53 protein-coding genes and 4 pseudogenes (2 of these 57 running past the window's edge) are annotated in these 57,671 nt (G+C 42.2%); 25 read left to right on the forward strand and 32 right to left on the reverse strand.

Annotation, left to right across the window (positions count from 1 at the left end):
* Positions 1-198 carry the 5' end (the start) of an SDR family oxidoreductase gene (locus AC0T5Z_RS03365; RefSeq protein WP_435337376.1) on the reverse strand. The gene continues 864 nt to the left of window position 1, outside the view, so only the first 198 of its 1,062 coding nucleotides appear in the window; the start codon lies at positions 196-198; its stop codon lies beyond the left edge, outside the window.
* Positions 199-522: 324 nt separating this feature from the next.
* On the opposite strand from AC0T5Z_RS03365, the gene ftn reads away from it, so the two are divergent.
* The 6 genes from ftn (at position 523) to bioD (ending at position 5,909) form a co-directional block, all read left to right on the forward strand.
* The gene (ftn, locus tag AC0T5Z_RS03370) at positions 523-987 is read left to right on the forward strand and encodes a heteropolymeric bacterioferritin subunit Ftn (protein WP_291339554.1); all 465 of its coding nucleotides are present in this window, start codon (positions 523-525) and stop codon (positions 985-987) included.
* Positions 988-1,175: 188 nt separating this feature from the next.
* Complete coding sequence (locus AC0T5Z_RS03375; RefSeq protein ID WP_435337375.1) at positions 1,176-1,907, forward strand: alpha/beta hydrolase family protein; 732 nt, start codon at positions 1,176-1,178, stop codon at positions 1,905-1,907.
* Between the two features lie 99 nt (positions 1,908-2,006).
* Complete coding sequence (gene bioA / locus AC0T5Z_RS03380; protein ID WP_291339600.1) at positions 2,007-3,290, forward strand: adenosylmethionine--8-amino-7-oxononanoate transaminase; 1,284 nt, start codon at positions 2,007-2,009, stop codon at positions 3,288-3,290.
* The gene (locus AC0T5Z_RS03385; RefSeq protein ID WP_435337374.1) at positions 3,287-4,444 is read left to right on the forward strand and encodes an 8-amino-7-oxononanoate synthase; all 1,158 of its coding nucleotides are present in this window, start codon (positions 3,287-3,289) and stop codon (positions 4,442-4,444) included. Before bioA ends, AC0T5Z_RS03385 begins: the two co-directional genes overlap by 4 nt.
* Positions 4,445-4,452: 8 nt before the next feature.
* On the forward strand, positions 4,453-5,262 hold the full coding sequence (gene bioC / locus AC0T5Z_RS03390; RefSeq protein ID WP_435337373.1) for a malonyl-ACP O-methyltransferase BioC: 810 nt from the start codon (positions 4,453-4,455) through the stop codon (positions 5,260-5,262).
* Entirely contained in the window at positions 5,259-5,909 is a 651-nt protein-coding gene (gene bioD, locus AC0T5Z_RS03395) for a dethiobiotin synthase (protein WP_435337372.1), read from the forward strand. The genes bioC and bioD overlap by 4 nt, the downstream gene beginning before the upstream one ends.
* A gap of 400 nt (positions 5,910-6,309) precedes the next feature.
* Here the strand turns inward: bioD and rluB are convergent.
* The 5 genes and pseudogenes from rluB to AC0T5Z_RS03420 form a co-directional block, all read right to left on the reverse strand.
* Positions 6,310-7,230 (reverse strand): annotated as a pseudogene (gene rluB / locus AC0T5Z_RS03400) (23S rRNA pseudouridine(2605) synthase RluB); the annotation flags it as partial.
* Positions 7,231-7,271: 41 nt separating this feature from the next.
* A complete protein-coding gene (gene scpB, locus AC0T5Z_RS03405; protein ID WP_291339541.1) occupies positions 7,272-7,859 on the reverse strand; it encodes an SMC-Scp complex subunit ScpB in 588 nt (195 codons plus the stop codon).
* Positions 7,856-8,650, reverse strand: a complete 795-nt coding sequence (locus tag AC0T5Z_RS03410; RefSeq protein ID WP_291339539.1) for a segregation and condensation protein A — start codon at positions 8,648-8,650, stop codon at positions 7,856-7,858. The genes scpB and AC0T5Z_RS03410 overlap by 4 nt, the downstream gene beginning before the upstream one ends.
* 232 nt (positions 8,651-8,882) lie before the next feature.
* Positions 8,883-9,500 carry an L-threonylcarbamoyladenylate synthase gene (locus AC0T5Z_RS03415; protein WP_291339536.1) on the reverse strand — a complete coding sequence of 206 codons (618 nt, stop codon included), beginning with the start codon at positions 9,498-9,500 and terminating at the stop codon, positions 8,883-8,885.
* A gap of 91 nt (positions 9,501-9,591) precedes the next feature.
* The gene (locus AC0T5Z_RS03420; protein WP_291339534.1) at positions 9,592-10,254 is read right to left on the reverse strand and encodes an elongation factor P hydroxylase; all 663 of its coding nucleotides are present in this window, start codon (positions 10,252-10,254) and stop codon (positions 9,592-9,594) included.
* 98 nt (positions 10,255-10,352) lie between these two features.
* On the opposite strand from AC0T5Z_RS03420, the gene AC0T5Z_RS03425 reads away from it, so the two are divergent.
* The 8 genes and pseudogenes from AC0T5Z_RS03425 to lysM all read left to right on the forward strand — a co-directional run bounded on the left by AC0T5Z_RS03425 (position 10,353) and on the right by lysM (position 15,436).
* Positions 10,353-10,910, forward strand: coding sequence for a YceD family protein (locus AC0T5Z_RS03425; RefSeq protein ID WP_291339532.1), 558 nt, complete (start codon positions 10,353-10,355; stop codon positions 10,908-10,910).
* Positions 10,911-10,986: 76 nt separating this feature from the next.
* Complete coding sequence (gene rpmF / locus AC0T5Z_RS03430) at positions 10,987-11,172, forward strand: 50S ribosomal protein L32 (RefSeq protein ID WP_000290730.1); 186 nt, start codon at positions 10,987-10,989, stop codon at positions 11,170-11,172.
* A gap of 204 nt (positions 11,173-11,376) precedes the next feature.
* The gene (gene fabD / locus AC0T5Z_RS03435) at positions 11,377-12,363 is read left to right on the forward strand and encodes an ACP S-malonyltransferase (RefSeq protein ID WP_291338818.1); all 987 of its coding nucleotides are present in this window, start codon (positions 11,377-11,379) and stop codon (positions 12,361-12,363) included.
* Positions 12,360-13,094, forward strand: a complete 735-nt coding sequence (fabG, locus tag AC0T5Z_RS03440; RefSeq protein ID WP_019837736.1) for a 3-oxoacyl-ACP reductase FabG — start codon at positions 12,360-12,362, stop codon at positions 13,092-13,094. The genes fabD and fabG overlap by 4 nt, the downstream gene beginning before the upstream one ends.
* A gap of 83 nt (positions 13,095-13,177) precedes the next feature.
* Positions 13,178-13,414 carry an acyl carrier protein gene (acpP, locus tag AC0T5Z_RS03445; protein ID WP_179993624.1) on the forward strand — a complete coding sequence of 79 codons (237 nt, stop codon included), beginning with the start codon at positions 13,178-13,180 and terminating at the stop codon, positions 13,412-13,414.
* A gap of 248 nt (positions 13,415-13,662) precedes the next feature.
* A pseudogene (locus AC0T5Z_RS03450) lies at positions 13,663-13,731 on the forward strand (peptidoglycan-binding protein LysM); the annotation flags it as partial.
* A gap of 89 nt (positions 13,732-13,820) precedes the next feature.
* A pseudogene (locus tag AC0T5Z_RS03455) lies at positions 13,821-14,967 on the forward strand (IS3 family transposase).
* A gap of 10 nt (positions 14,968-14,977) precedes the next feature.
* Complete coding sequence (lysM, locus tag AC0T5Z_RS03460; RefSeq protein WP_435337861.1) at positions 14,978-15,436, forward strand: peptidoglycan-binding protein LysM; 459 nt, start codon at positions 14,978-14,980, stop codon at positions 15,434-15,436.
* Between the two features lie 248 nt (positions 15,437-15,684).
* Here lysM and tnpC read toward each other — a convergent pair whose 3' ends face one another.
* The 7 genes from tnpC to AC0T5Z_RS03495 all read right to left on the reverse strand — a co-directional run bounded on the left by tnpC (position 15,685) and on the right by AC0T5Z_RS03495 (position 23,102).
* On the reverse strand, positions 15,685-17,289 hold the full coding sequence (gene tnpC / locus AC0T5Z_RS03465) for an IS66 family transposase (RefSeq protein WP_473786261.1): 1,605 nt from the start codon (positions 17,287-17,289) through the stop codon (positions 15,685-15,687).
* A gap of 74 nt (positions 17,290-17,363) precedes the next feature.
* On the reverse strand, positions 17,364-17,699 hold the full coding sequence (gene tnpB / locus AC0T5Z_RS03470; RefSeq protein ID WP_000618091.1) for an IS66 family insertion sequence element accessory protein TnpB: 336 nt from the start codon (positions 17,697-17,699) through the stop codon (positions 17,364-17,366).
* A complete protein-coding gene (locus tag AC0T5Z_RS03475) occupies positions 17,696-18,079 on the reverse strand; it encodes a transposase (protein WP_019836977.1) in 384 nt (127 codons plus the stop codon). Before AC0T5Z_RS03475 ends, tnpB begins: the two co-directional genes overlap by 4 nt.
* 185 nt (positions 18,080-18,264) lie before the next feature.
* Positions 18,265-19,548 (reverse strand): ribonucleotide-diphosphate reductase subunit beta, encoded by a 1,284-nt coding sequence (locus AC0T5Z_RS03480; RefSeq protein WP_291338816.1) that lies wholly within the window; start codon positions 19,546-19,548, stop codon positions 18,265-18,267.
* Between the two features lie 139 nt (positions 19,549-19,687).
* Complete coding sequence (locus AC0T5Z_RS03485) at positions 19,688-19,822, reverse strand: hypothetical protein (protein WP_266097251.1); 135 nt, start codon at positions 19,820-19,822, stop codon at positions 19,688-19,690.
* Positions 19,823-19,882: 60 nt separating this feature from the next.
* Complete coding sequence (locus tag AC0T5Z_RS03490) at positions 19,883-20,008, reverse strand: hypothetical protein (RefSeq protein ID WP_004732081.1); 126 nt, start codon at positions 20,006-20,008, stop codon at positions 19,883-19,885.
* Between the two features lie 271 nt (positions 20,009-20,279).
* Entirely contained in the window at positions 20,280-23,102 is a 2,823-nt protein-coding gene (locus tag AC0T5Z_RS03495) for a ribonucleoside-diphosphate reductase subunit alpha (protein ID WP_435337672.1), read from the reverse strand.
* Positions 23,103-23,690: 588 nt separating this feature from the next.
* Here AC0T5Z_RS03495 and bfmR point away from each other — a divergent pair.
* Together bfmR and bfmS are read left to right on the forward strand one after the other, a co-directional pair.
* On the forward strand, positions 23,691-24,407 hold the full coding sequence (bfmR, locus tag AC0T5Z_RS03500; protein WP_096902057.1) for a response regulator transcription factor BfmR: 717 nt from the start codon (positions 23,691-23,693) through the stop codon (positions 24,405-24,407).
* Between the two features lie 66 nt (positions 24,408-24,473).
* Positions 24,474-26,141 carry a sensor histidine kinase BfmS gene (bfmS, locus tag AC0T5Z_RS03505; RefSeq protein WP_435337671.1) on the forward strand — a complete coding sequence of 556 codons (1,668 nt, stop codon included), beginning with the start codon at positions 24,474-24,476 and terminating at the stop codon, positions 26,139-26,141.
* 102 nt (positions 26,142-26,243) lie between these two features.
* On the opposite strand, the gene putP is transcribed toward bfmS, so the two are convergent.
* From putP to AC0T5Z_RS03530, 5 genes are all read right to left on the reverse strand, one after another.
* Positions 26,244-27,734, reverse strand: coding sequence for a sodium/proline symporter PutP (gene putP / locus AC0T5Z_RS03510; RefSeq protein WP_435337670.1), 1,491 nt, complete (start codon positions 27,732-27,734; stop codon positions 26,244-26,246).
* Between the two features lie 222 nt (positions 27,735-27,956).
* The gene (locus AC0T5Z_RS03515) at positions 27,957-28,814 is read right to left on the reverse strand and encodes an SPFH domain-containing protein (protein WP_004972306.1); all 858 of its coding nucleotides are present in this window, start codon (positions 28,812-28,814) and stop codon (positions 27,957-27,959) included.
* Position 28,815: 1 nt separating this feature from the next.
* Positions 28,816-29,301: an NfeD family protein gene (locus AC0T5Z_RS03520; protein ID WP_019837036.1), complete on the reverse strand. Its 486-nt coding sequence runs from the start codon at positions 29,299-29,301 to the stop codon at positions 28,816-28,818.
* Between the two features lie 129 nt (positions 29,302-29,430).
* Positions 29,431-30,348 carry a patatin-like phospholipase family protein gene (locus AC0T5Z_RS03525; protein WP_291338812.1) on the reverse strand — a complete coding sequence of 306 codons (918 nt, stop codon included), beginning with the start codon at positions 30,346-30,348 and terminating at the stop codon, positions 29,431-29,433.
* 62 nt (positions 30,349-30,410) lie between these two features.
* Positions 30,411-31,064: a 1-acyl-sn-glycerol-3-phosphate acyltransferase gene (locus AC0T5Z_RS03530; protein WP_291338811.1), complete on the reverse strand. Its 654-nt coding sequence runs from the start codon at positions 31,062-31,064 to the stop codon at positions 30,411-30,413.
* A 227-nt stretch (positions 31,065-31,291) separates the two neighbouring features.
* Here AC0T5Z_RS03530 and AC0T5Z_RS03535 point away from each other — a divergent pair, with 227 nt between their 5' ends.
* Positions 31,292-32,575, forward strand: a complete 1,284-nt coding sequence (locus AC0T5Z_RS03535) for an MFS transporter (RefSeq protein ID WP_435337669.1) — start codon at positions 31,292-31,294, stop codon at positions 32,573-32,575.
* Positions 32,576-32,845: 270 nt separating this feature from the next.
* Here AC0T5Z_RS03535 and AC0T5Z_RS03540 read toward each other — a convergent pair whose 3' ends face one another.
* From AC0T5Z_RS03540 to AC0T5Z_RS03565, 6 genes and pseudogenes are all read right to left on the reverse strand, one after another.
* A complete protein-coding gene (locus tag AC0T5Z_RS03540) occupies positions 32,846-33,523 on the reverse strand; it encodes a YetF domain-containing protein (RefSeq protein WP_435337668.1) in 678 nt (225 codons plus the stop codon).
* A gap of 231 nt (positions 33,524-33,754) precedes the next feature.
* Positions 33,755-33,874 (reverse strand): annotated as a pseudogene (locus AC0T5Z_RS03545) (hypothetical protein); the annotation flags it as partial.
* Between the two features lie 51 nt (positions 33,875-33,925).
* The gene (locus AC0T5Z_RS03550) at positions 33,926-34,954 is read right to left on the reverse strand and encodes an IS701-like element ISAba11 family transposase (RefSeq protein ID WP_473786262.1); all 1,029 of its coding nucleotides are present in this window, start codon (positions 34,952-34,954) and stop codon (positions 33,926-33,928) included.
* 53 nt (positions 34,955-35,007) lie between these two features.
* The gene (locus AC0T5Z_RS03555; RefSeq protein ID WP_435337361.1) at positions 35,008-35,439 is read right to left on the reverse strand and encodes a hypothetical protein; all 432 of its coding nucleotides are present in this window, start codon (positions 35,437-35,439) and stop codon (positions 35,008-35,010) included.
* A gap of 115 nt (positions 35,440-35,554) precedes the next feature.
* Positions 35,555-36,487, reverse strand: coding sequence for an IS5 family transposase (locus tag AC0T5Z_RS03560; RefSeq protein ID WP_005103080.1), 933 nt, complete (start codon positions 36,485-36,487; stop codon positions 35,555-35,557).
* Between the two features lie 217 nt (positions 36,488-36,704).
* On the reverse strand, positions 36,705-39,599 hold the full coding sequence (locus AC0T5Z_RS03565; protein WP_435337362.1) for a valine--tRNA ligase: 2,895 nt from the start codon (positions 39,597-39,599) through the stop codon (positions 36,705-36,707).
* Between the two features lie 251 nt (positions 39,600-39,850).
* Between AC0T5Z_RS03565 and AC0T5Z_RS03570 the strand changes: the two genes are divergently transcribed.
* Together AC0T5Z_RS03570 and AC0T5Z_RS03575 are read left to right on the forward strand one after the other, a co-directional pair.
* Complete coding sequence (locus AC0T5Z_RS03570) at positions 39,851-40,519, forward strand: hypothetical protein (protein ID WP_291333844.1); 669 nt, start codon at positions 39,851-39,853, stop codon at positions 40,517-40,519.
* Positions 40,520-40,561: 42 nt separating this feature from the next.
* Entirely contained in the window at positions 40,562-41,368 is an 807-nt protein-coding gene (locus AC0T5Z_RS03575; protein ID WP_435337363.1) for an SDR family NAD(P)-dependent oxidoreductase, read from the forward strand.
* A gap of 193 nt (positions 41,369-41,561) precedes the next feature.
* Here AC0T5Z_RS03575 and AC0T5Z_RS03580 read toward each other — a convergent pair whose 3' ends face one another.
* The 8 genes from AC0T5Z_RS03580 to sdsA all read right to left on the reverse strand — a co-directional run bounded on the left by AC0T5Z_RS03580 (position 41,562) and on the right by sdsA (position 52,258).
* The gene (locus AC0T5Z_RS03580; RefSeq protein WP_435337364.1) at positions 41,562-41,996 is read right to left on the reverse strand and encodes a YbjQ family protein; all 435 of its coding nucleotides are present in this window, start codon (positions 41,994-41,996) and stop codon (positions 41,562-41,564) included.
* A 31-nt stretch (positions 41,997-42,027) separates the two neighbouring features.
* On the reverse strand, positions 42,028-42,384 hold the full coding sequence (locus tag AC0T5Z_RS03585; protein ID WP_435337365.1) for a YbjQ family protein: 357 nt from the start codon (positions 42,382-42,384) through the stop codon (positions 42,028-42,030).
* A 141-nt stretch (positions 42,385-42,525) separates the two neighbouring features.
* Positions 42,526-43,971 carry a multidrug efflux RND transporter AdeIJK outer membrane channel subunit AdeK gene (gene adeK, locus AC0T5Z_RS03590; RefSeq protein ID WP_435337371.1) on the reverse strand — a complete coding sequence of 482 codons (1,446 nt, stop codon included), beginning with the start codon at positions 43,969-43,971 and terminating at the stop codon, positions 42,526-42,528.
* Complete coding sequence (locus AC0T5Z_RS03595; RefSeq protein ID WP_435337366.1) at positions 43,971-47,150, reverse strand: efflux RND transporter permease subunit; 3,180 nt, start codon at positions 47,148-47,150, stop codon at positions 43,971-43,973. The genes adeK and AC0T5Z_RS03595 overlap by 1 nt, the downstream gene beginning before the upstream one ends.
* A 13-nt stretch (positions 47,151-47,163) precedes the next feature.
* Positions 47,164-48,426: an efflux RND transporter periplasmic adaptor subunit gene (locus tag AC0T5Z_RS03600; protein WP_291333834.1), complete on the reverse strand. Its 1,263-nt coding sequence runs from the start codon at positions 48,424-48,426 to the stop codon at positions 47,164-47,166.
* Positions 48,427-48,447: 21 nt separating this feature from the next.
* Complete coding sequence (locus tag AC0T5Z_RS03605; RefSeq protein WP_435337367.1) at positions 48,448-49,065, reverse strand: phosphatase PAP2 family protein; 618 nt, start codon at positions 49,063-49,065, stop codon at positions 48,448-48,450.
* A gap of 142 nt (positions 49,066-49,207) precedes the next feature.
* Positions 49,208-51,268 (reverse strand): site-specific recombinase, encoded by a 2,061-nt coding sequence (locus tag AC0T5Z_RS03610; protein ID WP_435337368.1) that lies wholly within the window; start codon positions 51,266-51,268, stop codon positions 49,208-49,210.
* 12 nt (positions 51,269-51,280) lie between these two features.
* Positions 51,281-52,258 carry an All-trans-nonaprenyl-diphosphate synthase gene (gene sdsA, locus AC0T5Z_RS03615; protein ID WP_291333828.1) on the reverse strand — a complete coding sequence of 326 codons (978 nt, stop codon included), beginning with the start codon at positions 52,256-52,258 and terminating at the stop codon, positions 51,281-51,283.
* Between the two features lie 470 nt (positions 52,259-52,728).
* Here sdsA and rplU point away from each other — a divergent pair, with 470 nt between their 5' ends.
* The 6 genes from rplU to cysG form a co-directional block, all read left to right on the forward strand.
* Entirely contained in the window at positions 52,729-53,040 is a 312-nt protein-coding gene (gene rplU, locus AC0T5Z_RS03620; protein ID WP_004972275.1) for a 50S ribosomal protein L21, read from the forward strand.
* 19 nt (positions 53,041-53,059) lie between these two features.
* The gene (gene rpmA, locus AC0T5Z_RS03625; protein ID WP_004760935.1) at positions 53,060-53,314 is read left to right on the forward strand and encodes a 50S ribosomal protein L27; all 255 of its coding nucleotides are present in this window, start codon (positions 53,060-53,062) and stop codon (positions 53,312-53,314) included.
* Between the two features lie 229 nt (positions 53,315-53,543).
* Positions 53,544-54,242 (forward strand): outer membrane lipoprotein periplasmic chaperone LolA, encoded by a 699-nt coding sequence (lolA, locus tag AC0T5Z_RS03630; RefSeq protein WP_179990204.1) that lies wholly within the window; start codon positions 53,544-53,546, stop codon positions 54,240-54,242.
* Positions 54,243-54,696: 454 nt separating this feature from the next.
* On the forward strand, positions 54,697-55,494 hold the full coding sequence (locus AC0T5Z_RS03635; RefSeq protein ID WP_291333817.1) for an RsiV family protein: 798 nt from the start codon (positions 54,697-54,699) through the stop codon (positions 55,492-55,494).
* A gap of 120 nt (positions 55,495-55,614) precedes the next feature.
* Positions 55,615-56,886 carry a serine--tRNA ligase gene (serS, locus tag AC0T5Z_RS03640; RefSeq protein WP_291333815.1) on the forward strand — a complete coding sequence of 424 codons (1,272 nt, stop codon included), beginning with the start codon at positions 55,615-55,617 and terminating at the stop codon, positions 56,884-56,886.
* A gap of 63 nt (positions 56,887-56,949) precedes the next feature.
* A protein-coding gene (gene cysG / locus AC0T5Z_RS03645) for a siroheme synthase CysG (protein ID WP_291333813.1) crosses the window boundary here: on the forward strand, positions 56,950-57,671 show its 5' portion. The gene runs 652 nt beyond the window's last position; only the first 722 of its 1,374 coding nucleotides appear in the window; it begins with the start codon at positions 56,950-56,952; the stop codon falls past the right edge of the window.

The following is a 57,671-nucleotide window of genomic DNA, read 5'->3' on the forward strand; positions in this document are numbered from 1 at the left end:
GGCTTGGAATAATTCTAAGTTTCCTGTGCTTTTTGCCGCGATATCCGTCAGATGTTGAAAAGTGTGGGTTTTATTCAGATCACGTACCGTCGAATGTACAGTATGTCCTTGTTCAAGCAGGTTTTTAATGACCCAACTGGCAATATAGCCTGTTGCGCCTGTGACTAAAATGGGTGCAGATGTATTTGGATTTGTCATTATTTTAGGAAAGTGATGGAACTTGTGATTATCATAAAGCAGTTGAATTTTAAAATCTGCTTTTTGGGTGTTTTTTACGATACCTGAGCGTCACAGTACGGCTTCTTTCAATATTTACAAAATGATGCAAAATCATTGTATTGTCATTTTTAAAGCTGATTTTTTCCAAACAGTTGTTTTATATATGGGAATTTTAAAGTTATATTGCAAATGCGTATGTTTCTCATTTTTATTTTATAAAAATCATAGGTTTACAATAATTAACTTTTGCAATTTTGCATAAATATAGTCATAATGACTAGATTAAGAAAGGGAGTACAGCAAATGCGTGGCAATCCAGAAGTCGTAGACTATTTAAATATGTTGATTGGTGGCGAACTGGCTGCTCGCGATCAATATCTGATTCATTCCCGTATGTATGAAGATTGGGGTTTAAGCAAAATTTTTGAACGCATTGACCATGAAATGCAGGAAGAAGCGCAGCATGCCGATGCTTTAATTCGTCGTGTATTGTTCCTTGAAGGTATTCCAAATATGCAGCGCGATGACATCGACGTGGGTGAAGATGTGGTGTCTTGCTTAAAAGCCGATTTAAAACTGGAATATGAAGTGCGTGAAAAATTGGCGCAAGGCGTAAAATTGTGTGAAGAAAAGGGTGACTATGTCAGCCGTGATATGTTGCGTCAACAAATGACCGATACCGAAGAAGATCATACCTACTGGTTGGAAAAACAATTACGTTTAATTGAATTGATTGGTTTGCAAAACTACATTCAATCGCAAATGTAATCTGATCAAAGCAAAATAAACCAAAACCCGATTTGTGATAAATCGGGTTTTTTTATAGATCGTTTTTTATAGATTGGCTTCTTTATATCAATTGTTTTTTTAAAGGATGTGTCTTGGTGCTTGGTAGATGTTGATTGAGTCGATTCAGTATTATACTGAGGTGATTTTCTAACTTGAGAGCAAGCCACATGCAACAACAGATTTTATTGATTACAGGCTGGGGTGGTGGTACGGCACTCTTAAATCCGTTACAGCAAGTCTTGACCGCACAAGGTTTTCGGGTTGAGCTCATCAATATTTTTGATGCTGCCGATGCGCAGGTCATGCAGCAACAGGTCGAATTTGCACGTCAGTTTGATGTGATTATAGGTTGGTCATTGGGTGGACAATTGGCAACGCTATTGGTCGATGCGATTGCCAGTCAATATGCAGAATATAAAACCTTAATCAGCATTACATCCAATCCGTGTTTTGTTGCACAAGCAGATTGGGATACAGCCATGCCACAAGCGACGTTTGCCCAGTTTAAACAATCTTTTGCACAAGACCCCATTCTGACCCTAAAGCGTTTTGGTTTTATGGTGTGTCAGGGTGTCAGCAGCAGTAAAACGGACTTATTACAATTACAAAGTTTGGTTCAGCCGCAACCGCAATCTTTGCTTCAACAGGGCTTAAATTTATTGGAGAACTTAAACTTGGTTAAGATGCTTAAAAGTTACCCAGGTCAGCAGTATCATCTTTTTGCCGAGCAGGATGTTTTAGTTGATTGCAAAGTTGCACTTAAACTTCAAAATTTAGCTGCAAAGTTTTTAAGCGTAGATGTTTTACCAGGCTCACATGGTCTGCCATTGTTCCATGCCAATGAGCTGACTAGCAAAATCTGCCAATATTTACAGAAAAATCCGTCAACTCAAGTATAAGTGACAAATCTCGCAATTTATTTTGTAGGCAGACAGGTTTAAGATTTAGTACATCAAGTTTTTTACAAGATCAAGGATGATGGTGGGATGACAGAACAGATGGATTTGGCTTTTGATCGTGAACATCTTTGGCATCCTTACACTTCTATGACTCAGCCTTTGCCAACTTTCAAAGTCAAGCGAGCATTTGGTAGCACCATTGAACTTGAAGATGGTCGTCAATTGATTGACGGCATGTCATCGTGGTGGTGCGCGATTCATGGTTATAATCACCCTGAACTGAACCGTGCTGTGACCGAACAACTTAACAGCATGGCACATATCATGTTCGGTGGTTTAACTCACAGCCCAGCCATTGAGTTAGGGCGTTTGTTACTTGAAATTACCCCGCCGAGTTTAGATAAAATTTTTTATGCAGATTCAGGTTCAGTCGCCGTTGAAGTGGCGCTGAAAATGGCGGTGCAATACTGGACTGCACAAGGCAAAACTGAAAAAACCAATTTTATTACCACCCGTTCTGGCTATCATGGCGATACATGGAATGCCATGTCGGTTTGTGATCCTGTCACAGGGATGCATCAGGTTTTTGGTTCAAGTTTAGCGCGTCGTTATTTTGTATCTGCGCCGCAAACAGATTTTGATCAAGAGTGGAATCCTGCTGATATTGCAGAATTGGCGCAAAGTTTGGCCGAGCATCATCAGCAGATTGCCGCCATGATTATTGAGCCGATTGTGCAAGGTGCAGGCGGTATGCGCTTTTATCATCCTGAATATTTACGTCAAGCCAAATTGCTTTGTGAACAATATGATGTATTATTAATTTTTGATGAAATTGCCACAGGTTTTGGGCGTACAGGTAAGTTGTTTGCCTGGGAACATGCACAGGTCGAACCCGATATTATGTGTATCGGCAAAGGACTGACAGGCGGTTATATGACTTTGTCTGCTACCTTGACCACGAAGCATGTTGCAGAAACGATTTCGCAAGGTGAGGCAGGTGTGTTTATGCATGGCCCGACCTTTATGGCAAATCCACTGGCCTGCGCGGTTGCAGTCAAAAGTACTCAATTATTATTAGAACAAGACTGGCAAGCCAATATTCAACGCATTCAGCAGCAACTTGATCAGCATTTAACGCCATTAGCTAATTTGGCATGGGTACAGGATGTGCGGGTTTTAGGTGCAATTGGTGTGGTGGAACTTAAACATGCTGTCGATATGCAAAGCCTGCAACAAGAATTTGTGCAACGCGGTATTTGGGTGCGTCCATTTGGTAAATTGGTTTATGTGATGCCGCCGTATGTGATTACAGTAGCAGAACTAAATACCTTATTACAGCAATTGGCTGAGGTGGTGACAGGGATGCAAGGAGCGAGCGCATGAGTTTACTCGATCACTATGCAGAACAGCTTGATCAGCTTCACCAACAGGGTAATTTTCGTCAATTTCGCAGTAATCAGCAGCAAGGTAAAACGATTGAAATTCAGCAACAGCAGATGCTGAATTTATCTTCCAATGATTATTTGGGTTTAGCTTCTGACTTGCGCTTACGTGAACAGTTTTTTGATGAAACACCCAATGCGCAGCGTTTAATGAGTGCCTCTTCATCACGTTTACTGACTGGAAATTTCCCTGCCTATGAACAGCTTGAAGCTACATTAATGCAATTATTTCATGGGCGAGCTGCCTTGTTGTTTAATAGCGGCTATCACATGAATATTGGTATTTTACCTGCATTGGCAGATGCGAAAACTCTCATTTTGGCCGATAAACTGGTACATGCCAGCATGATTGATGGCATTCGTTTGTCATCTGCCAAATATTTGCGTTATCGACATAATGATTTGGCGCATTTGCAGCAATTGCTGACGCAATATCATGCTGATGAAAATTATGAACGTATTATTGTAGTGACTGAATCTATTTTTAGTATGGATGGTGATGAAACTGATTTAGTCGCGTTGGTCGCACTGAAACAGCAATTTGCCAAAGTCATGTTATATGTCGATGAAGCACATGCGATTGGCGTACGTGGGCAGCAAGGTTTAGGTTGTGCCGAACAGTATGGTGTGATTGATGCTATTGATTTTCTAGTCGGGACATTTGGCAAAGCCGTTGCTTCGATTGGGGGATATTTGATCTGTGATCCGATTATCCGTGATTACCTGATTAATCGGATGCGTCCGTTAATTTTTAGTACCGCGCAGCCACCTATTTGCATGGCATGGACGCAGTTTATGCTGAATCAGATTGTGAACATGCAGGCACAGCGTCAGCATTTGGCTGCCTTGAGCCAATATATGCAGCATGGGATTCGGGCCAAAGGTTTTGTTTGCCCATCTACTTCGCAAATTGTGCCTGTGATTATTGGCGACTCCAGTGCAACTGTAACTAAAGCCCAACAATTACAGACTGCAGGTTTTTATGTGATGCCTGTACGTCCACCGACTGTGCCCCAAGGCAGCTCAAGACTGCGGATTTGTTTAAATACGCAATTTGAAACGGTAGATTTAACGCCGTTATTGGATTTGCTTTGAGTGTGCGTATGCGTATAGATAAGGCACAAGTGGCACAGCGTTTTGCCCGCGCACATCAGAGTTATAAAACGCATGCTGTGGTGCAGCAGCAAATTTGTCAGCAGTTAATGGCAAAAATGCAGCAATATATTGTGCAGCAAAAGTTGTCAGATCAATCTCAACTTCGCTTTGAAAACGTCTTGGAAATCGGCTGTGGTTCGGGCAACTTAACCGACTTGTTACTGCGTGAATTTCAAATTCAACACCTGACTTTAAATGATTTATATGCCGAAGTGTTGCAAGCCTATCTGCATCATCCTCAAACAACTATCACGCAAATTCATGGCTTAATTGGCGATATAGAACAGCTCGATTTTCCACAGTCTTTGGATTTAATTTGTTCAAGCTCGGCTTTGCAATGGGTGGAAGATTTTGGAGCATTATTGCGTAAGGCGAATCAAGCGTTAAAGCCGCAAGGGTATTTGTGCTTTTCGACGTTTGGCCCTCAAAACTTGATGGAAATGAAGCAACTAACAGGGCAGGGCTTAGACTATTTCAGTGCAGTTGAGTTACAACAACTGCTGCAACAGCAAGGCTTTGAAGTGTTACATTGTTCAGAGCAGCTTGAATCATTAAGTTTTGAACATCCAAAACAGATTTTGCAGCATTTAAAAGCCACAGGTGTCACGGGTACAGCACAAGGGCAGCGTTGGAACAAAACGACTTTAACCGAGTTTTATCGGGGCTATGAACAGTTTAGTCAGCAGCATAGCTCACAGCAAAAAAGTTATACGCTCACGTATCATCCTATTTATTGTCTTGCAAGGAGAATGCCATGACAGCTCAAGTTTACTTTGTGAGTGGTATTGATACAGGGATTGGCAAAACCTATGCCACAGGTTATTTGGCCAAGACTATGAATGAACAGAGTATTCAGACCATTACCCAAAAACTGATTCAAACGGGCAATCAAGACGTTTCAGAAGATATTGAGCAGCATCGTAAAATTATGGGCAGCGAATGGTTGCCTGAAGATGATGACAAGCTCACTATGCCTGAAATTTTTAGTTATCCTGCTTCACCGCATTTGGCTACACAAATTGATGGTCGTGAAATTGACTTTGCTAAAATTGAGGCTGCGACTGCGCAACTAGCGGCAAAGTATGATGCAGTATTATTAGAAGGTGCGGGCGGGCTCATGGTGCCACTGACCACAGACCTACTCACCATCGACTATATTGAGCAAAAACAATACCCTGTCATTTTGGTGAGTTCTGGGCGCTTGGGTAGTATTAACCACACTTTGCTCAGTTTGGAAGCTTTAAAAACACGTGGTCTGAATTTACATGCATTGGCATATAATTTGAACGATGAATCACAAGACCCTTTAATTTCGCAAGATACTGCCAAGTATTTAAAAAATTATTTGGCAAAAAGCTTTCCAAAAGCACAGTGGATTGAAATTCCTGTATTGCCGAATATCTAATGGTTATTATTTTTTGTCCATTAAATTTGCCCAATTAAAAGCCACACATTCATGTGTGGCTTTTTTATCAATTTGGCATATTCAGCTATTAGAATTTCTTAAAGCTTTTATTGCCAAACGGTTTACGTGGTGCATTTTCGTCACGACGCTCGCGATTGCCGTAGTTGTTAGCATCCTGACGTTCACGGTTGCCGTAGCTATTACCATCTTGGCGACGTTCACGGTTGCCGTAACTGTTACCATCTTGGCGACGTTCGCGGTTGCCGTAACTGTTACCATCTTGGCGACGTTCACGGTTGCCGTAACTGTTACCATCTTGGCGACGTTCGCGGTTGCCGTAACTGTTACCATCTTGGCGTGGTTCACGGTTGCCGTAACTGTTACCTTCTTGGCGTGGTTCACGGTTGCCGTAACTGTGACCATCCTGACGACGTTCACGAGGTGCAAAACCTGTATTTTGCACAGCTTCATCAGTATCACGACGTTGCTGACGTAAGAAACCACCACGACGTGCTGCCAAAGGTTTTTCCTGCATACGTTCATTGCGGCGTTTTGCCATGCCGTACAAACCTGTGCCTTGACGTGGTTTTAATTCAACTGCTTTGGCAAGGTTATCGATGTCATTTTTATCCAATTCCATCCAGCGACCCGTACGCAATTCACGTGGTAAAATTACCGTGCCGTAACGGGTACGCAATAGACGGCTGACTTTCAGACCTTGTGATTCAAAAATACGACGAACTTCACGGTTACGACCTTCTTTTACCACCACTTGATACCAGCGGTTAATACCATCACCGCCAATTTCAGAGAAAGATTCAAACTTGGCAGGGCCATCATCTAGCACTACACCGCGTAGCATGTTGTTTTTCAGTTGTGGTGTGACTTCACCCATCACACGAACCGCATATTCACGTTCAATTTCGTTCGATGGGTGCATTAAACGGTTGGCTAATTCACCATCGTTAGTGAATAGCAATAAACCTGTCGAGTTAATGTCCAGACGACCAACCATTACCCAACGATCATTGGCAATTGCAGGTAAGTTATCAAATACAGTTGGGCGTTGTTCAGGGTCGTTGCGTGAGCAAATTTCGCCTTCTGGTTTATAGTAAATCAGAACACGACGACGAATTTCATCTTCAATTTGGAACTGAACTTTACGACCATCGATGCGAAGCTCATCACCTGGTTCGATACGTTCACCCACTTGGGCAACTTGGCCGTTGACACTCACACGACCAGCGGCAATGACTTCTTCCATATAACGGCGAGAACCCAAGCCTACTCGTGCGAGTACCTTTTGCAACTTTTCACTCATAACAGCACAACCTTAGAAATGATCATCAACAGTTTACCTATTCAAGACACAGATGCATCGAGTGCCATGAAAGCTTCCTTGGCATCCTGTAGGGGAGGCAATTGACTTAAGGAATTCAAGCCAAATGCATTTAAAAATTGGGGCGTTGTAACTAACAACGCAGGTCTTCCTGGGAGTTCCCGGAAACCAGATTCTTTAATCCAGTTCCAGTCAAATAATGTACGTAAAATTTGACTATTGTTTGATACTCCACGAATTTGTTCAATATCTGCACGGGTCACAGGCTGGTGGTAGGCAATCACCGCCAGTATTTCTAGTAGTGAGGGCGAAAGTCTGGTCGGACGTTCAGGCCATACCTGTGTAATTATTGTACGATACTTTGCCCGTACCTGAAAACGAAAACCTTGTGCGGTTTCGATCAGTTCAATCGAGCGACCATGTTGCAGTATGGCAAGTTGTTGTAAAAAATGGCGTAATTGCGCTTTGCTATATTTGTCCTGAAAGGCTTCTTTTAAGCGCGCCAAAGATACGGCGCTATCACTGGCAAAAATAATGGCTTCAAGTTGCATCAGTACTTCATGCTGTTGTTCGCCATCGGACAAACTTGAAATCATTGGTTCTGGATTCATGCTTGCGCCCCTTGAATGCTCAATGGTGCTTCAATACCGCTACTGATAATGCACAATTTTTGCTGGCGGGTCAGTTCTAAAATCGCCATAAAGGTCACCACCAAGCCCATTCGCCCCTGACTTGGTTTTAGCAACGTCTCGAAACTCAGTACTTCACCCGAGGCGAGTTTGGCTTCAATAAATGCAATCCGTTCTTCAAGTAAAACAGGTTCTTGCAAAATTTGATGCGTGACAGGTTCAGGACGGTTAAAAATGCAGAATAAGGCATCACGTAATTGATCGGCTGCATAGCCGACATTATTAACAGCAGTGTGTCCTAAACCAACATTGGTGGCAAAGGTGTCACGCTCTAAAACTGGCATTTGCCCAAGGCGTTCCGCTGCTTGCTTGACTCTCAAATATGTTTCTAAGCGATCAATCAGCTCTTGTTTCGGGTCTTTCTCAATTACATTGGCGCTTGGTGCTTTTGGCAATAATAGTCGTGATTTCAAATCGGCCAATAGTGCAGCCATCACCATATAGTCGGCTGTAAGTTCAATATTCAGTGATTTCATGGCATCCATATACGACAGATATTGCGATGCAATTGGGGCGATATCTAACTGGAGTAAATCGAAGCCATTTTTTTGAATCAGGTAAATTAAAAAGTCGAGTGGTCCTTCGAAATGCTCTAATAGAATTTCAAATGCTGCAGGAGGAATATACAAATCCTCTGGAATCGACTCTTGCCATTCATCTAACACACGAATGTGTTGGGTAAGTTCCATCGTGTTATGGAGGGGTTGATTCATTACAGTATTAGGCCACGCGAATTTTCAAAAGCATGCAAACGCTATTTCCGCTTTAGATAGGAGAAGCGGTAGAGAAATAGCGCAAAATTAATAGCGGCTAGTCTAAAGGATATCGTGGGTGAAATAAATCTGTTCTATGACCAAATGTCAAAAAAAGCCAAAAATAAATAGGGGTATTTTCTTTGGTGATGATGCCACGAAGAAAACAAATACGATGTGTATAAAGGAGTGCTTATTCAAAAGCACTCACATCTCCCACCCCACGACGCACAATTTTTGGATGATCCCCCGATAAATCAACAATACTGGTGGTGCTGAGTGTGCCTAAGCCACCATCAATCAGTACATCTATGCGTTTGTTGAGTTGTAGATCAATCTCGTATGGATCATCTAAAGGGTCTTCCTGACCTGGTAAAATGAGGGTGCTGGTTAGTAAAGGTTCACCCAGTTCTTTTAGTAGCATGCGACAAATGGGGTTGCTTGGAATGCGCAAACCAATGGTTTTTTTATTGGGATGCATTAAGCGGCGTGGCACTTCACTGGTCGCTGGTAAAATAAAGGTCGTGACCGCCGGGGTATTGTTTTTTAGTAAACGATACATGGCATTGTCTACTTTGGCGTAGGTGGCAATATCCGATAAATCGGCACAAATAATTGCGTATTGATGTTTTGCGCCTAAACCACGAATTTGTGAAATGCGCTCCATCGCGGTTTTATTACCAATCTGGCAACCAATTGCATAGGCTGCATCGGTTGGATAAACCACCACATCGCCTGCACGTATGCGTTCAACCGCTTGGCTGATGAGACGCGGCTGTGGATTTTCAGGATGTACTCTTAAATGCAACATGCGAATTCCTCAGTAGCGTATGTGTGACGTTAGGCTCATTATGAAAGGGGATTGATGTCACTTGCAATCATTGTCTTGTGCTTTATTGCATTTAATCTAGATTTTTACGTTCAAACTCTGCACTTTGTAATGTTTTGCCACCTCGGGTGCAGTAACAAATACATTCGATAAAGCGTTTTGCATCGCGCGGTAATTTGGTTTCTCCGTTAAAATAACGCTGTACTTGGGCAAAGACATTGTCTTTAAATGTGTGGCCATCTCCACCTTCACCTGTTAGGTTATCTAAAGACACACGGAATTTACGCCCAAACGCTTGAGCAAATAGCCATTCTATGGCTTGTGGCTTAATTTCGACTTGTTCAAACAAGGTCTGTTGTTCTTGAGTACGACCATCTGGAGCATACCAATAACCTAAGTCTGGTAATAAGCGCCTTTGTTCACCTGCAATGCACCAATGGCTAATTTCATGCAGTGCACTATTAAAGAAGCCATGAGCAAATTGAATCCGTGCAGGTTGGTCTGGCGTTGCAGGAAAGTACTCAGGTTCAAAATCACCTTTGACCAAATTCACATTTAGGTGGGAAAACCAGTGATTAAAGTGTAAGATAAGCCAGTCCACCTGTTCCGTTTCTGAAGTGAGTTTTGCCCAGTCCGAGAGTTGCACTTGAGAGGGCGAAGTGTCAGAATTGGTGGTTGGAAGTGTGCTCACAAGTGATGAAAAATTCACTTCTGTTTGCGGCTGCAACAGATGCATGACTGTGTTACCCAAAATTGGTCTGTCTAAATAAGTACAAAATTGTATCTTAATCTTTGACAGAGTACTGATGAATTTGTAGAATTGCCGCCTTAATTATGTCAGCAAATACCTTTCCGGCACAGATTGAGCCGTTTAAATGGGCTGAACAGGGCTTTACATGGTCAGGTAACCTGCCATTGTCTCGCTTTGCTCGTATTGTCCTTGAAGCTGTTGGATCAATTGATGATCAATTGGTTAACATAGACTGTAAGCTATCAATGGATGCGTATCATCGCATTGTATGGCTAGATGGTCATATTGAAACGAAAGTTCCAATGGAATGCCAGCGCTGCTTGGGTTCTGTAGAGATAGAACTCGTTTCAGATTTTCATCTAGCTCTTGTGGATGATGAGTCACTGATAGAGCGCTTGGATGAGGATGCTGATTTCATTGTATTAGGTGAGAGTGAAGCCACCATCAAAGGCGATTATGATTCGCCTGCGACGGCTAACTTACTGTCACTTATAGAAGATGAATTGTTATTGTTGTTGCCTTTACCTCCTAAGCATGGCGCTTGCGAGCATAAGCATCAACCTGCTATTCAGAACATTGCCGAAGAAAAACGTGATAATCCGTTTGATGTTTTGGCAAGTTTGAAAGGTAAACTTAACTGAAAATTATGTTATAATTTGCAGTTAAGACAACTCAATTTGTTCTGATCCATTTTTTCGATCTTTGTAAGGAGCCATCATGGCCGTTCAGCAAAACCGTAAAAGTCGCTCTCGCCGTGACATGCGCCGTTCACATGACGCTTTAACCGAGAATGCATTAACTGTAGACCAAGCTACTGGTGAAACTCATCGTCGTCACCACGTAACTAAAGATGGTTTCTACCGTGGTCGTCAATTATTCGCTAAAGCAGCAGATGCTGAATAATTGGTGATGTATTAAGCGTCAAGCTTAGTAGAAAAAATGGGAGCGTAAGCTCCCTTTTTTTGTGCCCGATTTTTGTTGTATTTGGCAATTACTAAAAGCAAAATTAAGTGTTAAATTTTCGCTCCATAACTGAGCTTACATGAGAAGGTGTGGGTTGTAGCTGCTAAAAACTACAATTTGCGCATCTTAATTAAAGGATTTTTTATGTCTGCTAAACGACTCGATCAAGCAGCTCAAGCCACTAAAACTGCATTTGTCTTTCCTGGTCAAGGCTCACAAAAAGCCGGTATGTTGGCTGAGCTTGCAGAACAGTTTAGCGGTGTGCGCGAAACATTTGCTGAAGCCTCTGAAGCAATTGGCTTTGACTTATGGCACATTGCACAAAGTGGCGAAGGTTTAGACCAAACAGAATTTACTCAGCCGGTATTACTCACTGCAAGTATCGCATTATGGCGTGTGTGGTTAGAGTTGGGTGGTGTTGCACCAAAATACTTAGCTGGGCACTCATTGGGCGAATACAGTGCATTAGTTGCTGCAGGCAGCTTGAGCTTGGGCGATGCAGTCAAATTGGTGAACTTACGTGGTAAGTTAATGCAAAACGCTGTACCACAAGGTCAGGGCGCAATGGCTGCTATTTTGGGTCTAGATGATGCCAAAGTGCTAGAGCTATGCGAACAAGTCAATGTGCAAGGTCGCGGCTCGGTAGAAGCAGCCAACTACAACGCGCAAGGGCAAGTGGTCATTGCAGGTGATAAAACTTTAGTCGAAGCTGTAATGGCATTGGCCAAAGAAAATGGTGGTAAAGCCATTGCTCTGCCTGTATCTGTACCTTCGCACTGTTCATTGATGAAACCTGCTGCCGAACAGTTTGCACAAGCTTTGGAACAAACTGCCATTGAGCTACCGCGTATTCCTGTAATACAAAATGTCAACGCTGGAATCGCGACAGATGTTGCGCAATTAGGTCAGGCACTCACTGCACAATTGTATCAATCGGTACAATGGACACAAACCATGCAGTACCTACAAGATCAGGGTATTGAATATATCGTGGAATGTGGACCAGGCAACGTATTGGCGAATCTTGCGAAGCGTTTACCGAATATTGAAAAAGCATTCCCACTCGACACGCAAAGTCGTATGGAAGATGCGCTAAATGCCATTTTGGTGGCAGAAGGGAAAATTGCATGACACAAGAACGTAAAGTTGCATTAGTCACAGGTGCAAGCCGAGGGATTGGTGCAGCCATCGCTCAGCAACTTATTCAAGACGGTTTTTTTGTGGTAGGTACTGCCACTTCTGAAGCGGGTGCAGAAAAATTATCGGCAAGTTTTGCAGAAAACGGTGCAGGTAAAGTTTTAGATGTTCGTGATGGCGCTGCCATTGATGCCTTAGTTTCTGACATTGAACAAAGCTATGGTTCAGTTTTGGTATTGGTCAACAATGCGGGCATCACCAAAGATAATTTGTTACTGCGTATGTCAGAAGATGATTGGGATGACATTCTCAACATTCACTTAAAGGCCGTTTACCGTTTATCTAAACGTGTCTTGAAAGGCATGACCAAAGCACGTTTTGGACGCATTATTAATATTAGTTCTGTGGTGGCACATTTTGCGAACCCAGGCCAAGCCAACTATTCTGCAGCAAAAGCCGGTATTGAAGCATTCAGCCGAAGCCTTGCTAAAGAAATGGGCAGTCGTCAAATTACAGTAAACTCGGTTGCTCCGGGCTTTATTGCAACTGAAATGACAGATCAGCTAAGTGAAGAAATTCGCAAAAAAATGAGTGAGCAAGTGGCATTAAACCGTTTAGGTGATCCACAAGATATCGCAAATGCAGTGAGTTTCTTGGCTTCAGACAAAGCTGGTTACATCACTGGTACAGTGTTACACGTAAATGGTGGTTTATACATGAGCTAAGCTCAACTATAAACTTTCAAAATTTTATAGATTCAATTAAACTAACGGCATTAAAAACGCCACAAGCAATGAGGAGAATTCCTGTGAGCGATATCGAACAACGCATTAAACAAGCGGTTGCAGAACAACTTGGTCTTAAAGCTGAAGAAATCAAAAACGAAGCATCTTTTATGGATGACTTAGGTGCTGACTCTTTAGACTTAGTAGAGCTTGTAATGTCTTTCGAAAACGATTTTGACATCACAATCCCAGACGAAGATTCTAACGAAATCACAACAGTTCAATCAGCAATTGACTACGTAACTAAAAAACTTGGTTAATTGTTGATTTCAGCACTGCTGAAATGAAAGCCACCGCAAGGTGGCTTTTTTATGTGCTGTCGTTTTTACAATCGAATATGAAGAGGGTGCATTTTGTTAAATATGTGATTTAGTTTAAATTTTGTTACCAAGCTCGTGTCTAATCACAACCGAAGTGACTTATTTTTTAGTTATAAATGAATCAGAACTGACACGTGCTTATGTAAATAAGCGACGCTTTATAACAGCAGAAAAAATAGGAGTACCTCATGGGTCTTTTTGATTTTGTAAAAGGGATTGGTAAGAAAAATACAGCACCTGCAGAGCCACAAACTGCACAGAGATGGATCCGTAAATTTGAACAACTCCTATAAGTGATATTCTGCTCCTCAAATGATGTTATAAACATCAATATATGGAGTATTTTATGGCACGTAGACCAAGAAGAAATCATTCAAATGATTTTAAAGCTAAGGTAGCACTTGCTGCGATTAAAGCAGAAAAAACACTTGCTGAATTGAGTGCTGAATTTGATGTTCATCAAAACCAAATTATTGACTGGAAAAATCAATTGATCTCAGCTTCCTCGCAAGCTTTCGATCAATCAAAAGCTCCATCAGAACCCCCCATTGATCTTAAAAAGTTACATGCAAAAATCGGTGAGCAGGCATTAGAAATTGATTTTTTAGAAGGTGTGTTGAAGAAACTGGGCCGCTTCAACCACAAAAGTTAATCGACGACTCACTTCAGATTTCAGTATCTAAGCAAGCTAAGCTGCTGAAAGTCTCCCGTGGTTGTTATTATTATCGCCCAAAACCTGTTAGCTCATCAGATCTGAAGCTGATGCGATGTATTGATGAATTACATATGCAATATCCTTTTGCAGGCAGTCGTATGATGCGTGATTTGTTGAATCGTCAAGGGCATCATATAGGACGACGTCATACACGTACTTTAATGAAGAAAATGGGTATTCAGGCGTTATATTGCAAACCAAATTTAAGCCAGGCTAATCAAGCTCACCGTAAATATCCATATCTGCTCAAAGGGTTGGCTATTCAGCGCAGTAATCAAGTGTGGTCTACGGATATAACGTATATCCCTATGGCAAAAGGCTTTGTTTATTTATGTGCTGTGATTGATTGGCATAGCCGCAAGGTACTTGCGCATAGGGTATCGATTAGTATGGAGGTGGATTTTTGTATTTCGGTTTTAAATGAAGCGATTGAAAAATATGGATCACCTGAAATATTGAATACAGACCAAGGCAGTCAGTTCACCAGTGATGCATTTATTGATGTATTGAAATCAAATGGCATTCAAATCAGTATGGATGGTAAAGGTCGATGGGTAGATAATGTGATGGTTGAACGATTATGGCGGAGCGTTAAATATGAAGAGGTGTATCTCAAAGCTTATAGCAGTGTCACAGATGCGAAAAAGCAATTAAGTGCATATTTTGAGTTTTATAATTTGAAACGACCTCATTCGAGTCTAGACATGAGAAGCACTGCTTCGCAAGGCTAAATGAGTTTTACTATGATCAGCTACCCCAACAAAACAAGGTAGCTTAACTAGAGCAGAATATCACTTATAAATAAGCTTTTAGTTGTTCAAACAAGTGGGACCACCTCTGCACCAAGCACACCAGCAGAACCTTCTGCACAAGAAATTGCCAATAAACTTTTGGGGCATGTAAAAAGCTTAGGTTTGCCAATTACAGGTTTATCGGTCAGCTATAACGCAACCACTGACTTAGCGACAGTGCGTGGACAGGTCAACAGTCAGGCAGATCGTGAAAAAATTATTCTTGCTGTGGGAAATATTGACCACGTTGCACAAGTGGATGATCAACTTACCGTTGCAACACCAGAACCAGCAAGTAAGTTCTATACTGTAAAATCAGGCGATACTTTGTCTAAAATTTCTAAAGAATTTTATGGGGATGCTAACCAATACAACAAAATCTTTGAAGCTAACCGTCCATTATTGAAAAATGCCGATGACATTTTTCCAGGGCAAGTGTTGCGTATTCCTGCTTAAATGTAAGTAACTTGAATAAAAAAGGCGCATGATGTGCCTTTTTTATTGTTTTTTTCGTTTTTTGGGTAATTGATTATTGTCCTATCCGCATACTGAACAAAAGTAGTAAAAAAAGGCTTTGTTGTATGAAAATTTTACAAGATAGTGATTTTTAAATGTTTGTGTAAACTTTAATAAATATAATACAATCATAGTGTTATGTATTTGTGCAACAAAGGTAAGCGTCCGCTGAATCCCATACCTATTTTTTAATTCGATTTAGGTTTCCAGCAGTGCGGCAGCAATTCTTCAATCTGGGTCACTTTATGTGTCGGCAGCCTTTTCAGCACATCACTTAAATAGGCATACGGATCCAAGCCATTCAGCTTCGCTGACTGGATTAACGTCATGATGTTTGCCGCTCGCTGACCACTGCGCAGCGAACCTGCAAACAGCCAGTTCTTGCGCCCCAACGCCCAGGGACGCATCTGATTCTCGACCCAATTATTGCAAATCGGTAGATTGCCATCATCCAGATAGCGGCTTAAAGCTGGCCAACGCTTCAGAGTGTAATTGATGGCCTTGGCGGTGGGAGAACTCGATGGCACTGTCAGATGATGTTGGTTGAGCCATTCATATAGTTGTTGCATCACTGGTTGACTATGCTGTTGTCGGTATTCGCGGCGGTCTTCCGCTGTACCATCGGTCTTTTTCCTGAGCTCTGCTTCTATCGCATACAGTTTCTGAATCAGCACTAATGCCTGTTCAGCGACCTGACTTTTCCCAGTTACATGCAGTTCATGGAATTTACGACGTGCATGCGCCATGCAGCCCACCTCAATGACATCGCCTGATTTAAAGCGTGCTTTATAACCACTGTAATCATCACAGACTAGATAGCCCTGCCAGCCTTTCAAGAACTCTTCAGCATGCTGGCCTGAACGACTATCCTGAAAGTCATAGATCACCGCCTGAACTGGATTGTACTGTGTAGTGGCATAGGCCCAGACATAACCTTTCTTCGGTTTTTTATTATTCTCACCCATCCGCATGATGGTGACCGGTGTTTCATCTGCATGCAGCACCTGCTGTTGTAGTACCACCTCTTTTAAGGCATTGGCCAGAGGTTCCAGTTCTACACCGCAGCGACCTATCCAGTCAGATAAAGTTGATCTAGAAAGTTCGATTCCCGCCCGCTGATAGATCAGACGTTGACGGTACAGCGGCAAATGATCGGCATACTTCGATACCAGCACATGGCTGAGCAATTCAGGTGAAGCAATGCCTTTATCAATCACATAGGCGGGCATCGCTTGCTGAGTCAGAGTGTCACACTGATCACAGACCCATTTACCACGCACATGCTGTTCCTTATAGAACTGTGCCGGTCTGAAATGCAGTTTTTCACTGACATCTTCGCCGATACGACGGAGTTGGCAGCCACAAGCACATTGGGTTGATGCAGGTTCATGCTCAATACGGATGGTGTGTAGATGATCTGGCAGTGGTCGACGTTTAGGTTTATTGGTTTTGGCTTTCTGTGTCGCTGCATTGGTTTTATCTGCATTTAGCCGTTCCAGTTCTAGATCAACCGCGGCAATATCTTCTTCAACCGCTTCATCCCACAGATGGATTTGTTTTGCCGTTAAGTGTTCATTCTTTTGGGCGAATTCGTGCTTTTTAAACAGCGCCAGTTCATGCTCGTATTTTTGATTGAGAATAGAAAGATGCTGAACTTTGGCATCCAATTGCTGGTTTGATTTTTCTAATTCTTGATTTGATTGTGCCAGAGACTGATGCTGCATTGCCAACTGTCTGGTAAATTCCAGCAGTTGTTCATGGGTCAGTTGGTTTAAGTCAGGCAGTGTATTCATGACCGCAGTATGCCTGAGGTCATGAAGAGAATGAAATAGAACGTTTGGAGGATGGCAGAATGGTCGAGCTTGGTTTAGAGCATCGTCACTACCTGCTGTCGTCCAATGCGCTGCCAGGGCAAACCTTGGATTAATGCCTGTAACTGTTCCGGGCTGAGGGCCACGGTTTCACCTTGGTGAACTTGAGCCCAGTGAAATTTACCCTGTTCCAAACGCCGGGCACACAGCCAGATGCCCAGTCCATCATGTACCAACACTTTCATGCGATGGCCACGTTTATTACAGAACAGGTAAGCACAATGCGGTTTGATGTAGCCAAAGGCTCTCACCACCTGGGCCATGGTCGTATCCATACCTGCACGCATGTCCATGGGCTGAGTAGACAACCAGATTTCATCAATGCGGATCATGTTGCAAGTGCCTTGAGTAATTCTGCCAAGGCAGGTATTTCTGATGTCTGCCATTTTAGCTGAATATCATTATTCGTATGAGGCACGGTGATACACAACGTGATCCTCTCATCAATAGGTTGGCTGATTGCAGCAGTGTAAGGCAAAGCAATAAATGCTGGATTCACATGAGTAGGATCTTGCACGGCACCATCATGATGGCTGAAGATCCTGATCCAACGACTGACAAGGTTGGCATTAATACTATGTTGCAGTGCGACCGAAGCGATCGAGGTATTAGGATTTTTACAGGCATTGACAATACTGAGTTTGAATTCTTTGCTGTATGTTCTGCGTTTTTTAGCAACAGGAGGTGTTGCTGAATATATATCCATGTTCATGGATTAAGTCCCCACTTGTTTTTAGGTGGGAACTAAATTAAGGCTTATAGGATCGCTTGGTAAGGCTGTGTTAGCCGGATGCTTACCAACAAAGCCATAAAATACTAGATTGTATCTTTAAAAAAACCGCCATGAATGGCGGTTTTTTTTAAGACAACTTATGTGTCGCGTTATGCGGCACGGTATTACCAGCTCAACGCACCGCCTGTCTGATAATCAGTCACACGCGTTTCAAAGAAGTTCTTCTCTTTACGCAAGTCCATCATTTCAGACATCCATTGGAACGGGTTGTTTACGCCAACAAACTGTTCAGGTAAACCGAGCTGACTTAAACGACGGTTACAGATGAATTTCAAATATTCTTCCATCATGCCTGCGTTCATGCCCAATACACCACGTGGCATAGTGTCACGCGCATATTCAATTTCAAGCATTGTGCCTTCAAGAATCATTTGAATCACTTCTTGCTGGAATTCTGAAGTCCACAAGTGTGGGTTCTCAATCTTGATTTGGTTAATCATGTCGATACCAAAGTTCAAGTGCATAGATTCATCACGTAAAATGTATTGGAATTGCTCTGCAACACCGTTCATTTTGTTACGACGACCCATCGACAAGATTTGGCTGAAACCGCAGTAGAAGAAAATACCTTCAAGTACACAATAGAATGCGATCAAGTTGCGTAGCAAAATTTGGTCGTTTTCTGGTGTACCTGTTTTGAAAGTAGGATCGCTTAAAGATTGCGTGTACTTCAAGCCCCATGCTGCTTTACGTGCAACCGATGGTACTTCGCGGTACATATTGAAGACTTCACCTTCATCCATACCTAAAGATTCGATGCAGTACTGGTAAGCGTGAGTATGAATTGCTTCTTCAAAGGCTTGACGCAAAATGTACTGGCGGCATTCAGGGTTGGTAATGTGGCGATAAATAGCCAATACCAAGTTGTTAGCAACCAATGAGTCTGCAGTAGAGAAGAAACCAAGTGAACGCATTACAATGGTACGCTCATCTTCAGTTAAACCATTTTCAGACTTCCACAACGCGATGTCGTGGTTCATGTTGACTTCTTGCGGCATCCAGTGGTTTGCGCAACCATCTAGATATTTTTGCCATGCCCATTCATATTTGAACGGTACAAGCTGGTTTAAGTCTGCACGACAGTTGATCATGGCTTTATCATCAACCTGTACGCGTGACGCACCCATTTCCAACTCTTCAAGACCTGGAGCAACATCCAGTTGTTCTAGAGCGTTAGATGCTCTTGCCAACGGATCGGTTGAATCTGTTGCTCCACTTCTAGGGGCTGCAGCGGGTTGTGTAGCTGCCACAGGCGTCTGTGGTTGCTCTGCATCAGATACCATCTGCGTATCATACGCTTTTTGCGGCTCGACGGGCGCAGGCTTGTGTTCAAGAGCAGCCGGTTTTTGCGAATCATCTTCGAAATCGTCCCAACTTAGGATAGACATATCAATTCTCTCTTCGTTGCTTTATATCTTTTATGGACATCCAGCCACGCTGAGATGTCTTAATATACGCTTAATTTGTGAAAGCAAAATTAAGTTTTGCTCATCTTGGTCTGAAAAATGTACATTCCGACCAACTTGCTCACGACTTATTTTGCTTTCGCTTTTGTTTCACCGCTTGTACCCAAAAGTAAGCAATCGGTGCGTAAAACAACACCACAAAGGAAACCAGCAACACCGCGAGTCCTAACATATAGTTGTGGGTCATGTGTGGCATGGTGGGTTCCTTTTACTTTTAGTTTGTGAATCCTAGCCGAAACTAGGATTCACGTTTAAATCATTTTTTAGATGATTTACTAGGCTTGATTGTTTCAGTAACTGTAGTTTTAGGATGCTTTTTTGCATAGCCTTCAGTTACGAAACGACCAGTTCCTGCATCACGAGAAACTTTTTTCGTAGCCATAGAGATAATCTCCATTACAAATTTAAGATGACTCTTACTGGCTCGTTTCTCGAATCGATGATACAATCCGTTCACGCATTTACTTATGCCAGCCTCGTTGTGACCATCTTGGTATCACTTCGAGATTGAAAGCCTTCTAGTTAGTTTTGACGGACGCTAGAGGGCTTTTTTATTGCCTGAATTTCGTAATCCCCCTAAGCCCCCTTTGGAAAGGGGGATTTTCTCCCTCCTTTATTAAAGGAGGGTCGGGGAGGATTTAAAACCTGTCAGATTACTGACATGCCTCACAATCAGGGTTGTCAATTGAACATGCCATTGGCACTGGCGCTGCTTGAGCAAAATCTTCATCAACTGCTGCAGCTGCTTCTGGTGCAACGGCTGCCACAGGAGCTGCAGTTACGGTTGCAGGTTTTACTGCGTTCAATGCACCTGTGTTAATGGTCGATTTCTCTGCAGAAGTCGCACCCAATGCACGTAGGTAATAAGTCGTTTTCAGACCACGTAACCATGCCATTTTATAAGTCAGGTCAAGTTTCTTACCGTTTGCACCTGCAATATACAAGTTCAACGATTGCGCCTGATCAATCCATTTTTGACGACGTGATGCAGCATCCACAATCCAACGCGGCTCAACTTCAAACGCAGTCGCGAAGATTGCTTTCAACTCTTCAGGAATACGTGAAATTTTTTGTACTGAACCTTCAAAGTGTTTCAGATCATTCACCATTACAGAATCCCACAAATCACGTTCTTTCAATGCACGAACGAGGTAAGGGTTGATTACTGTAAATTCACCAGACAAGTTCGACTTCACATATAAGTTCTGGAATGTCGGCTCAATAGATTGAGAAACGCCACAAATATTTGAAATGGTTGCAGTCGGTGCAATCGCCATCACGTTTGAGTTACGCATACCGTCTTTTTGAACTTTGGCACGTAAGCTGTCCCAATCCAAACGCTGTGTACGGTCTACTTCAAACATACGTTCTGGACGCGATTTCGCCACAATGTCTAAAGAGTCAATTGGTAAGATGCCTTGATCCCACAATGAACCTTTAAATGTTTCGTAAGTACCACGCTCAACCGCCAAGTCGCTAGACGTTTGAATCGCGTAGTAGCTAATCACTTCCATAGATTCATCGGCAAATTCAACTGCAGCATCTGAACCATAAGCCAAGTTCATTTCATAAAGTGCATCTTGGAAGCCCATGATGCCCATACCTACAGGACGATGTTTCAAGTTTGAATTGCGTGCTTGTGGTACCGCGTAGTAGTTGATGTCGATCACGTTGTCGAGCATACGAACCGCTGTTTTTACTGTACGTGCAAGCTTTTCACGGTCTAACACACCACCTTGAACGTGTTGTACAAGGTTGATCGAACCTAAGTTACATACCGCAATTTCATCTTTGCTTGTATTTAATGTGATTTCTGTACACAAGTTAGAAGAGTGAACTACACCAACGTGTTGTTGTGGTGAACGTAAGTTACATACGTCTTTGAATGTGATCCACGGGTGACCAGTTTCAAACAGCATCGACAGCATTTTGCGCCACAAATCTTTTGCACGGATTTTCTTGTGCAACATGTTTGTTTCTTTTGCAATTGCTTCATAGTGTGCATAACGCTCAGCAAAAGCTTCGCCCGTTAAGTCGTGTAGGTCTGGTGTTTCAGATGGTGTGAACAGTGTCCATTCTGCATCTTCGAATACACGTTGCATGAACAGGTCAGGAACCCAGTTCGCAGTGTTCATGTCATGCGTACGACGACGGTCATCACCAGTATTTTTACGTAGCTCTAGGAACTCTTCGATGTCCAAGTGCCAAGTTTCAAGGTATGCACAGACTGCACCTTTACGCTTACCACCTTGATTGACCGCAACAGCAGTATCGTTTGCCACTTTCAGGAATGGAACAACACCTTGTGACTTACCGTTAGTCCCTTTGATGTATGAGTTCAAGGCACGCACTGGCGTCCAGTCATTACCTAAACCGCCTGCCCATTTAGATAGCATTGCGTTATCACGCATAGCGCCATAAATGTCATACAGGTCATCATCAATGGTCGTTAAATAGCAGCTTGATAACTGTGGACGTAGCGTACCTGAATTAAACAGGGTAGGCGTAGATGCCATGTAGTCGAAGCTAGACAATAAGTTATAGAACTCGATTGCACGTGCTTCACGGTCATCTTCATTAAGCGCCAGACCCATTGACACACGCATAAAGAATAATTGTGGAAGTTCAAATCGTACGCCATCTGAGTGAATGAAATAACGGTCAAATAAAGTTTGCAGACCTAAATAGGTAAATTGGTTTGAGCGCTCAGGCTGAATCGCTGCAGCAAGTTTGTCAAGGTCAAACTCAAGTAAGTCTGCAGAAAGCAAATCAAGCTCTATACCTTTTTTCAGGAAAGTTTCTAATGCTTCGCCTTCAGGTGTATCTGTTGCCAAACCTAAAAACTCTAAACCTGTTGCCACTAAGTCATTACGCAATAAACGTGCAGTCACATAAGTATAGTTCGGCTCTTGCTCAATACGGGTACGGGTCGCCATCATCATGGTGGTTGAGATGTCTGACTCTTTTACACCGTTGTAGAGGTTTTTTACGGTTTCATCAATGATGGCATCTACATCAATGCCTTCTAAACCTTCTGCCGCTTTATTCACGGTTGCTTTTAAAGCACTTAAATCTAGTGGTTTAAGCTGACCGTTTGCGTCGGTCACTTGTAACGTCGGGTGATGATTTTCACCTGCTTGCTTACGTGCTTCTGAGCGTTGTTCACGGTAGATGACATAAGCACGAGCAACTTTTTGCTCGCCTGTACGCATAAGCGCAAGTTCAACTTGATCTTGAATTTCTTCAATATGGATGGTTCCGCCAGACGGTAAACGGCGGTTGAATGTGTTCAACACCATTTCAGTCAGTTGTTCGATCCGATCATGAATGCGGCTTGAATCGGCGCTTTGTTGACCTTCTACAGCCAAAAACGCTTTGCCAATTGCAACTGCAATTTTTTCAGCATCAAAAGCGGCAACATCACCAGTGCGTTTAATCACTTGTAATTGACCAGGGGTTGAGGTGATTACGCTCATGTCAGCATAGCTCCATTGTCATCTATTGTTATGTTTATGGACCATTAAACTGGGCAAAATTTAGGCCGCAGTGATTGAGGGATAAACACAAGACTTAGTGGTTTAAAATTGAATTGAACACAAGATACGGGAAAATTGAGGGTAGATCAATATTGACTTTTTCTTTTAAATTTTGACTGATTTGGAATTAAGATTTATCTCAAAAATACCGATTTTTGTCCTTTGGGCTATAAGCCTTATCAGGCAAGGGCATAGCATAGCAAAGCTCGGAAAAACTGCTTATAGATAACCTTGTGGATAACTTGAAAAGTTAAGAGATAATTTTTTTAAATCAAGCAAGAGCTTGATCTAGTGCAAAAAAAACCATTTTGTAACCTAATATTTTTCAAACCTATTTAAAAATCACTAAAATTAGAAAAGTACTATAAATTCAATGCTTAATAAAAATATAACAAAATACTACGCAGATGTATCAGTTTGGTGAACAGTATCTTGTTTACAATGTAAACGTGTGTATATTGCAAACTATATCAAGACCTATCTCTCAGATTTTAAAAGGATAGGTTGAATCCAATAAAGGGACAGACTATGAGTCAAGAAGAAAAGTTACCAAAAATTTTAATTGTTGAAGATGATGAACGTCTTGCACGACTTACGCAGGAATACTTAATTCGTAATGGTTTAGAAGTTGGGGTAGAACCAGATGGCAACCGCGCGATTCGCCGTATTATTGCCGAGCAACCAGATCTTGTGGTGCTCGATGTGATGTTACCAGGCGCCGATGGTTTAACCATTTGTCGTGAAGTTCGTCCACATTATCATCAACCGATTTTAATGCTGACTGCGCGTACTGAAGATATGGATCAGGTGCTAGGTTTGGAAATGGGTGCCGATGACTATGTTGCAAAACCTGTGCAGCCGCGCGTATTGTTGGCGCGTATTCGTGCTTTATTACGCCGTACCGACAAAGTGACTGAAGATGAAGTCGCACAGCGCATTGAATTTGATGATTTAGTGATTGATAACGGCGGCCGTTCTGTGACTTTAAATGGTGAGTTGGTTGACTTTACCAGCGCTGAATATGACTTATTGTGGTTGTTGGCTTCAAATGCAGGACGCATTCTTTCTCGCGAAGACATTTTTGAACGCTTACGTGGTATTGAATATGACGGTCAAGACCGTTCAATTGATGTGCGTATTTCGCGTATTCGTCCAAAAATTGGTGATGATCCTGAAAATCCAAAACGTATTAAAACTGTGCGCAGTAAAGGTTATTTGTTCGTTAAAGAAACCAACGGCATGTAATACGCATTTTTACTGAGTCAAATAATACTGACTCAAATATAAAATAAGTCACATAGGACAGGTTTTGTGCTTAAACACAGTATATTTTTGCGCATATATGCAGGATTGGTGATCTTAGTTGCAGTAGTTGCCATTTTGGCGTACTTATTGGTGCAAATCATCAACTATCAGCGTGCGCAAGAATATCGTGAGTCTTTAACTGATGGTATGGCTTATATTATTAGTGAAGGGATTGCACGACAGCAAAACGAACAGCAAAAGAAAGACTGGATTTCTGACGCATCCGATTTGCTGGAATTGCCCATCTATTATGTGCAGGCAGACAAAGTAGATTTGTCGCGCGCAGAGCTTAGACGGATTAAAGAACGTAAAGCCGCTGTGCGCTATGATGCCGAAAATATGATTGCCTATATTATTTTGGGCATGAAAGATGATCCAAGTCATTATTTATATATCAAGGCAGATAAAATCACAGAACGGCAAATGAAAGCATTGCCGATTTTTGTTTTAGATTATTTGGTGTATTACCCTGGTCAGGAAAAAGAATATCTGGCCAAAATTCAGCAGCACTTTTCTTATCCAGTCAATATTAAAAATATTCAGGAACTTCCACTCGATTCAGAGCAGATTGGTCGTTTAAGACTCGATCACAGCATTATTTTATATCGTGATAATGCCACTGTGCGTGGTACAACTATCTCGATTGTGTCACCGATGCCAAACTCCCCCTCAGAAGTTTTGGTTTTAGGGCCTGTACCGTTATTTAACTGGATGCCATTCCAGTTGGCAGCAGGCATTACCTTGCTCAGTATGTTTATGTTGAGTTTAGGGGTTTACGGACTGATCTTGCCTATGCAGCGTAAGATTCGCCAAGTGAACTATGCCTTAGATCGTACTAAATCGGGCGATTTAAACATGCGTTTGCCTGTAGATGGTAGAGATGAAATGGCAAGTTTAGCATCGAGTTATAACAGCATGTCCGACCATATTCAGCGTTTGATTGAGGCGCAGCGTGAACTGATGCGTGCGGTATCGCATGAACTGCGCACGCCTGTGGCACGTATCCGTTTTGGTATGGAAATGTTGGCAGAAGAAGATGATTATGAATACCGCTTACAGCAAGTCGAAATGATTGATAAAGATATCGAGGCTTTAAACACCTTGATTGATGAGATCATGACCTATGCCAAGCTTGAACAGGGCATGCCATCTTTAGAGATTGAAAAAATTGTTTTGGTTGAAGTGCTAGAGCAGGTGGTAACGGAAACCGAAGCGCTGAAAACTCAAAAAGATATTCAGTTGCTTGCACCACCTGTAACGTTGGAAGTGGAAGCTGAACGCCGTTACCTGCACCGTGTGGTACAGAATTTGGTGGGCAATGCAGTCCGTTACTGTGATCATAAAATTTTGATTAGTGGCGGCATTAACGAGCAAGGCATGGCCTATGTTTGTGTGGAAGATGATGGGCCAGGGATTCCTGAACAAGACCGTGCACGTGTATTTGAAGCTTTTGCCCGTTTAGATGACAGCCGTACTCGTGCTTCAGGTGGTTACGGTTTAGGGTTATCTATTGTGAGCCGCATTGCTTATTGGTTTGGTGGGAAAGTTGAAGTCGATCAGAGTCCGAACTTGGGCGGTGCACGTTTTACGATGGTTTGGCCGGCCAAACGGTTTCGAAAGTCAAGAAAAAAAGCCGCAGCAGAGAAAGAAAAAACTACCGATTCATTGACTTGATTTGAGTGCAACAAAACTAATTTCAGGCATAAAAAAACCAGTGCAGTTCAAGGCACTGGTTTTTTATCGTTTTTTAAATATCTAAGCTGATCAATTTACAGCTTAGTGCGATTCTTTATATTTCTGATCGGCCTGTTCAAAACGGTCTGTCACTTCATGACTTGGTGCTTTGCCCAATAAACTCACCACCACAATCGCAGTCCAAGAACACACAAAACCTGGAATAATTTCATAAATACCTGTATCTGCCCAAAGGTTTTTCCAAAGTATCACCATTAGTGCGCCAACAACCATCCCTGCCAATGCACCATTTAAAGTCATGCGTTTCCAGAACAAAGACAGAATAATCAGCGGGCCAAATGCTGCACCGAAGCCTGCCCAAGCATAAGAAACCAATCCCAAGACTTTCGATTCAGGATTGCCTGCCATCCAAATAGCAAGCAGTGCAATCATGAGAACCATGCCACGTCCGACCCAGACCAATTCATTTTGTGAAGCGTTTTTGCGCAGGAAAGATTTGTAAAAATCTTCAGTTAAAGTACTTGAGCAGACCAAAAGTTGACAGCTTAGGGTACTCATCACAGCAGCTAAAATTGCAGCCAGTACTACACCTGCTACCCACGGATTAAACAAAATTTTGGTCAGTTCCATAAATACTGTTTCAGGGTTGGCATTGACCACACCTGCCAGTTCAGGATGTTGTTGGAAGTAGGCGATACCAAAAAAGCCTGCAGCCACCGCACCGCCTAAACATAATGTCATCCATGTCATACCAATACGACGTGCATTCGGAATAGACTTGACTGAATCAACCGCCATAAAACGCACTAAAATATGTGGCTGTCCAAAATAGCCTAATCCCCATGCCATGAGTGAAATGATCGCGACCCAGCTTAAATCACCGACTAAATTCAGTGCCTGCGGACGAGCTGCTTCTAAAGCAAGTGTAACTTGGCTGAGGTCAGAAAAGCTGAGCAGGGTAATGATTGGGGTTAGCAAGAGCGCAAAAATCATCAAGCCAGCCTGAATGGTGTCCGTCCAACTGACTGCCAAGAAACCACCAATAAATACATAGCTAATGGTCGCGATGGCACTAATCCACAATGCAGTGCTGTAAGGCAAATCAAACATACTTTCAAATAAGCGCGCCCCAGCGACCATGCCCGAAGCACAATAAATTGCAAAGAAAACTAGAATTACGCAGGCAGATACAATCCTTAAGATTTTTCTTTGATCATTAAAACGATTTGAAAAATAATCAGGCAAAGTCAGTGCATTGTGCTGTACTTCGGTGTGTACCCGTAAACGAGCTGCCACCAAAAGCCAGTTTAACCATGCGCCAATAATCAGACCAATCGCAATCCAAATTTCAGACAAACCTGAAAGATAAATGGCGCCGGGCAAGCCCATCAGCAACCAACCACTCATATCGGATGCGCCTGCAGAAAGTGCGGTAACAAAACTGCCAAGACGACGACCACCTAAAATGTAGTCCGAGAAATTTCGAGTCGCGCGATAAGCCAATAAACCAATCACAATCATGGCGACAATATAAAACAGGAAAGTAATAATGGTGGGGTTGAGTGCGCTCATATAGTATCCATTTGGGTTTTGGACAGTCGATTAAAATACAGACCGCTGCTAGACGTGAGTCACTCAATTTTGTGAGTGCAGACTTCTCATTTGCGGTGTTGATTTCATCAATAAACGCGAAATTTAACCATACATTAAAAAATATTTCAGATTTTTTTCTGCATACGCATAAAAATAGGCAGCTTGAAAGCTGCCTATCATCTTGATGTTTATCTGATTTGCTTAAGGATTATTACGCCCCATAACACCACGAATGGTATTCAAGACATCTGCAGGTAAGACCACAGTTTTGGCATTGTTAGATTTAGCCATATCTTGCATGGCTTTCACGTATTGCTCACCCAATAAGTACGCTACAGGAATTTCTTTATCACCCACCGCAGAGCTGACCATTTCAATGGCACGTTGTGAAGATTCTGCCAATACTACTTGCGCTTCTGCATCACGACGCGAAGCTTCTAAACGACCATCGGCTTCTAAAATAGCCGCTTGTTTTTCACCATCAGCTTTGGTTACGGTAGCACGACGCTGACGTTCTGCTGCAGCTTGTTCTTCCATCGCTGCTTGCATGGTGTGTGATGGTTTAATATCCTGAATTTCTACTGTTTTAAGAGTAATCCCCCAGTCTGAAATATCATCAGAAATGGCTGCTTTGAGCTTGGCTTTAATGTGATCACGTGAAGACAAGGCATCATCCAAATCCATTTCACCTACAATAGAACGCAATGAGGTTTGAACCAGGTTTTGAATTGCCCAAGTATAGTTTTCAATACCATACACTGCTTTTTCAGGAGTCGTGAGGTTAATGTACGCAACCGCATTCATAAGAAGAACTGCGTTGTCACGGGTGATGACTTCCTGAGATGGAATATCTAACACAATATCTTTGGTGGTGACTTTATAGGCCACTTCATCGACATAAGGAATGACGAAGTTGAGTCCCGGTGCAAGTGTGGTGTGGTATTTACCCAGACGTTGCACAATCCATTTATAACCTTGCGGAACAATTCGCACGCCTTTAAAAATCGTAATTCCAACAAAGGCTAAAATCGCTAAAACAATAATAGATCCACCAGACATTTTAATTTCTCACTTTTTCGTTGTCATGTGCGCTGTGATGCGGCTGCACCACTAAATCATTTCCCAAAATATCAATCACGCGAATCCGATCTCCCACTTGCACAGGGCTCGTGGTGCGGCAGTTCCATTCGTCTGAACCAAGTACAGGCATGGGGAAACGGACTTTAATTTGATCATGTTCCAAGTTGGTTTGAATGACCATACCAATTTGTCCAATGGTGGCTTCGCGTGATAAGCCTGCTTTGGTTTTATCGGTAGATAAGGGTTTTATAAATTTAAACCACGCCAAGGTACACAGTACCGACAAGATAATCCACATCACCAATTGGGTAGTGGTGCCCATCATGGGGAACATCCAGTATAAAATACCGACCATGATTGCCCCAATGCCAAACCATAAAGCGGCAAACGCAGGCAAGAGCAGTTCTGAAAGCATTAACAAAACGCCTAGTACAAACCAGTGCCAAGGTTCAAGAACGAATTCCATACATCTACTCGCGTATTTTTTACGATTGGTTGATTCTAGTTGCTTAGAGAAACGCATCGACTTAAAAGATGCGCTCTCTTCACTTTAACAGATCAATAAGTTTATGAATATTAAAAAAATCACTGAATCCTAAAATTTCGGACGCGGTGCAGGTTTCAGCGCGGCAGGTGATTTTTTAAAGTTGGTGATGGCTTGCTGAATTGCTTTGACCTGTAATTGGGCGGCTTTTTCACCTTCTAAAATGGTTTGGTTACTGGCTTTTAAATCCAGTGTGCCAATATGTCCAACTTTCGGTTGAATCACGATATTGGCTTGTGCCAATTCCTGATGAATACTTTGCTGCCCCATAATGTTTAAAGTTTGATCGAGTAAGCCCCACATGCTGACAGGTTGATTGCCTGTAGGACGCGCAGAAATATCTACCGCAATGACTAAATCGGCGCCCATCGCTTTAGCCGTTTGTACGGGAATCGGGCTGACCAAGCCACCATCAACATATTGCGTTCCGCCAATGGTGGCAGGCACAAAAACATTCGGAATACTGCAAGAGGCGCGTACAGCTTGACCTGCATTACCTTTAATAAAGTCGGCTTTACGTCCATTATCTAAACGTGTGGCAACGGCAGCAAAACGAATTGGAAATTTTTCAATTGGTTTATTCGCCACGTGTTGATTGACGAAGTCTTGTAACTTTTGACCTGCAATAAAACCCTGACGGTTTAAGGTTAAATCACGAATGTCGGATTCTTTAAAGGTCAGGGCAATATGTTGGAGCTGATAAGGACTTTTTCCGCTGGCATATAAACTGCCGACAAAGCTGCCTGCACTGGTGCCTGTGACAATTTTGGGTTTAATCCCGTGAGACTCTAAAACTTTAATGACGCCAATATGTGCAAAACCTTTAGCACCACCGCCACCCAGCGCCAGTGCAATTACAGGTTCACGTGCTTGGATAGGTGTGGTGCTTGGCGGTGTTTTTGTTGTTTTGTCGCAGCCAGCCAAAGTTAGAGCTAGTACGCCCACTAAAGAATAACGAATCAGTTGCATATCAAATCTAAATTTAGATCAAAGAATATTGCGCCCATCTGAACAAAAAATAGAAACTTTGACTAGCCCTTTTTCAAAAGCTTTTGTAACGGTTTTGCCAACCAATGTGGATTTTTAGCCGAAAACTTGCCGTGATATTGCGTATAAATTGCATCTAAATCTTGAGCATAATCGCCCGTAGGATGAAACACGCCCAAAATATGAATGGTTTTGTGTGCATAATCAAAAGAGAACATCACAATTGGGATATTGGCGCCGTAGGCAATATGGTAAAAGCCACTGCGGATATTTTCGGCTTGTTTACGTGTGCCTTCGGGCGCCATGCCAATCCAGATTTTTTCTTTTTTTCGTATAATCTCGATAATATCTTGGGTATGACCTTGTGGAGAATGTCGCACCACAGGAATCACCCCAATCCAGTTTAACAGTGGCTTGAGCGGGGTTTTAAATAAAGTGTGCTTACCAAAAATAGTAATTTGAATACCTAAACCGAGTAGGGCGGTAAAACCATGCCACGCATCAATATTTGAAGTATGCGGAGAAATAATGGCGACTGCTTTGGGCAAGTTAGGAAATTCGCCCACCATTTGCCAGCCTTGCGCCAAAAAGATATTTTTAAATAAAGCACGGCTGCTGGCTGTTCCACGTTGTGGAACTTGGTCGGGTAACTGTGGAAATTGCCGTGCACTGCGTGCAAAAGGATTGCTGAGTTTCATGAATGCGATGTCATCCTGACGTGCGTGATTAACAACAAGAAAGATCCAATATCATGACGCATGAATCTAAATCTATTCAAGATATTAGACTTTCGCTTTGTCTGATTCATTGGCAAAATAGTCAAAATCTGAATGTGAAAGTGATGAAAAATAACAATCCATTATTCAAAATTTTAGTATAGCACTGCGCTATTTTGATCTTTTGCCCATATTTAAATTGAGAAACCATGCCCAATTTGCGCCGAACCTATTTGTTGTTATTTTCTCTGTATTGGGCGCAGGGCTTGCCTGTTGGTTTTATGACCCATGCCTTGCCTGTGATTTTACGTGCGCAAGGAGTGTCTTTGGCACACATTGGCGGTTTCGGTTTGTTAATGCTGCCGTGGTCAATTAAAGTATTTTGGGCGCCATTGGTGGATCGCTTTGGATATTCATATTTGGGGCATTATCGTAGCTGGATTTTGCCGTGCCAATGGCTGAGTGTTTTGGTGCTGATCGGGCTGTCCTTTTTACCGATTGAGTCTTTAAATCATCCTATCTATTTGTGGGTGTTTTTTGTGGCTTTGCTCAGTATGAATTTGGTCGGTGCAACCCAAGATATTGCCACCGATGGTTTGGCTGTCAATATTTTACAAGCCAAACAGCAACATTGGGGCAATACTTTTCAGGTGGTTGGTTCACGACTGGGCTTTATTGTGGGTGGTGGTGCAATTCTGTGGGCATTGGATTGGCTAGACTGGCAAAAAATCTTTCTGATTTTAGCGACATTGGTGTTTTTAAATACCTTACCCATTTTAATGTTTAAAGAGCCACAACATGCGGCTAAACAAGTGCTTGTTCAAGCTCAAAGCAAAATGTCATTTCCCGCACGCCTTGCTGCGATTCGTGAATATCTGCGCTATTTTGTGGAAACGCCTGTGCTGTACGCATGGCTGTGGGTGTTACTCAGCTTTAAAATTGCCGATGGTTTGGCTGGTCCTTTATTAAAGCCTTTAATGGTGGATTTAGGCTTAAGCTTTGCTCAAATTGGCATTTACGTGACCATGTTGGGGGCAATGGCCGCTTTGTTGGGTGCAGGCATCGCAGGGTTGATGCTGAAATGGTGGTCTAGAGCGTATGCCCTCATCATTTTTTCTGTGCTTAAAATTTTGAGTTTAGCGGCCTATGCTTATTTGGCGGGCTTATATGAACAGCAAGTTGATGTGGGACACTGGCTGATTTATAGCATTAATGCTGCGGAAGATTTGTGCTCTGCCATGTTACTTGTGGTGATGCTAACCTTGATTATGCAGTACAGCCGTAAACAATATGCAGGGACTGATTTTACATTTCAGGTTGCGATTATGGCGACTGTGAGCGGGGTACTCTATACCCTGAGTGGAATCTTAGGCGATGCTTTAGGCTACGCGAATTACTTGCTGTTGATTTGTATTGTTGCGATTTTTTGCCTTGTCCCGATTTGGAAATGGGCAAAGCTTGCGAAAAGTGTTCAATCATCAGCACTTGAATAAGAAGGTAGATCATCAAGACAGGATGACAGACCTAAACCACGTTAAAAAGTCATTGAGCGGAAAAAATAAAAGCGACCTTTAAAGAGTCGCTGGAGTATAAAAGGTATCCACATTGAAGCGAATACCGATCTCGTTTTTGTATTTTCAAAAATTATTATTTGCGCTTTGAGTGCTTCACTTCGGCAGCGTAGGCAGTATAACTTTGAATTATGACAATCCTGCGACAATTTAAGTCGCATAGAGGTGTGTTGCAGCTAAAATCAACATACTCTAGCTGCGATATGCAGTATTGATTGCCAGTGTCCATTGTTGGTGATTACAACGCGGACAGGCTTCATTGGCGTGTTCAAGTAAACGAACATGCCCACAATACATGCAGGCATAATATGTGTTTGGAGTTGTGCGGTACACGGGTTGGCAAGCTTTAGGAAATAAGGGTAAACCATAGCGTGTGGCACCGTCATGAAAAAATAACATGCTGAATTTACCATCACTTTCTAGTAAACCGACACGTACTTGTCCCAAATGCTCCACACCTTGTTGGCGCATTTCGGCAAAGAATTCATCATGCGACATTTTGCCGTATTTAATTTTTTCTAAGACCAGTTCGCCATTTTCTACAATATACAGCGATTTACCCTCAATCAAATCTTCAAAGGGTTGGTATTTCATCATGAGCCATGTGGTCAGGCGATACATTGCAATCACTACTGTCATCACCACCAAGGCGTGTACCAAAGGTAAATCTTCAGTGAACATGGGGTCGCCCGCAATAGAACCGAGCGATAAAATAATGGCCAATTCAAAAATAGAAAGCTGGCGTACTCCGCGTTTCCCTGTAAGTCGCAAAAATAGAATAATCATGCTAAACATGAGTGCCGCACGAATCATTAATTCAGCAACAAATGTCCATGTGGTGTCGTGAATAAAGATGGTGAACCAATCCATAGATTGTCTATTTTGTTATTTTGATGCTTGATACTATGCTTAAATTGGGTGGGTAAAATAGTGGTTTTGAGTAAAGAACTGAAATTATTTGAGTGGTTTAGGAAAGTAAAAAACAGTTATATTGTCTAAAAACGGCTTTGTTGCACAAAGATTTCATAACTATATGATTTTAAAAGTTTTGATTACTCTTTGATCCAAAATTAAATTTATTTAAATCAGATGCTTACATATTTATGCAACAAAGCCCTTTCTCGCCTTAAACACATCATCAGGCGCTTTCGCGACAAAACCTTCATTGCCTAGTTTAGTGGCAATTTGGTCATGTTGCTTATAAACCTTATGAAGGTCTTTTTATAATTAAAATCAATTGATAAAATTTATATGTATAGGACTTACGCACTATCATTTATAGATTCTCTGTGGTAGCAGATGATTTTTATCGAGAATAAAGTCATCAATGAAGTCTTTGATGATTGGTCTAAATAATTTCTTCTGCCAACGATATACATTTTCAAAGATCCCCTCAAACTGGTTCTTTTGTATCTCGACGTAGGCCATCAAGGCTGAAAAAATATGATTCAAAATCAGTTTAGATCGTCTTACTTGAAACTTTTCAATATGACAAACCTGTTTAATCACTCGGTGATATTGTTCTATTTTCCAATGACTTGAATGTAATTCATGAAAACCATCAAAGGACAATAAATCATCTTCATCTTGATGCACAATATAAAACCTCTGCTGTTCTTTTAACTGAGTCTTAAATAATTGTACAAAGCCAAAATCTTTGAGCCAGACCACTTGACCCTGATGGAAATCTGGCAATAAACGCAGTTGAAACCATTGTCCTTTTTCTGGGGAAACCTTACGGTTACAGTCGATACCAAACATAAATCGAATACCATATTTTCTTATGGTTTTTAGATTTCCAGTCGATGAATACCAACTATCACCTGTAATAAATTGAATCTTTGCACCCCAACTGAGTACTTCACTTAACATATCCATAAAGTAATCATTCTTGGTTTTACTTTCAGATTTGTCATAAATTCGGAAATTAATTGGAATATTTTGACCATTTTGATCTGTCGCATACAAGGTAATGAGATTAATACCCTTGACGGATCGGTGGTGTTTGCCTGACCAAAAATAGCTAACTAAGTCCATATGTTGACTATATGGTTTATCTAAAACAGTATCATCAATACTGACTATAAGTTTATTATTATCAATATGTTGAATTGCTTCTTGATATAGGTCGTGAGGTGTGTAGTCTTCACGCTCTAGAAAGCGATTTACACTATCATGCGAGATATTATAAGTCTCGGCAAGTTGTGTGCAGCTAATAGAGTTCGGTTCTGTCATGAGAAAGCCCATATAAATGGGTAGAGTACAAGTTGCTGTAGAAGCATTTTTAATTCGTCTGATCACAGATACTTTATAAAGTATTTTAATACTTTTTTGAATCCGTCAATGCGTAAGTCCTAATGTATCAAATAAACGCAGTCCTTTCGATCAAATATAGTTTTTTCATCAACAACAATTAATTTTTCTCTGAATTCTTTTGATAGGTGAGTGTAATGTTGGTTAGCAGATCTTACAGATTCATTTTCTAAAAAAACCATAAATTTTAGATATTCATTGGTATCAAACTTGGACTTAGTTTTTCCATAAAGAAGATTATTTAAATCTTTAGTTATACCGTTGCGTTGGGCTGATCCGTATTTTTTACCAGCATTAATTGGAATATTACATTTAACTTCAGCTATCAATTTTACGATTTCGTCTGAAACAATATCATAGCCATTAGTACTGGGTTTTGTTGATAAAATTTCATTCATGATTTTTTCTTCTGATTCTTGAGAAAGATTAAATTTCTTTGTAATCCAATTAACAAATGAAATTGTTATTTTCATGGTTAATAAGTTATTGATATCAGAGAGAGCTATTTTTAAAGAAATAATTTTTTCACTATCAAGGGCTTTGTTGCATAAAGGTTTGAAAGGCTGAGTTCCCTTAAGCTACTCAAATTTAAGAGACAACTTGGGTATGAGGGCGACCTAATTCTGTGAATTTATTCAAGACTGCCATGCGTGCATGGATCTCATTCACCTGACTTGGAAAACTCCGCGCTGTTAATTTATCGCCTAATAATTTGATGCAATGCATCTTGGTTTCAACCAAACTTCGACGGTGATAACCAGACCACTTTTTCCAAAGCGATCTGCCTAGCCGTTTGACTGTCTTTAATAATTCGTTCCGCTCTATAGACCTCGCTTGCTGATCCTTCCAAGGCTTTGCATTCTTTCTAGGTGGAATGATCGCATGTGCATCTCGATCTAAAATGACTTGTCGGCAGTGCTTTGTGTCATAAGCACCATCTGTATAAACAGAATCAATTGGTTCATCCAAGGGAATTTGAGCAAGTAAATCTTCGAGTACTTGAGAATCACTGACATTATTTGTGGTGAGTTGTACTGCACGTATTTGCAGGGTTTTAGCATCTATAGCAATGTGAAGCTTACGCCATTGGCGACGATATTCAGCCCCATGTTTCTTGCGTTTCCATTCACCTTCACCAAGAAACTTCAAACCAGTAGAGTCTACGAGTAGATGCAGTCCATCACTACTTTTTTGATAGCTAATCGCAATATCAATATGCTTTTGTCTACGACAAAGGGTGGAATAATCCGGAGCTGTCCAATCTAATCCAGAGAGTTTAATCAGACTTTGAACAAAACCTGTGACCATACGTAAAGAGAGTCGGAATAGTAATTTGATCATTAAGCAGCATTGAATCGCTGTATCGGAGTAGGTTTGATTTCGACCTTGCTTGCCTTGTGATTGTGCATACCACTGAGTCTTTGGATCAAACCAAATGGAAATATTACCTCGGTTAATTAAGGCTCGGTTATAGGATGACCAATTGGTTGTACGGTAGATTTTAGAGGCAGGCTTATTCATTTTGAAATTATATTGCTGAATAAGCTTTTGATGCTAGGTTTGTGCAACAAAGCCACTATCAAGACGACTATAGTAATCATCTTCAGGGAGAGAAAACTGTGTGATGAAAAAATTATTTAATCTATTTTTAAGTTCTTCTTCGCGATGATATTGCATAAAAAATAAAGGGCTGAATATTCAGCCCTTTATACACAATTTAGATCAAACTAACAACATATTAAAGCGCCGCAATCTGCTCCATATTCGCTTTAATTTTCGCTAACTGATCTGCAAATTCAGCAAGTTTCACTTTCTCGCCTTCAACCACAGCTGCAGGGGCTTTCGCCACAAAACCTTCATTCGCAAGTTTAGTTGCAATTTGGTCATGCTGCTTTTGAACCTTGTCTAAGTCTTTTTGCAAACGCCCCAATTCCGCTTTCGGGTCAATTAAACCCTTCATTGGAACGAATACAGACACATGACCGACAACACTCGATGAAGACAATGGCGGTTGTTCGCCATCCGTCAAGAAAGTAATGCTTTCAACTTTCGCCAATGCTTTAAACAACGGTTCAATACGAGAAATTTGTGCTTTTTCTGCTTCAGTCGTGTTCTGTAAAAGTACAGGCAATAAACGTGCATTACCTAGACCCATTTCACCACGGATGTTACGTACCGCACCAATCAAACCTTGTAGCCATTGCATATCTGCTTCGGCTTGTTCGTTGATTTTGGCTTCATCTGCAACAGGGTAGTTTGCCAACATAATGGTTTCGCCACCCAAGCCAATCATTGGCGCAAGGGTTTGCCAAATTTCTTCAGTCAAGTACGGCATGATTGGATGAGCGAGACGTAAAGAAGCTTCCATCACCGCAAGTAATACACGACGCACTTCGGCTTTACGTTCTTCAGAAACAGACTCATCATTCAGAACAGGTTTGGTCAGCTCTACATACCAGTCGCAGTATTCATTCCAAATAAAGTCATAAATTGCTTGCGCAGCCAAGTCTAAACGGTAAGTTGCAAAGGCTTGATGAACGGCTTGCTCTGCCTTTTGTAAACGGCTTACAATCCACTGTTCAGGTAATTCCCAAAGGTCTTGACGTGCTTCTTGACCAACCGTTTGACCTTCAACATTCATCAATACAAAACGAGTTGCATTCCAAATTTTGTTGGCAAAGTTACGATAACCTTCCACACGTTTCATATCAAACTTGATGTCACGACCTGTGTTTGCCAATGCACAGAAGGTAAAACGAACCGCATCTGTACCATAAGCCTGAATCCCTTCTGGGAATTCTTTGCGGGTTGATTTTTCAATCTTCGCCGCTTGTTTCGGGTTCATCAAACCTGTTGTACGTTTTTGTACTAAAGTTTCTAAATCAACACCATCAATCAAATCTAATGGGTCAAGTACATTGCCCTTAGATTTAGACATCTTCTGACCTTCGCCATCACGTACCAAACCGTGTACGTACACAGTTTTGAACGGTACTTGCGGTGTGCCATCTTCATTTTTCATGAAGTGCATGGTCATCATGATCATGCGCGCCACCCAGAAGAAAATGATGTCAAAACCAGTCACCAATACATCAGTCGGGTGGAAGGTATTTAAGAAATAGTTTTCTTTATCTTTCGCTTCGTCGCCCGTCCAACCTAAGGTTGAGAATGTCCAAAGACCCGATGAGAACCATGTATCGAGTACGTCTTCGTCTTGGTTCAATTCAACGTCAGTGGGGATGTTGTTTTTCGCACGAACTTCTGCTTCGTCACGACCAACGTACACATTCCCTTCAGCATCGTACCAAGCAGGGATACGGTGACCCCACCACAATTGACGAGAGATACACCAGTCTTGGATGTTGTTCATCCACGCCATGTACATGTTGCTGTATTGTTCAGGTACGAACTTGATACGACCGTCTTGAACCGCTTCAATGGCAGGTTGAGCAAGTGGCGCAATTTTTACATACCATTGGTCTGTGAGTAGAGGTTCAACAATCACGCCTGAACGGTCACCGCGAGGTGGTTTCAACGTGTACGGTTGGATTTGGTCTAACCAGCCTTCAGCTTCCGCTTGTTCAACGATCTTTTTACGTGCTTCAAAACGCTCTAAACCAATGTAGTCTGCAGGTGCAGGAATAGTTTTAGAAATTTGCTCGCCCGCTTTCGCAATGTATTCAAATTCAGCCAACACTTCCGCATTTTTGTTGAAGATGTTGATGATTGGCAATTCGCAGCGTTTACCCACTTCATAGTCATTGAAGTCGTGCGCAGGGGTAATTTTTACACAGCCTGTACCGAATTCTTTGTCGACGTATTCATCTTTAACGATTGGAACCGCACGACCAGTGATTGGCAGGATGATGTTTTGACCAACAAGGTGCGCATAACGCTCATCATCAAGCGCAACTGCAACGGCAGTATCACCCAGTAATGTTTCAGGACGAGTCGTTGCAACCACGATGTGATCTTTACCATCGTGTGTGCGAAGTGACTTGTCTTCAAAGAAATATTTGAAGTGCCACAATGAACCTGCTTCTTCTTTATCCGACTCAACTTCTAAGTCAGAAAGCGCAGTTTGCAGTTTTGGATCCCAGTTAACCAGACGTTTCCCACGGTAGATCAAACCATCTTCGTGTAGTTTTACAAACACTTCTTTTACAGCATTGGATAAACCATCATCCATGGTGAAGCGTTCACGTGACCAATCTACTGAGGAACCGAGGCGACGGATTTGACGAGTAATGTTGCCACCAGATTGTTCTTTCCATTCCCAGACTTTTTCGATGAATTTTTCACGACCCAAATCATGACGGCTGATGCCTTGTGCACCCAATTGACGCTCTACCACCATTTGTGTGGCAATACCTGCATGGTCTGTACCCGGTTGCCATAAGGTATTTTTGCCCGACATACGGTTAAAGCGAGTGAGAGCATCCATAATGGCGTTGTTAAAACCATGACCCATGTGCAAGCTACCTGTGACGTTTGGCGGCGGAATCATGATACAGAATGATTCGCCTTTTTCAGACGGCTTAAAGTAGCCGTTTTGTTCCCAAGTCTTGTACCATTTTTTCTCGATCTCGGTAGGATCGTAGGTTGTAGCAATATTTTGCGCTGAATCAGTCATAGTAAGAACAGGTTAAAAGTGAATAAAAAATTGCATCTATTGTAGCAAAAAAATCGCCCGCTAAGCGAGATTCAACTCAGCCAAACTTATCGCAATTGGCAGTTGGGCAAACTCATCGTATGATGGAGGATAAGTATGATAAAAACTTCAAGTTCTCCGTTGCCTGCAACACTGTTTTAAACTGGGTTTAAGCAACGGATTTTAAAATAGATGAAAACACATCAATACGGTCAAAATAGGCAAGTTCAGTTATGACTTATGCTGTATCTTTAAAATTAAAACCAGAAACATATCAAAGATTTCAACACATTCATCAACAACTCAATGCGGGTGAAATTAAAAGTTTATCTAAAGCTTTGGGGGCGGTACTGACTGATATTTCTTGTGAAATTATTGAGCAGCTTTTTGGTGAAATGTCACGTTCTAGCCATTCACTAGACGGTGAGTCCGAAAAAATAATTCAGCAAGTCATACAAACCATGCAAAAATATATGCCGTGGTCGGTGTCTTTTTTTGGCAATGAACGCTTAACGCCTATGGTGAATTATCTGGCAAGCATGATGGATCAGCAGGAAGGACAAGCTTTTGTGACTTATCCTGTCGATAGCATTGTCATGAAAGAAACTTTGGGTTGCATTGAGCAAATTCGTCAGGGCAACGGTGCATGTATTGCGCCAGCATTTAAAGGATTCACTCAAATTATTGATCAGGGCGTATGTTATTTAATTCGTGATCCGAAAAAAATGCTGAAATTTAATTTGGTGGTTGATAAAACTTTAAACGGCGTGATTCATTTGACTACGCAACTGGGGTATAAACGCTTAGACAAAATGGGTGCGCAATTCGATTTAGAAAGCGCAGAAATATATTTAAACCATTTTCTTGGGTTTTTGCAGCATCCTGCAAAGCCAAAGACTTAAATGTTGATGACTTAAATTTTTCAATAACGCGGACAAACGGTTATGGCAAAACGGGAAAACTTGGAACATAAAGTGGTGTGGATTACAGGTGCATCTTCTGGCATTGGTAAGGCATTGGCAAAAGCGTGTGCTTTACAAGGAGCCCAAGTGATTTTAACCGCACGTCGTTATGAAGAACTTGAAAAAGTACGCATGAGTTTGCTGAATCCTGAACGTCATCTTTCTGTATGTGCAGACATTACCAATGAAAGTCAGGTGTTACATGCCTATGAGCAAGTTTTGGCACGTAAAGGACGCATTGATTGGCTAATAAATAATGCAGGTTTAAGTCAGCGCGCTTTAATTGCCGATACCACTATGCAAACCGAACGCACCATTATGGAAGTGGATTATTTTTCTCAGGTCTTTCTGACCAAAACGGTCTTGCCGACCTTTTTACAGCAAAAACATGGCCGCATTATTTTTGTGTCTAGTGTTGCAGCCCTATTGGGTACGCAATATCGCGCGTCATATTCTGCAGCGAAAAGTGCCATTCACATGTGGGCGAATAGTTTGCGTGCCGAAGTGGCAGAGCAGGGCGTACAGGTTTCAGTGGTATTCCCTGGTTTTGTGAATACCAATGTGTCTTTTAATGCGTTGAATGGTGAAGGCAAACCACAAGGACATCAAGATGAAGCCATTGAAAATGGTTTAGATGCTGATGTTTTTGCTCAAACCACCGTCAAAGCACTCATGGCTGGTGATGAATATATTGTGGTCGGTGGCACTAAAGAAAAACTGGGTGTGTTGGTGTCGCGTTTATCGCCAAGTGCTTTATATAAAATGATTCGTAAAACCAAAGTGAAGTGACTTTTTTATCGATCTATGAAATTAAAAAAGTATTTCTGCTTAACCCTCACTTGCGCTTTGTTTTCAACAGTATTTTAAAACTTGCTCAGGAGAGGGAATTTTGATTATTAAATTTCACCCTACGTGAAAGCATATGATACTTCTTCTCTTCTGCAAAATAAGCAGCATCACTTTATAAGAAAGGGGGATAAAATTATTTCTGGACCGCCGTTCCATAAGCAAAAACTTCGACCATACCGCCTTGCATCCCTAATTCTGTAGTGCTTAAACGCAGGCCCATAATATGATTTGCCCCCATTTTTTCAGCATCTAATTTTAAACGGACGATGGCTTCACGACGCGCCCGCTCGACAATACTTTCATAACTGGTCAATCGTCCGCCAAAAAAGTTCTGAATATTGGCAATCACAAACTTAAAATAATCGTGAGAAATGACCACATTACTGTGTATCAATTGCCCAAAATTGGGACTGGTCTGGAAGCGGTTATTGTCAATCTGTATATAGCTTAAACGCAGTTCTTGTTCGGCTAAATATTTGAAATGTTTGCGTTCATTATATCGCCCAAAACCAAAACCTACGGCAAATAAAATCGCAAAGACAACAATTTGCAGAATTAAATTATCCATGTGATGTTATTCCTGTTTAATCATCTTTGGCTTAAGGGCTTACTGGAAATGGATCTGGAAGTTTAGGAATATCTGCCTCGACCACTACTGCTGTGCCATAAACAAATAGTTCTGAAGCACCTTGGGCAATGTTTGAGGTAGAAAAGCGAATCCCGACAATGGCATTGGCACCTAAACCACGTGCTTTTGCAATCATACGATCCATTGCTTCTTGACGTGATTCTTCTAGTAATTCGGTATAAGCCGTTAATTCACCGCCGACAATATTTTTGAGCCCTGCCAACAAATCGCGCCCCACATGCTTACTGCGTACTGTGCTGCCATAGACCACATCAATTTGTCGTGAAATACGATGACCCGGTATAGATTCAAGATTACTGAGCAACATAAGATTCTAATATTTAAAAATAAGGCATATTGAAGATATGAAATGTATTGGCAAAAAGCAATAAAAAAAGCCCACCGAAGTGAGCTAATTTAGTCTTTGTGTTTGAACTGTTAAGCAGCAATTTGAGGTAGACGCAAAGACTTATTGCGATTTACGTTCTGCCGATGATGCAGGTTGCGAAGTGACATCTGAAGTGTTGGTTTTTACACCGCCACCCAAAGATTTATACAACTCCACCTGATTGTTCAAATTAGCTTGTTCCAACAACAATAAACCTTGTTCTGCTGCATAAGACGTACGCTGCGCATCCAACACGGTTAAATAGTTGTCAATGCCTGCGCGGAAGCGTGCATTAGACAATTTGTAAGTGGTATTGGTCGCATCAACCAAGCGTTTTTGTGCCGCTAAACGATCACCAATATTTTGACGAACTGCCAAAGCATCATTTACTTCGCGGAACGCAGACTGAATTGATTTTTCATAATCAGCCAACGCAATTTGCTGATCTGTTTCTGAAATTTTGATGTTGGCTTGACGTGTGCCCCAATCAAAAATTGGCAAGTCGATGCTTGGGCCTACTGCCCAAACAAAACTGCCTGATTTAAACAAATCACTCAAGTCAGTTGACGCATAGCCAGCATTGCCCGTAAGGCTAATGCTTGGAAATAAACGTGCTTTTGCTGCGCCAATATTGGCACCCGCAGCCGACAGTCGATACTCTGCAGTACGGATATCAGGACGGTTATTCAGCAAGTCACTAGGTAAACCTGCACCAAATGCGGTAGTGTTGGTAATACGTGTCACACGCTGCGTTGGCAATAACGCACTTGGAACTTGTTCGCCCACCAACAAGTTCAGCAAGTTTTGTGCTTGCGCGACTTGGGTTTTATAGTTGGCAACGTCATTACGTGCAGTTTCGACAGAAATTTGTGCCTGACGGACAGGTAATTCACTATCAATACCGACATCAAAACGCTTCTTGTTCAGATTGTAAGATTCAAGCTGAGTTTTTAAGGTTTGGTCTGCCAGTTTCAAATTGGCATTGGCAAACGAGTAGTTGAGCCATGCTTGCGCCACCTGACCAATCAAGGCAATTTGTGTGGCATCGCGCGAGCTTTGGGTGGCTAAATAGCTGTCCAATGCATTGTCTTTTAAGCTACGTACACGTCCCCAAAAGTCCAACTCATAAGCAGTCACACCTAAGCCAACATTGTAGCTTGTTACAGGCTTAGTCGTACTCAAGGTATCTTGACGCAATACACTGCCACTTGCACCAATGGTAGGTAACTGGTTGTTTTCGGTAATTTGATAGGCTTGTTGGGCACGTTGGATATTCAGCGTCGCTGTGCGTAAATCACGGTTATTGTTCAATGCCATATCCAAGACTTGTAATAAGCGTTGATCGGCAAAGAAATCTTTATAACCTTGTTCAGCCATTGAAGTACCCGATGCAGCAGCAGTATAGCTGCTCGGAATACTTGCCTGAGCGACGGGCTCTGGCCCACGCATACTTTGACAGGCTGTCAAAGCAAGTGCGAGGGCAGAAACCGCAATACCACGGCCTGTATGCGACCATAAGTTTTGCATCACGATACATGCTCCTGATGATTTTGTTGTTTTGGTTTGTATTTAAAGATACTTCTAATCCAGACATAGAATACAGGAATAAAGAAGATCCCTAACAAGGTTGAGCTAATCACACCACCTAAAACACCATAACCGACCGAGTGTTGGCTACCTGCACCCGCACCTGATGAAAGTGCAAGTGGCAATACACCAAAACCAAAGGCCAGTGTGGTCATAATGATTGGACGTAAACGCATTTTTGCAGCATGCAAAGTCGCTTCAAACAGGTCTTCACCTTTTTCTTGTAGCTCTTTGGCAAATTCCACAATCAAAATCGCGTTTTTGGCTGATAAACCAATCACGGCAATAATTGCCACTTGGAAGTAAATGTTGTTGGATAGGTTCGGGTTTTTGAACAAAATCATGCCCCCGAAGGTAAGCAATAATGCTCCGACAATACCCAACGGTACCACCAACAGCACCGAGAATGGAATAGACCAGCTTTCATACAAGGCCGCCAAACACAAGAATACAATCAGTAATGACAGTGCATAGAGGAATGGTGCCTGATCGCCCGATTCACGTTCTTCAAGCGATAAGCCTGTCCATTCATAGTCAAAGCCGTTTAAGCCCATAGACGGTAGTTTTGCGACAATTTCTTCCATTGCTTGCATGGCTTCACCAGAACTGACACCTGGCGCAGGCGCACCCTGAATGTTCTTGGCAGATACGCCGTTATAGCGTTCCAAACGCGGTGAACCATAAGTCCATTCACCGGTTGCAAAGGCAGAGAATGGCACCATTTCACCACTGTTGTTGCGGACATACCACTTGTTCAGGTCTTCAGGCATCATGCGTGAGTCTGATTCAGCTTGTACATAGACTTTTTTCACACGCCCACGGTCAATGAAGTCATTGATGTACGAACCACCCCAAGCCATTGCCATCGTGCTGTTGATTTCAGCAATGCTGACACCTGCCGCACCTGCTTGCGCTTGGTCAATAATAATACGGTACTGAGGTGTATCTTCTTGACCATTTGGACGCACACCCATTAATCGTGGGTCTTTCGCTGCTTCACCCAACACTATATTTCGTGCCATGGTGAGTTTTTCATGACCATTGCCCGCAGCATCTTTCAGTTGCAAGTTAAAGCCTGAGCTGACACCTAATTCTGGCATGGCAGGAAGCTGTAATGGCATGATGTAAGTCGCATCTTTCACAATCATGTTCAGTGCCATACCACGTTGGATAATTGCACCAATTTGTGATTCAGGGCTGGTACGCTCACTCCAATCTTTTAACTTAATGAACGCCATACCTGCGTTTTGACCAATCCCTGAGAAAGAGAAGCCCGAAACACTAAACACCGATTGCACATGCTCTTTTTCATTTTCTCTGAAAAAGTTAGTCATGCTGGTCATGGTAGCTTCAGTACGTTCCAAGGTTGCATTTGGTGGGAGTTGTACCAGTGTCATCACCACGCCCTGATCTTCATCAGGCAAGAATGAAGATGGTAGTTTTTGGAACACTAAAACAATAATGCCCAGTACCACTACATATAAAACCCCCGAGAAGATTTTATGATGTGTCATGCGGTTAACACCGCCTTGATATTTAACTGAGAGCTTATCGAAACTGCGGTTAAACCAGCGGAAGAAACGTGCAAAAATACCGTTGCTTTCTGGCTTGTTTGGATCGTGCTGTTTGAGAATCGTGGCACACAGGGCAGGGGTAAAGGTCAATGCTACTAATAGTGATAGCACCATTGCAGTCACAAGGGTAATGGAGAATTGACGATAAATAACACCTGTCGTCCCGCCAAAGAATGCCATAGGTACGAATACTGCAGACAATACCGAGGTAATCCCGATCAGTGCGCCTGAAATCTGTTTCATGGACTTTTCAGTCGCCGCTACAGGGTCAAGATGTTCCTCGACCATGACACGTTCTACGTTTTCCACCACGACAATTGCGTCATCGACCAATAAACCAATCGCCAGTACCATGGCAAACATGGTCAGAGTGTTAATCGAGAAGCCAAACATATTGATTACGGCAAAAGTACCCAGTACCACCACAGGCACGGCCATAGTTGGAATAATGGTGGCACGCCAATTCTGTAAGAACAGGAACATCACAATAAAGACCAAAATGATCGCTTCAATTAAGGTTTTAACAACACTCTTAATCGAAAGTTCAATAAATGGCGTGGTATCAAAGGCCAATTCATCCTTTAAACCCTCAGGGTAGTTAGGACGTAATTGCTTGAGACGTTCTTCGACAGCAGCAGCAGTATCGAGGGCGTTAGCACCTGTAGACAATCTAATTGCGACACCGCCTGCAGGCTTACCGTTGTATTTAGAAATAAACTGATAGTTGTCTGCACCAAGTTCAATTCGTGCCACATCACCCAAGCGCACTTGAGCGCCCGAAGCGGTATTTTTTAGGAAAATATTGCTAAATTGTTCAGGTGTTTGCAGCAAGCTTTGCGCAGTTACCGTCGCATTCAAAGCTTGACCTTGAATTGCAGGTGCGCCGCCCAATTGACCTACCGCAACCTGTGCGTTTTGGGTGCGAATGGCTTGAGCAATATCACTTGGTGTGACTTGCAAACTTGCCATTTTGGCAGGATCCATCCAAATACGCATAGCGTATGAGCCACCAAAGACTTGCACTTCACCCACACCTGCAACACGGCTCAGCGGTTCAGAAATGTTAGAGTTAACATAGTCTTTAATGTCATCGGCAGAAAGGCTTTCATCAGGTGAGTAAAAAGCGAGAACCTGTAAGAAGCTTGCGCCTGATTTGGTGACTTTTACGCCCTGACGTTGCACATCATCAGGCAACAGCGCCGTAGCAGATTGTAATTTATTCTGTACTTGAACCTGTGCAATATCTGGGTCGATGCCTTGTTCAAAGTTTAATGTAATGGATGCAGCACCATTACCCGCACTGGTGGATGAAATATAGCGTAGTCCATCCAAGCCGTTCATTTGCTGTTCAATGATTTGTGTTACCGTGTTTTCCACCGTTTCAGCAGATGCACCCGGATAGGTTGCAGCAATGGTGACCGTTGGCGGTGCAATGGTCGGATATTGGGCAATTGGCATATTGGTGAGGGTAATAATCCCCGCCAACATGATTACCAATGAAATCACCCATGCAAAAATGGGGCGATGAATAAAAAAGTGAGCCATTGACGTCTACTCCTTATGCATTTGAAGTAGTTTTTGGTTCAGTGGCTTGGGCTTCTGAGGCTGGTTTGGCATCACCCGATTTTGCTGGTGCGGCAGGTGCGGCTTGCGGAGCAGCGCCTTGCGGTTGATATGGCTTAGCAACCACTTGCTGATCAGGTTTTACTTTAGCAACACCTTCTACGATCACTTTATCGCCAGTTTGCAGACCTTCAGTCACAATCCAGTTGCTGCCTTGCGTACCGACAGTGGTCACAGGACGCTGTTCAACGATACCTTTAGCATTCACAATCATCGCCATTGCCTGACCTGTTGGGGTGCGGCTAATCGCAGCTTGTGGAATCAAGATCGCGTTAGGAATCACACCTTGCACAATTTGCGCAGTGGCAAACATACCAGGCAACAATAAGTGATTTGAATTAGGGAACACGGCACGTAAAGTCACCGTTCCTGTTTCTGGGTTCACGCTGGCATCAGAAAAAGCCAAACGACCTTCAACAGGGTAGTAGCTGCCATCTTCAAGTTTTAACTTCACTTTGGTGTTGTTGCTGCTGTTTAAACTGCCCTGACTCAATTGCTGACGTAAGCGTAGTAATTCTGCGCTAGACTGATTGATGTCTACATAAATTGGGTCTAAGCGCTGAATAGTCACTAAGGGTTCCGCTTGATTCGCCGTAACCAGTGCACCTGCAGTTACCGTAGAGCGGTTAGTTTGCCCTGAAATTGGTGCGCGTACAGTCGAATAACCTAAGTTAATTTCGGCATTTCGTACTTCTGCTTGAGTCGCAGCAACATCGGCTTCGGCAAGTTTGACCTGTGCCACAATGTCATCATATTCTTGTTTAGAAATGGCATTGCTACCCACCAGTTGGCGGTAACGACCTTCTTTAACCCGCAACACATTCAGTTGTGCTTGTTGACGGGTGAGTGCTGCACGGCTACTGTCTAAACTGGCACGGTTGGTGCGCGAGTCAATTTCATAAAGTGCCTGACCTTCACGTACGTAGCTGCCTTCGGTAAATAAGCGTTTCAGAACCACACCACTCGTTTGTGGGCGAACTTCTGAAATTTCAAAGGCTGTGGTACGTCCTGACAGTTCTACAGACTGTTCCACGCTTTGTGGCTGTGCCACTAGTACACCAACCTCAGTCGGTGGCATTTGCTGAGCTGCACCTGCTTGCTGCGCATCTTTTGGATCTTTGCTACAACCCACAAGCGCTAAACTTGTGGCTAATGCGCAAGCAGTCAGGGCGGGAGCCCAAAGCTTTGCAGACATCATTCTTTCACCTCTATTAGATTTTTATCTAAACTTATGTATTGGTTTGTCTTGCAGATAATGAGCGCAAAACAGATACCATAATGTGATCCAAATAAAACTTATGCTCCAACCGGAGAGGACATCTGAAGGATAGTGCACTCCCAAATACACACGGGAAATGCCCATCAGCAACATCCACAACCATGCACACACAGATAAAATTTTATGTGCTGGATGTTGCAAACTCAGGTAAATCACCAAACAACCTAAAGTTGCAGCATAAAAACTATGGCCACTAGGAAATGAATCGCCAAAAGTTTCCACCAAATGCAATGCTTCAGGCGGGCGGGGTCGCGCGAATAGGTATTTGAGCAGCCACGACAGCGCAATACTTACGACCAGTCCTACACTGATAAAAACAATTTTTGCGTATTTTTTATACCAAGCCAAATAGAAACAGCATAGGCATGTTAAAAATAATACAAATGGCAAGCCACCTAATACAGAAAATGTGATTGCCAATAGATTCAAATGTGCGGTTCGTTGAGTACTTACAAACTCCACAATGGCAAAATCAACCTGTTGCCAACTTGGAATATTTAGCACTAAAACACTGATTATAAATAGTAAACTACCGAGATAAAGCAGTATTTTAGGCATGCTGAAAATCCCTGTAAGTTTAACCGATTTGCGCACGATTGATGAATGGAATAAAGTGTACTAGTCAGTACACTTTATTTCAAGCCAATGTAAATGAGAAGAATTTCTTTTTTTGTTACTTGGTGTGCAGCGTAAATGTGCACTAAATTTTATCATTCCGATCAGTATTTGAAGATGAATCATCATCTACAGTAAGGGGTTGTTTCGGGGGCCAAAAAAAGTCACTCGGACGGGTTAAAAAGTGAGTCAGCACCAGTTTTGCCAGAGGTTTCCACTGTTCAAAGCGTACCCGACGTGCACGCAAAGCCACAATAATGGTTAAAGTAAAACTGACAAATAAGTTGGTTAAACCAATCAGCAGCACGCCTAAAAATGATACAATAATCAGGCCAATTTCAGGTGAGCCATTAATATTCATTAAACCCTGAATAAAGTTGGCCGAAGCGAAGGCAATGTGGCGAATATCAATAGGTAAACCCAAAATATATCCCAGTGTTGCGGTACTCCCGAGCATAATCCCGAACAGGAAATTACCTGCCAAAGCCCCTAAGTTTCGTTCTATATAAGTGGCAAATATATTGAGACGTTCTTGTCCGAGTAGCTTTTTTAAATGCAGATGGGCTTTTAGGCGTGGCCCGACTTTTCGATACACCGCCATGTTATCGAAATAACCTGCAATCAAACCAGACAGAAATAAAAATACCCCGGCAATGGCGGCATGCGGAATGGCAAGTGACGTAAACGGATTCAAGTCGTGCAGCAAATGGGATGCTTTGGCGTGTGACATCAACGGTTCATGCAACATCGCATCCCAACTAAACGCAATTAAGGCTGCAACTGGAATCGCAATCGAAATATTGCCCAAAATGGCGACGAATTGCGTACGGATAATATTAATAATTAAGGCAGCAAGTTCGGCTATTTGCGCCATCTTAGAGCCTTTGCGGTGTTGAACCGTCGAGGCTAGTGCTGCTGCAGTCATCGCGGGTTGTTTAGTGGCAACGGTAAAGTGCAAGACATGAATTAGCATAAAACCAAATGAATAAATCATGCTGTTGATGATAGCCTGCATCATCGGGGCAAGGACTAAACGCGAGGCGAGGGTTTTTAAAGTCGCCATCATGGCGATTAAAACACCTGCACCTGCTGCAGCTTTATACATGCTCCAAAAGCCGTCTTTATCGGTGCTTACATAGTGCTCACCTGTTTTACTAGCATTTTCAGTGACTTGCAAGGCAATTAACTCACTATTTTCTGCAAGCAATGAGCGTACACTGCGTTCGCTATACAACGCCGAAGTTACATCTACCAGTAATTGTCCTGCCGAAACATAAGCAACTTTGTCTTGCGCCACGATTAAATTTAGCAACAGTTCAATCCGCTCTAAACATTGTTCCAGTAAAGACAATAAATAGGTCAGGCTGATACTGACGCCAGTTCGTTTAGTGGCACGACGAATTTTACTGCTGACATCATGACATTGGTCAATCATCACTAAAGCTTGAGAGGCATCGGGTGGTTGAATGGCACTGATTTGATCGTGTTGCTGATCGGCAATTTTATAAAGCTGAATAAACTCGTTGATTTCACGGTTTTGTGCCAAAAAAGGTGAATCATACTCACTCAGTTCAGGGTAGGCATTTATAAATTCAGGATATAAACCAATCCCACTGACCCGATACGACAACACTGTCAGGGCTTTAATAATTTCACTGCGAATCAGTCGTTTTTGCGTTTGTCCACCATTTCCGCGATTCAGTAAAGTAAATAATTGCTGCCATTCGGCATCTTCAATATTGCCGAGCCAGTATTTGTCACTACGCAGTGGAAAAACCCGACGGACTAAATCTTGCAGTTGGCTTTCATCATGAATCAGCGGTAAAAAATGCGCGCCTAAACGCTGAAACAACTGATTCCAAAAGCCATCGAGCGATAAAATACCTGTGTCGGCATATAAACTGGTCTGTTTGTATTGATTGATTAGACGTAAAACAAAATGTTGCAAGGTTGAGCTGGCATCAGGCGTCAGCAGAAGGGCTTGTAAAAAAGCCTGAAACTTTTGATGGGTTTCTTCTAAATCTTGAGTGTCACTTGGACGGATACGATTGACCAGTTCAATCAGCAGATTTTCATCCAAAACAGCTTTCGGTGTATCCAGCTGTTCTTGCATTTTTCTAAATAAATCGTTGAATTTTATATGCATAAGCTGCTTAAACTATTGAATGCGATGTAAAGCCAATAAGGCTAAATTCTTTAAGGCCTGACGAGACTCTGAATCTGGCAATGCTTCTAAAGCGGTAATTGCGGCTTCAGTTTCTTCTGTGGCACGTTGGCGGCAATAATCGAGAGCGCCAGAGGACTGCACAATCGCAATGACCTGATCGAGGTCTGAAGTACCACCTGTGGCAATACTGCGACGAATAATTTGATGTTGTTCGCCTGTTGTATTTTGTAAAGCAGAGATTAAAGGCAAAGTCGGTTTGCCTTCCATTAAATCATCGCCAATATTTTTACCTAATGTTTCAGCATCTGAGGTGTAATCTAAAATATCATCAATAATTTGGAAGGCATTACCAAAGTGTCCTGCAAATAAACGCAAAGGCTCACGGTATTGCGGTGTACCAGTTAAAATTGCAGCACCTTCGGTTGCCAGTTCAAATAAACGTGAAGTTTTTCCGTGAATAATGTCTAAATAAATTTGTTCTGTGGTATCAGGTTGATGCTGTGCCTGTAATTGTAAAACTTCACCTTCGGCAATTTGACAAGTGCCCGTAGAAAAGTCTTTCAGCAACACCAAATCGTTTAAATCGACCAATAAGTCAAAGGCGCGGGAAATTAAGAAGTCACCCACTAAAACTGCAGTCTGGTTATTCCATGTTGCATTGGCTGTTGGGCGACCACGACGTAAACCTGACTCATCTACAACATCGTCATGCACCAAAGTTGCTGTATGCAGCATTTCAATAATGGCCGCCAGTTTACGCTGACGTTCCAAATCTTCTGCACCACAAGCTTTGGCCGCAAGTAGGCACATAATTGGACGCATCCGCTTACCGCCAGCTTCAACCACATGCTTGCTGACCGCCATCACTAACGCGACTTTAGAGGTAATCCCTTCATTAATAAAAGTATCCATCGCAGCAAAATCAGAAGCAACAGGGGCGAGAATGTCTTGCTTAAAGTCGATGGTCATGTGAAGGGAAACCTCAATAATATTGAATGACAACGTACTTGAATCAGTTGTAACTTATCTTACAGCTAAGGGAACTGCTTAAGTCTGCGAAAATACCGCAATGAATGCAATAGTTAGTCAACTGTCAAATGCTGTAATTGTTAATTCTACTGGAAAAGGAAGTCAATAACTTTGTGGGTAAATTCAGTTGTTTGCTCAACTTGGCATGATTTTAACAAGCATGTCAGTTTACGCCAACACAATCTGGCTATATGGATTGACCCATTGAAGATGGATAAGGCTGCAAAAGTCATTTACGTGGCTGTGTATTAAACAATCAACCTTGTTGTGCAATAATTGCCGCAAATGGCTTGTTGTTTGTGTGAATATCCCTTAAAATCCTTGCCCTTGAATAACCCCCAGTGGCGTTCGTTTTAAGATCGATATATCCCTTTATCGGCACGACGACACGGGCATGTTTGGAGTACATTATGTACGCAGTAATCCAAAGCGGTGGTAAACAGCACCGTGTTGTTGAGGGTGAAACCCTTAAAGTTGAATTATTGAAAGCTGAAACTGGCGCAACTATTACGTTTGATGACGTATTAATGGTTGTAAACGGTGACAACGTTCAAATCGGTGCTCCAGTTGTTGCTGGCGCTAAAGTAACTGCAGAAGTGGTTGGTCATGGTCGTCACGACAAAATCCGTATTGTTAAAATGCGTCGTCGTAAACACTACCGTAAGCAACAAGGTCACCGTCAATGGTTTACCGAGTTGAAAATTACTGGTATTGCAGGCTAATCACTAGGAGTAAATAGACATGGCAACTAAAAAAGCCGGTGGATCGACTAAGAACGGTCGTGATTCGAATCCTAAGATGTTAGGTGTTAAAGTTTACGGTGGTCAAACTGTAACTGCTGGTAACATCATCGTTCGTCAACGTGGTACAGAATTCCACGCTGGTGCAAACGTAGGTATGGGCCGTGACCATACTTTATTTGCTACTGCTGACGGCGTAGTAAAATTCGAAGTGAAAGGTCAATTTGGCCGTCGCTACGTATCTGTTGAAGCGTAAGCAACAATAGAAAAAACCCACAAGTGATTGTGGGTTTTTTTATGCCTATAAGATTGCAAAAAACTCAGAAGTAGATGCTTTTTATATCTTCATCATGATGGATAAATTTCTACATATTATATTAATAACAATACAAAACTTCTTATTTTCTATCATATTAGCGCCAGAAATTGGTTTAAGATGGGACATCCAAAACATTGCGACTAAGCAAATATAAAAAGGTGAATCTATGAATATGCTTCGTAAAACCATGTGTGCTGTGGCATTGGGTGCAACGACTTTAGCACCAATCATGAGTACCACAGTGTTTGCTGCGCCAGTGGCAGCATCGGAGCAACAGGCGACAGCAAATTTAGTTAAACAATTAAACGGTATTAAAAGTTTCACTGCTAATTTTGAGCAAACTACCAAAGTCAGCAACAATGGCAAGGCTTTGCCAAACCGTGGTCTATCGGCTCAACACATGAACCAGAATTTTAAAGGCGTGATGAAAGTTGAACGTCCAGGCAAATTCTTCTGGGAAACCACCAGTCCAGCCAAACAGACAATTGTAACCACAGGTAAAACGGTATGGATTTATGACCCAGACTTACAGCAAGCGGTACGTCAAAGTTTAGATGATCAAGTGGCGAATACACCTGCATTATTGCTTTCGGGTAATACCAATCAAATTATGCAGTCGTATCGTGTGACCCAGCCGAATAAGTCAAAAACCTATTACACCTTATACCCAAAAAGTGATGATGGCGTATTTCAGAGTTTAACTATTAGTTTTGGTGCACGTAACGCGCCAACTTTAATGATTTTGCAGGATTCATTGGGTCAAACCACGCATGTGCGTTTTAACAATGTGAAAGTTAATGCCAAAATTCCTGCATCGACCTTTAATTTTACTCCACCAAAAGGCACCGATATTATTGATCAATAATCGAATGATTCCGTACGTTGTTTTTTAGCATAATTTGCTATCCCCATCCGAGCCTTCTCCCGCAGGGAGAAGGTTTTAACTTCAGCACAGTAGAAATTTATTTGAATAGCTTCCCTAAAAATCCACAATTTCTGTGGATAAATCTTGGGATAATTCACATTTTGTAGTATGCAGGATATAGACGGAGTTATCACAGATCATCATTATGCATTAGTGAAATGCCTACAATATTTTGATTTATAATGAAAAAATAAAAATAATCAAGCAAAAAACTGAGAAGAAATTTTAAATAATTTTATCCCCCGATTATTCCGTTACACAACTGCTCTAGGATTGAACAGCAAGAGTTATCTATAGTCTTGACTAATTTAATTGAACCAATTTTATCGCAAGATTTGTGTAGGCTTGCATTTCAAATCATCGGATTTTATGAGTCGTGGTAGAGGGGAATTTAATGCAATATTTAAAATCACAGGTATTGTGGGGTGCTGTCACTTTAAGTTCAGTATTGATATTGACGGCATGTCAGCCTAAAAATGACACAGCTTCAAAAACCAAAACAGAGCAAACTGCGCCTGCAGCTGTTGCAGCTGATCTTCCCGTGATTCAAGCTAAAGTGCTGGCGCTTAAATTGCCACAACAGCAAATTTGTGATGAAGATGGCTGCACTGCTTATGATATTCAGACGGTAAAAACCAATGTGGCGTGGATTGATGAATATTTTATGCAGCGTTTGCAAAAGGCAGACCCTATTGCATTTTCCAAAACTGCGGCATCAAATGAAACGCCAAATGTCGAAGAAACTGATCCTATGCAGCAGAGTCAGAGCTCTAGCTATGTGCGATATATCGGGCAACACGCCAATTTAGCCACGTTTAGTCTGCAAAGCTATAGTTATCCTGCGGGTGCAGCGCACGGTATTCATCACCAAGAATTTGTAACTTTTGATTTAAAGCAGAAAAAGCGTTTGGCGCTGCAAGATATTATGCTGCCAAATTCAGAAGCCAAAATGACAGAAGAATTGTTTAACCATAATTATAATTGGCTAAATGAACATGATATTTCCCGTGAAAAGTTTAAACTGAGCGATAATTTTTATTATGGTGCCAATGGTTTGGTCTTTGTTTATCCGTTGTATGAGCTTGCCTCTTATGCAGAAGGTATGCCTGAATTGGTGTTGCCTTATTACGCAACAGCACAATTGATCAAGCCTGAATATTTACCAAGTTTGCCGCAGTATCCGAGCCAATAAAATTGCACAAAAATACGCAGAGATTGCTGTAATAAGGTGCAGCTGTGAATCGGGTTACTGTATTTTTTAACCCGAAGCGCTTACACTATAGCCAGTTTTTTTCTTATTCCAAGATTGGCTATGATTGACCCGAAATTACTCAGAAATAATATTGAGGCTGTAAATTTAGCCTTGGCAAAACGTGGTGTGCAGTTAGATGTGGCAGAGTGGGCAGCACTCGAAGCACGTCGTAAAGAATTGCAATCTAAAACCGAAGCCTTACAGGCAGAACGTAATTCGGGTGCCAAACAAGTCGGTCAGATTAAAAAAGCAGGTGGCGATGCTTCTGAAATTATGGCACGTATGGCTGCCATTGGTGATGAAATCAAAACTGCTGAAGTGGCTTTGGCAGAATTGCAAGATGAGTTAGAAGCCAAATTGCTGTCTATTCCAAACTTGCCCGATGAGTCTGTGCCTGAAGGTAAAGATGAAGCTGATAATGTAGAAGTATTGAAATGGGGTACACCACGCCAGTTTGATTTTGAAATTAAAGATCATACCGACCTTGGCGAAATGATGGGTGGTTTGGAATTTGAAACTGCAACCAAACTGACAGGTTCCCGTTTTAGTGTTCTGAAAGGGCCGTTGGCGCGTTTACAACGTGCAATTACACAGTTCATGTTAGATACGCATACTGTTCAAAACGGTTATACCGAAGCTTATGTACCGTATTTAGTCAATGCAGAATCACTGCGTGGTACTGGGCAACTGCCTAAATTTGAAGAAGATTTATTCAAATTACAAGGTGAAAAAGAATACTATCTAATTCCAACTGCCGAAGTTCCTGTCACCAACTTTGTACGTGATGAAATCATTGACCCTGAACGCTTGCCATTAAAATATGCCGCGCATACACCTTGTTTCCGCAGCGAAGCGGGTTCTTATGGTCGCGATACTCGTGGTTTAATCCGCCAACACCAATTTGATAAAGTCGAAATGGTGCAGATCGTAAAGCCAGAAACCTCAATGCAGGCTTTAGAAGAATTGACTGGACATGCTGAAGGCATTTTACAGGCACTTGGTTTACCGTACCGTAAAATTATTCTATGCGGTGGCGATATGGGCTTTGGTGCAACAAAAACCTACGACTTAGAAGTTTGGGTGCCAAGTCAAAATACCTACCGTGAAATTTCATCATGCTCAAACATGGGTGATTTCCAAGCGCGTCGTATGAAAGCACGCTACCGTGCCGACCAAAAGAAAACTGAATTTGTGCATACATTAAACGGTTCAGGTCTGGCTGTAGGACGTACTTTATTGGCCGTTATGGAAAATTATCAACGTGCTGATGGTTCGATTGAAATTCCTGCAGTATTACGTCCGTACATGGGCGGTTTAGAGTTTATAGACTAAGTTGAGTAAGATTCGGCTTAGGATGAAATTGCTTACAAACAGATTTAAATATTGAGGTTTCGTGTGGATATTTTTCCAATCTCGTTAAAGTTGCAGCAGCAACCTTGTTTGATTGTGGGCGGTGGACATATTGCTTATCGTAAAGCACTGTTACTGGCTAAAGCGGGCGCAAAAATTGATGTACTTGCTCCTGAAATTGATGACAGTTTACTGCAACTGGTGCAGCAGAGTCATGGGCAGTATGTGCAGGATGTTTTTAGTTCATCTACTGCGTTGCGTCACTATCGTTTGGTGATTGCTGCAACAGATAACAATTTGGTCAATCAGCAAGTTTTTGCAGCTTGCGAAGCCGAAAATGTGCTGGTCAATAGTGTTGATGATCCGCCACATTGTCGTTTTATGGTGCCTGCGATCATTGACCGTTCGCCTTTAGTGATTTCAGTTGCAAGTAATGGCACATCTCCCGTGTTATCACGTCAAATTCGTACTCAACTGGAAAGCAGTATTCCGCATGGCATGGGAAAACTGGCTGAGTTTTCAGGTCAGTGGCGTGCAGCGGTAAAACAGAAAATTGTAAATCCAGAAGAGCGCCGTATTTTTTGGGAGGAGTTATATGCTAGCCCTCTTAAAGAACAGGTGTTCAATGACAATCTTGACGCTGCAAACCAAAGCATACAACACGCTTTAGCGGAATGGCAAACACCGAAAGGCGAGGTGTATTTGGTTGGTGCAGGGCCGGGTGATCCTGAATTGCTGACCTTAAAAGCCTTACGATTAATGCAGCA

Source organism: Acinetobacter pengchengensis (assembly GCF_982235305.1).

What these genes read in the sequence shown, in the direction of transcription:
- ftn (WP_291339554.1), top strand. Translation starts at nt 523, where the DNA reads ATGCGTGGCAATCCAGAAGTCGTAGACTATTTAAATATGTTGATTGGT.
- AC0T5Z_RS03375 (WP_435337375.1), top strand. Translation starts at nt 1,176, where the DNA reads ATGCAACAACAGATTTTATTGATTACAGGCTGGGGTGGTGGTACGGCA.
- bioA (WP_291339600.1), top strand. Translation starts at nt 2,007, where the DNA reads ATGGATTTGGCTTTTGATCGTGAACATCTTTGGCATCCTTACACTTCT.
- AC0T5Z_RS03385 (WP_435337374.1), top strand. Translation starts at nt 3,287, where the DNA reads ATGAGTTTACTCGATCACTATGCAGAACAGCTTGATCAGCTTCACCAA.
- bioC (WP_435337373.1), top strand. Translation starts at nt 4,453, where the DNA reads ATGCGTATAGATAAGGCACAAGTGGCACAGCGTTTTGCCCGCGCACAT.
- bioD (WP_435337372.1), top strand. Translation starts at nt 5,259, where the DNA reads ATGACAGCTCAAGTTTACTTTGTGAGTGGTATTGATACAGGGATTGGC.
- scpB (WP_291339541.1), bottom strand. Translation starts at nt 7,859, where the DNA reads ATGAATCCAGAACCAATGATTTCAAGTTTGTCCGATGGCGAACAACAG.
- AC0T5Z_RS03410 (WP_291339539.1), bottom strand. Translation starts at nt 8,650, where the DNA reads ATGAATCAACCCCTCCATAACACGATGGAACTTACCCAACACATTCGT.
- AC0T5Z_RS03415 (WP_291339536.1), bottom strand. Translation starts at nt 9,500, where the DNA reads ATGTTGCATTTAAGAGTACATCCTGAAAATCCACAGCCGCGTCTCATC.
- AC0T5Z_RS03420 (WP_291339534.1), bottom strand. Translation starts at nt 10,254, where the DNA reads ATGCATCTGTTGCAGCCGCAAACAGAAGTGAATTTTTCATCACTTGTG.
- AC0T5Z_RS03425 (WP_291339532.1), top strand. Translation starts at nt 10,353, where the DNA reads ATGTCAGCAAATACCTTTCCGGCACAGATTGAGCCGTTTAAATGGGCT.
- rpmF (WP_000290730.1), top strand. Translation starts at nt 10,987, where the DNA reads ATGGCCGTTCAGCAAAACCGTAAAAGTCGCTCTCGCCGTGACATGCGC.
- fabD (WP_291338818.1), top strand. Translation starts at nt 11,377, where the DNA reads ATGTCTGCTAAACGACTCGATCAAGCAGCTCAAGCCACTAAAACTGCA.
- fabG (WP_019837736.1), top strand. Translation starts at nt 12,360, where the DNA reads ATGACACAAGAACGTAAAGTTGCATTAGTCACAGGTGCAAGCCGAGGG.
- tnpC (WP_473786261.1), bottom strand. Translation starts at nt 17,289, where the DNA reads ATGAATACACTGCCTGACTTAAACCAACTGACCCATGAACAACTGCTG.
- tnpB (WP_000618091.1), bottom strand. Translation starts at nt 17,699, where the DNA reads ATGATCCGCATTGATGAAATCTGGTTGTCTACTCAGCCCATGGACATG.
- AC0T5Z_RS03475 (WP_019836977.1), bottom strand. Translation starts at nt 18,079, where the DNA reads ATGAACATGGATATATATTCAGCAACACCTCCTGTTGCTAAAAAACGC.
- AC0T5Z_RS03480 (WP_291338816.1), bottom strand. Translation starts at nt 19,548, where the DNA reads ATGTCTATCCTAAGTTGGGACGATTTCGAAGATGATTCGCAAAAACCG.
- AC0T5Z_RS03485 (WP_266097251.1), bottom strand. Translation starts at nt 19,822, where the DNA reads ATGCCACACATGACCCACAACTATATGTTAGGACTCGCGGTGTTGCTG.
- AC0T5Z_RS03490 (WP_004732081.1), bottom strand. Translation starts at nt 20,008, where the DNA reads ATGGCTACGAAAAAAGTTTCTCGTGATGCAGGAACTGGTCGTTTCGTA.
- AC0T5Z_RS03495 (WP_435337672.1), bottom strand. Translation starts at nt 23,102, where the DNA reads ATGAGCGTAATCACCTCAACCCCTGGTCAATTACAAGTGATTAAACGC.
- bfmR (WP_096902057.1), top strand. Translation starts at nt 23,691, where the DNA reads ATGAGTCAAGAAGAAAAGTTACCAAAAATTTTAATTGTTGAAGATGAT.
- putP (WP_435337670.1), bottom strand. Translation starts at nt 27,734, where the DNA reads ATGAGCGCACTCAACCCCACCATTATTACTTTCCTGTTTTATATTGTC.
- AC0T5Z_RS03515 (WP_004972306.1), bottom strand. Translation starts at nt 28,814, where the DNA reads ATGTCTGGTGGATCTATTATTGTTTTAGCGATTTTAGCCTTTGTTGGA.
- AC0T5Z_RS03520 (WP_019837036.1), bottom strand. Translation starts at nt 29,301, where the DNA reads ATGGAATTCGTTCTTGAACCTTGGCACTGGTTTGTACTAGGCGTTTTG.
- AC0T5Z_RS03525 (WP_291338812.1), bottom strand. Translation starts at nt 30,348, where the DNA reads ATGCAACTGATTCGTTATTCTTTAGTGGGCGTACTAGCTCTAACTTTG.
- AC0T5Z_RS03530 (WP_291338811.1), bottom strand. Translation starts at nt 31,064, where the DNA reads ATGAAACTCAGCAATCCTTTTGCACGCAGTGCACGGCAATTTCCACAG.
- AC0T5Z_RS03535 (WP_435337669.1), top strand. Translation starts at nt 31,292, where the DNA reads ATGCCCAATTTGCGCCGAACCTATTTGTTGTTATTTTCTCTGTATTGG.
- AC0T5Z_RS03540 (WP_435337668.1), bottom strand. Translation starts at nt 33,523, where the DNA reads ATGGATTGGTTCACCATCTTTATTCACGACACCACATGGACATTTGTT.
- AC0T5Z_RS03555 (WP_435337361.1), bottom strand. Translation starts at nt 35,439, where the DNA reads ATGAAAATAACAATTTCATTTGTTAATTGGATTACAAAGAAATTTAAT.
- AC0T5Z_RS03560 (WP_005103080.1), bottom strand. Translation starts at nt 36,487, where the DNA reads ATGAATAAGCCTGCCTCTAAAATCTACCGTACAACCAATTGGTCATCC.
- AC0T5Z_RS03565 (WP_435337362.1), bottom strand. Translation starts at nt 39,599, where the DNA reads ATGACTGATTCAGCGCAAAATATTGCTACAACCTACGATCCTACCGAG.
- AC0T5Z_RS03570 (WP_291333844.1), top strand. Translation starts at nt 39,851, where the DNA reads ATGACTTATGCTGTATCTTTAAAATTAAAACCAGAAACATATCAAAGA.
- AC0T5Z_RS03575 (WP_435337363.1), top strand. Translation starts at nt 40,562, where the DNA reads ATGGCAAAACGGGAAAACTTGGAACATAAAGTGGTGTGGATTACAGGT.
- AC0T5Z_RS03580 (WP_435337364.1), bottom strand. Translation starts at nt 41,996, where the DNA reads ATGGATAATTTAATTCTGCAAATTGTTGTCTTTGCGATTTTATTTGCC.
- AC0T5Z_RS03585 (WP_435337365.1), bottom strand. Translation starts at nt 42,384, where the DNA reads ATGTTGCTCAGTAATCTTGAATCTATACCGGGTCATCGTATTTCACGA.
- adeK (WP_435337371.1), bottom strand. Translation starts at nt 43,971, where the DNA reads ATGCAAAACTTATGGTCGCATACAGGCCGTGGTATTGCGGTTTCTGCC.
- AC0T5Z_RS03595 (WP_435337366.1), bottom strand. Translation starts at nt 47,150, where the DNA reads ATGGCTCACTTTTTTATTCATCGCCCCATTTTTGCATGGGTGATTTCA.
- AC0T5Z_RS03600 (WP_291333834.1), bottom strand. Translation starts at nt 48,426, where the DNA reads ATGATGTCTGCAAAGCTTTGGGCTCCCGCCCTGACTGCTTGCGCATTA.
- AC0T5Z_RS03605 (WP_435337367.1), bottom strand. Translation starts at nt 49,065, where the DNA reads ATGCCTAAAATACTGCTTTATCTCGGTAGTTTACTATTTATAATCAGT.
- AC0T5Z_RS03610 (WP_435337368.1), bottom strand. Translation starts at nt 51,268, where the DNA reads ATGCATATAAAATTCAACGATTTATTTAGAAAAATGCAAGAACAGCTG.
- sdsA (WP_291333828.1), bottom strand. Translation starts at nt 52,258, where the DNA reads ATGACCATCGACTTTAAGCAAGACATTCTCGCCCCTGTTGCTTCTGAT.
- rplU (WP_004972275.1), top strand. Translation starts at nt 52,729, where the DNA reads ATGTACGCAGTAATCCAAAGCGGTGGTAAACAGCACCGTGTTGTTGAG.
- rpmA (WP_004760935.1), top strand. Translation starts at nt 53,060, where the DNA reads ATGGCAACTAAAAAAGCCGGTGGATCGACTAAGAACGGTCGTGATTCG.
- lolA (WP_179990204.1), top strand. Translation starts at nt 53,544, where the DNA reads ATGAATATGCTTCGTAAAACCATGTGTGCTGTGGCATTGGGTGCAACG.
- AC0T5Z_RS03635 (WP_291333817.1), top strand. Translation starts at nt 54,697, where the DNA reads ATGCAATATTTAAAATCACAGGTATTGTGGGGTGCTGTCACTTTAAGT.
- serS (WP_291333815.1), top strand. Translation starts at nt 55,615, where the DNA reads ATGATTGACCCGAAATTACTCAGAAATAATATTGAGGCTGTAAATTTA.